The 56,420-nt window shown below is 46.8% G+C and carries 72 protein-coding genes and 2 pseudogenes (1 of these 74 running past the window's edge); 2 read left to right on the top strand and 72 right to left on the bottom strand.

Annotation, left to right across the window (positions count from 1 at the left end; all coding sequences use genetic code 11):
- From QHH26_08100 to QHH26_07970, 27 genes are all read right to left on the bottom strand, one after another.
- On the bottom strand, window positions 1–677 hold the 5' portion of the coding sequence (locus QHH26_08100; protein ID MDH7481917.1) for a flagellar biosynthetic protein FliO. The gene continues 250 nt to the left of window position 1, outside the view; only the first 677 of its 927 coding nucleotides appear in the window; it begins with the start codon at window positions 675–677; its stop codon lies off the left edge, out of view.
- A 10-nt stretch (window positions 678–687) separates the two neighbouring features.
- Window positions 688–1,155: a flagellar motor switch protein FliN gene (gene fliN, locus QHH26_08095; protein MDH7481916.1), complete on the bottom strand. Its 468-nt coding sequence runs from the start codon at window positions 1,153–1,155 to the stop codon at window positions 688–690.
- A gap of 27 nt (window positions 1,156–1,182) precedes the next feature.
- Window positions 1,183–2,166 carry a FliM/FliN family flagellar motor switch protein gene (locus QHH26_08090; GenBank protein ID MDH7481915.1) on the bottom strand — a complete coding sequence of 328 codons (984 nt, stop codon included), beginning with the start codon at window positions 2,164–2,166 and terminating at the stop codon, window positions 1,183–1,185.
- Between the two features lie 44 nt (window positions 2,167–2,210).
- The gene (locus QHH26_08085) at window positions 2,211–2,600 is read right to left on the bottom strand and encodes a flagellar basal body-associated FliL family protein (protein ID MDH7481914.1); all 390 of its coding nucleotides are present in this window, start codon (window positions 2,598–2,600) and stop codon (window positions 2,211–2,213) included.
- Window positions 2,566–3,429, bottom strand: a complete 864-nt coding sequence (locus tag QHH26_08080) for a flagellar motor protein MotB (GenBank protein MDH7481913.1) — start codon at window positions 3,427–3,429, stop codon at window positions 2,566–2,568. Before QHH26_08080 ends, QHH26_08085 begins: the two co-directional genes overlap by 35 nt.
- A 1-nt stretch (window position 3,430) precedes the next feature.
- Entirely contained in the window at window positions 3,431–4,216 is a 786-nt protein-coding gene (locus QHH26_08075; GenBank protein ID MDH7481912.1) for a flagellar motor protein, read from the bottom strand.
- Window positions 4,217–4,234: 18 nt separating this feature from the next.
- The gene (locus tag QHH26_08070; protein ID MDH7481911.1) at window positions 4,235–4,465 is read right to left on the bottom strand and encodes a flagellar FlbD family protein; all 231 of its coding nucleotides are present in this window, start codon (window positions 4,463–4,465) and stop codon (window positions 4,235–4,237) included.
- Between the two features lie 96 nt (window positions 4,466–4,561).
- The gene (locus tag QHH26_08065; protein ID MDH7481910.1) at window positions 4,562–5,812 is read right to left on the bottom strand and encodes a flagellar hook protein FlgE; all 1,251 of its coding nucleotides are present in this window, start codon (window positions 5,810–5,812) and stop codon (window positions 4,562–4,564) included.
- A gap of 148 nt (window positions 5,813–5,960) precedes the next feature.
- A complete protein-coding gene (locus tag QHH26_08060; GenBank protein MDH7481909.1) occupies window positions 5,961–6,341 on the bottom strand; it encodes a TIGR02530 family flagellar biosynthesis protein in 381 nt (126 codons plus the stop codon).
- On the bottom strand, window positions 6,334–6,795 hold the full coding sequence (locus QHH26_08055; GenBank protein MDH7481908.1) for a chemotaxis protein CheX: 462 nt from the start codon (window positions 6,793–6,795) through the stop codon (window positions 6,334–6,336). The genes QHH26_08060 and QHH26_08055 overlap by 8 nt, the downstream gene beginning before the upstream one ends.
- A gap of 313 nt (window positions 6,796–7,108) precedes the next feature.
- Window positions 7,109–7,513 (bottom strand): flagellar hook capping FlgD N-terminal domain-containing protein, encoded by a 405-nt coding sequence (locus QHH26_08050; protein ID MDH7481907.1) that lies wholly within the window; start codon window positions 7,511–7,513, stop codon window positions 7,109–7,111.
- 12 nt (window positions 7,514–7,525) lie between these two features.
- A complete protein-coding gene (locus QHH26_08045; GenBank protein ID MDH7481906.1) occupies window positions 7,526–9,220 on the bottom strand; it encodes a flagellar hook-length control protein FliK in 1,695 nt (564 codons plus the stop codon).
- A 127-nt stretch (window positions 9,221–9,347) separates the two neighbouring features.
- Window positions 9,348–9,875, bottom strand: coding sequence for a lytic transglycosylase domain-containing protein (locus QHH26_08040; protein ID MDH7481905.1), 528 nt, complete (start codon window positions 9,873–9,875; stop codon window positions 9,348–9,350).
- Complete coding sequence (fliJ, locus tag QHH26_08035; GenBank protein MDH7481904.1) at window positions 9,865–10,341, bottom strand: flagellar export protein FliJ; 477 nt, start codon at window positions 10,339–10,341, stop codon at window positions 9,865–9,867. Before fliJ ends, QHH26_08040 begins: the two co-directional genes overlap by 11 nt.
- 62 nt (window positions 10,342–10,403) lie before the next feature.
- Window positions 10,404–11,744 (bottom strand): flagellar protein export ATPase FliI, encoded by a 1,341-nt coding sequence (gene fliI / locus QHH26_08030; GenBank protein MDH7481903.1) that lies wholly within the window; start codon window positions 11,742–11,744, stop codon window positions 10,404–10,406.
- Window positions 11,737–12,420, bottom strand: coding sequence for a FliH/SctL family protein (locus QHH26_08025; GenBank protein ID MDH7481902.1), 684 nt, complete (start codon window positions 12,418–12,420; stop codon window positions 11,737–11,739). Before QHH26_08025 ends, fliI begins: the two co-directional genes overlap by 8 nt.
- The gene (fliG, locus tag QHH26_08020; protein ID MDH7481901.1) at window positions 12,398–13,456 is read right to left on the bottom strand and encodes a flagellar motor switch protein FliG; all 1,059 of its coding nucleotides are present in this window, start codon (window positions 13,454–13,456) and stop codon (window positions 12,398–12,400) included. Before fliG ends, QHH26_08025 begins: the two co-directional genes overlap by 23 nt.
- Before the next feature lie 12 nt (window positions 13,457–13,468).
- Window positions 13,469–15,016 (bottom strand): flagellar basal-body MS-ring/collar protein FliF, encoded by a 1,548-nt coding sequence (gene fliF, locus QHH26_08015; protein MDH7481900.1) that lies wholly within the window; start codon window positions 15,014–15,016, stop codon window positions 13,469–13,471.
- 15 nt (window positions 15,017–15,031) lie between these two features.
- A complete protein-coding gene (gene fliE, locus QHH26_08010; protein ID MDH7481899.1) occupies window positions 15,032–15,322 on the bottom strand; it encodes a flagellar hook-basal body complex protein FliE in 291 nt (96 codons plus the stop codon).
- Between the two features lie 18 nt (window positions 15,323–15,340).
- Window positions 15,341–15,751 carry a flagellar basal body rod protein FlgC gene (gene flgC / locus QHH26_08005; GenBank protein ID MDH7481898.1) on the bottom strand — a complete coding sequence of 137 codons (411 nt, stop codon included), beginning with the start codon at window positions 15,749–15,751 and terminating at the stop codon, window positions 15,341–15,343.
- A gap of 2 nt (window positions 15,752–15,753) precedes the next feature.
- On the bottom strand, window positions 15,754–16,140 hold the full coding sequence (gene flgB / locus QHH26_08000) for a flagellar basal body rod protein FlgB (GenBank protein ID MDH7481897.1): 387 nt from the start codon (window positions 16,138–16,140) through the stop codon (window positions 15,754–15,756).
- A gap of 172 nt (window positions 16,141–16,312) precedes the next feature.
- Entirely contained in the window at window positions 16,313–17,716 is a 1,404-nt protein-coding gene (gene rpoN / locus QHH26_07995) for an RNA polymerase factor sigma-54 (protein MDH7481896.1), read from the bottom strand.
- A 28-nt stretch (window positions 17,717–17,744) separates the two neighbouring features.
- A complete protein-coding gene (locus QHH26_07990; GenBank protein ID MDH7481895.1) occupies window positions 17,745–18,140 on the bottom strand; it encodes a response regulator in 396 nt (131 codons plus the stop codon).
- Between the two features lie 4 nt (window positions 18,141–18,144).
- Entirely contained in the window at window positions 18,145–18,972 is an 828-nt protein-coding gene (locus QHH26_07985; GenBank protein MDH7481894.1) for an ATP-binding protein, read from the bottom strand.
- Window positions 18,962–20,350, bottom strand: coding sequence for a sigma-54 dependent transcriptional regulator (locus QHH26_07980; GenBank protein ID MDH7481893.1), 1,389 nt, complete (start codon window positions 20,348–20,350; stop codon window positions 18,962–18,964). The genes QHH26_07985 and QHH26_07980 overlap by 11 nt, the downstream gene beginning before the upstream one ends.
- A gap of 1 nt (window position 20,351) precedes the next feature.
- Complete coding sequence (locus tag QHH26_07975) at window positions 20,352–21,908, bottom strand: response regulator (GenBank protein ID MDH7481892.1); 1,557 nt, start codon at window positions 21,906–21,908, stop codon at window positions 20,352–20,354.
- A 69-nt stretch (window positions 21,909–21,977) separates the two neighbouring features.
- Complete coding sequence (locus tag QHH26_07970) at window positions 21,978–23,252, bottom strand: neutral/alkaline non-lysosomal ceramidase N-terminal domain-containing protein (GenBank protein MDH7481891.1); 1,275 nt, start codon at window positions 23,250–23,252, stop codon at window positions 21,978–21,980.
- A 568-nt stretch (window positions 23,253–23,820) separates the two neighbouring features.
- Here QHH26_07970 and QHH26_07965 point away from each other — a divergent pair.
- Together QHH26_07965 and QHH26_07960 are read left to right on the top strand one after the other, a co-directional pair.
- Window positions 23,821–26,052, top strand: coding sequence for a SpoIIE family protein phosphatase (locus QHH26_07965; protein MDH7481890.1), 2,232 nt, complete (start codon window positions 23,821–23,823; stop codon window positions 26,050–26,052).
- Window positions 26,053–26,073: 21 nt separating this feature from the next.
- Window positions 26,074–26,487, top strand: coding sequence for an ATP-binding protein (locus QHH26_07960; GenBank protein ID MDH7481889.1), 414 nt, complete (start codon window positions 26,074–26,076; stop codon window positions 26,485–26,487).
- Window positions 26,488–26,521: 34 nt separating this feature from the next.
- Here QHH26_07960 and argH read toward each other — a convergent pair whose 3' ends face one another.
- The 45 genes and pseudogenes from argH to tuf form a co-directional block, all read right to left on the bottom strand.
- Window positions 26,522–27,904: an argininosuccinate lyase gene (gene argH, locus QHH26_07955; GenBank protein MDH7481888.1), complete on the bottom strand. Its 1,383-nt coding sequence runs from the start codon at window positions 27,902–27,904 to the stop codon at window positions 26,522–26,524.
- On the bottom strand, window positions 27,904–29,094 hold the full coding sequence (locus QHH26_07950) for an argininosuccinate synthase (protein MDH7481887.1): 1,191 nt from the start codon (window positions 29,092–29,094) through the stop codon (window positions 27,904–27,906). The genes argH and QHH26_07950 overlap by 1 nt, the downstream gene beginning before the upstream one ends.
- Window positions 29,095–29,116: 22 nt before the next feature.
- A complete protein-coding gene (argF, locus tag QHH26_07945) occupies window positions 29,117–30,040 on the bottom strand; it encodes an ornithine carbamoyltransferase (GenBank protein ID MDH7481886.1) in 924 nt (307 codons plus the stop codon).
- A gap of 81 nt (window positions 30,041–30,121) precedes the next feature.
- Window positions 30,122–30,532 (bottom strand): annotated as a pseudogene (locus QHH26_07940) (Clp protease N-terminal domain-containing protein).
- A gap of 3 nt (window positions 30,533–30,535) precedes the next feature.
- Window positions 30,536–31,003, bottom strand: coding sequence for a Clp protease N-terminal domain-containing protein (locus QHH26_07935; GenBank protein ID MDH7481885.1), 468 nt, complete (start codon window positions 31,001–31,003; stop codon window positions 30,536–30,538).
- A 39-nt stretch (window positions 31,004–31,042) separates the two neighbouring features.
- The gene (locus QHH26_07930; protein MDH7481884.1) at window positions 31,043–32,245 is read right to left on the bottom strand and encodes an acetylornithine transaminase; all 1,203 of its coding nucleotides are present in this window, start codon (window positions 32,243–32,245) and stop codon (window positions 31,043–31,045) included.
- Between the two features lie 222 nt (window positions 32,246–32,467).
- Window positions 32,468–33,325 carry an acetylglutamate kinase gene (gene argB, locus QHH26_07925; protein MDH7481883.1) on the bottom strand — a complete coding sequence of 286 codons (858 nt, stop codon included), beginning with the start codon at window positions 33,323–33,325 and terminating at the stop codon, window positions 32,468–32,470.
- A 70-nt stretch (window positions 33,326–33,395) separates the two neighbouring features.
- The gene (gene argJ / locus QHH26_07920) at window positions 33,396–34,595 is read right to left on the bottom strand and encodes a bifunctional glutamate N-acetyltransferase/amino-acid acetyltransferase ArgJ (protein MDH7481882.1); all 1,200 of its coding nucleotides are present in this window, start codon (window positions 34,593–34,595) and stop codon (window positions 33,396–33,398) included.
- Window positions 34,592–35,638, bottom strand: coding sequence for an N-acetyl-gamma-glutamyl-phosphate reductase (gene argC, locus QHH26_07915; GenBank protein MDH7481881.1), 1,047 nt, complete (start codon window positions 35,636–35,638; stop codon window positions 34,592–34,594). Before argC ends, argJ begins: the two co-directional genes overlap by 4 nt.
- A 120-nt stretch (window positions 35,639–35,758) precedes the next feature.
- On the bottom strand, window positions 35,759–36,577 hold the full coding sequence (locus tag QHH26_07910; protein MDH7481880.1) for an NlpC/P60 family protein: 819 nt from the start codon (window positions 36,575–36,577) through the stop codon (window positions 35,759–35,761).
- 279 nt (window positions 36,578–36,856) lie between these two features.
- The gene (gene rpsI, locus QHH26_07905; protein ID MDH7481879.1) at window positions 36,857–37,252 is read right to left on the bottom strand and encodes a 30S ribosomal protein S9; all 396 of its coding nucleotides are present in this window, start codon (window positions 37,250–37,252) and stop codon (window positions 36,857–36,859) included.
- A 14-nt stretch (window positions 37,253–37,266) separates the two neighbouring features.
- The gene (rplM, locus tag QHH26_07900) at window positions 37,267–37,692 is read right to left on the bottom strand and encodes a 50S ribosomal protein L13 (protein MDH7481878.1); all 426 of its coding nucleotides are present in this window, start codon (window positions 37,690–37,692) and stop codon (window positions 37,267–37,269) included.
- Window positions 37,693–37,736: 44 nt separating this feature from the next.
- Complete coding sequence (gene truA, locus QHH26_07895) at window positions 37,737–38,471, bottom strand: tRNA pseudouridine(38-40) synthase TruA (protein MDH7481877.1); 735 nt, start codon at window positions 38,469–38,471, stop codon at window positions 37,737–37,739.
- A gap of 32 nt (window positions 38,472–38,503) precedes the next feature.
- Window positions 38,504–38,860 (bottom strand): 50S ribosomal protein L17, encoded by a 357-nt coding sequence (rplQ, locus tag QHH26_07890; protein MDH7481876.1) that lies wholly within the window; start codon window positions 38,858–38,860, stop codon window positions 38,504–38,506.
- 67 nt (window positions 38,861–38,927) lie between these two features.
- Window positions 38,928–39,947 carry a DNA-directed RNA polymerase subunit alpha gene (locus QHH26_07885; GenBank protein ID MDH7481875.1) on the bottom strand — a complete coding sequence of 340 codons (1,020 nt, stop codon included), beginning with the start codon at window positions 39,945–39,947 and terminating at the stop codon, window positions 38,928–38,930.
- Window positions 39,948–39,960: 13 nt separating this feature from the next.
- Window positions 39,961–40,587, bottom strand: coding sequence for a 30S ribosomal protein S4 (gene rpsD, locus QHH26_07880; protein ID MDH7481874.1), 627 nt, complete (start codon window positions 40,585–40,587; stop codon window positions 39,961–39,963).
- A gap of 13 nt (window positions 40,588–40,600) precedes the next feature.
- A complete protein-coding gene (gene rpsK / locus QHH26_07875; protein MDH7481873.1) occupies window positions 40,601–41,005 on the bottom strand; it encodes a 30S ribosomal protein S11 in 405 nt (134 codons plus the stop codon).
- Window positions 41,006–41,011: 6 nt separating this feature from the next.
- Window positions 41,012–41,386 (bottom strand): 30S ribosomal protein S13, encoded by a 375-nt coding sequence (gene rpsM / locus QHH26_07870; protein ID MDH7481872.1) that lies wholly within the window; start codon window positions 41,384–41,386, stop codon window positions 41,012–41,014.
- Between the two features lie 15 nt (window positions 41,387–41,401).
- Window positions 41,402–41,515 carry a 50S ribosomal protein L36 gene (gene rpmJ, locus QHH26_07865; protein MDH7481871.1) on the bottom strand — a complete coding sequence of 38 codons (114 nt, stop codon included), beginning with the start codon at window positions 41,513–41,515 and terminating at the stop codon, window positions 41,402–41,404.
- 103 nt (window positions 41,516–41,618) lie between these two features.
- Window positions 41,619–42,395, bottom strand: a complete 777-nt coding sequence (gene map / locus QHH26_07860; protein ID MDH7481870.1) for a type I methionyl aminopeptidase — start codon at window positions 42,393–42,395, stop codon at window positions 41,619–41,621.
- 93 nt (window positions 42,396–42,488) lie between these two features.
- Window positions 42,489–43,145, bottom strand: a complete 657-nt coding sequence (locus tag QHH26_07855) for an adenylate kinase (GenBank protein MDH7481869.1) — start codon at window positions 43,143–43,145, stop codon at window positions 42,489–42,491.
- Entirely contained in the window at window positions 43,146–44,423 is a 1,278-nt protein-coding gene (gene secY / locus QHH26_07850) for a preprotein translocase subunit SecY (protein MDH7481868.1), read from the bottom strand.
- On the bottom strand, window positions 44,424–44,858 hold the full coding sequence (rplO, locus tag QHH26_07845) for a 50S ribosomal protein L15 (GenBank protein ID MDH7481867.1): 435 nt from the start codon (window positions 44,856–44,858) through the stop codon (window positions 44,424–44,426).
- Entirely contained in the window at window positions 44,845–45,057 is a 213-nt protein-coding gene (gene rpmD / locus QHH26_07840; protein ID MDH7481866.1) for a 50S ribosomal protein L30, read from the bottom strand. The genes rplO and rpmD overlap by 14 nt, the downstream gene beginning before the upstream one ends.
- A gap of 109 nt (window positions 45,058–45,166) precedes the next feature.
- Window positions 45,167–45,661: pseudogene (gene rpsE / locus QHH26_07835) on the bottom strand (30S ribosomal protein S5).
- 9 nt (window positions 45,662–45,670) lie between these two features.
- A complete protein-coding gene (gene rplR / locus QHH26_07830; protein MDH7481865.1) occupies window positions 45,671–46,030 on the bottom strand; it encodes a 50S ribosomal protein L18 in 360 nt (119 codons plus the stop codon).
- Window positions 46,031–46,047: 17 nt separating this feature from the next.
- Window positions 46,048–46,623, bottom strand: coding sequence for a 50S ribosomal protein L6 (gene rplF, locus QHH26_07825; protein ID MDH7481864.1), 576 nt, complete (start codon window positions 46,621–46,623; stop codon window positions 46,048–46,050).
- Window positions 46,624–46,634: 11 nt separating this feature from the next.
- Window positions 46,635–47,033, bottom strand: coding sequence for a 30S ribosomal protein S8 (gene rpsH / locus QHH26_07820; GenBank protein MDH7481863.1), 399 nt, complete (start codon window positions 47,031–47,033; stop codon window positions 46,635–46,637).
- An 81-nt stretch (window positions 47,034–47,114) separates the two neighbouring features.
- Window positions 47,115–47,300 (bottom strand): type Z 30S ribosomal protein S14, encoded by a 186-nt coding sequence (locus tag QHH26_07815; protein ID MDH7481862.1) that lies wholly within the window; start codon window positions 47,298–47,300, stop codon window positions 47,115–47,117.
- 18 nt (window positions 47,301–47,318) lie between these two features.
- Entirely contained in the window at window positions 47,319–49,403 is a 2,085-nt protein-coding gene (gene fusA / locus QHH26_07810) for an elongation factor G (protein MDH7481861.1), read from the bottom strand.
- A gap of 9 nt (window positions 49,404–49,412) precedes the next feature.
- A complete protein-coding gene (gene rplE, locus QHH26_07805; protein MDH7481860.1) occupies window positions 49,413–49,955 on the bottom strand; it encodes a 50S ribosomal protein L5 in 543 nt (180 codons plus the stop codon).
- 14 nt (window positions 49,956–49,969) lie between these two features.
- Window positions 49,970–50,302 (bottom strand): 50S ribosomal protein L24, encoded by a 333-nt coding sequence (rplX, locus tag QHH26_07800; GenBank protein MDH7481859.1) that lies wholly within the window; start codon window positions 50,300–50,302, stop codon window positions 49,970–49,972.
- 17 nt (window positions 50,303–50,319) lie between these two features.
- On the bottom strand, window positions 50,320–50,688 hold the full coding sequence (gene rplN / locus QHH26_07795; GenBank protein ID MDH7481858.1) for a 50S ribosomal protein L14: 369 nt from the start codon (window positions 50,686–50,688) through the stop codon (window positions 50,320–50,322).
- Window positions 50,685–50,945 (bottom strand): 30S ribosomal protein S17, encoded by a 261-nt coding sequence (gene rpsQ, locus QHH26_07790; GenBank protein MDH7481857.1) that lies wholly within the window; start codon window positions 50,943–50,945, stop codon window positions 50,685–50,687. The genes rplN and rpsQ overlap by 4 nt, the downstream gene beginning before the upstream one ends.
- Before the next feature lie 6 nt (window positions 50,946–50,951).
- The gene (gene rpmC, locus QHH26_07785; GenBank protein MDH7481856.1) at window positions 50,952–51,170 is read right to left on the bottom strand and encodes a 50S ribosomal protein L29; all 219 of its coding nucleotides are present in this window, start codon (window positions 51,168–51,170) and stop codon (window positions 50,952–50,954) included.
- Entirely contained in the window at window positions 51,151–51,591 is a 441-nt protein-coding gene (gene rplP, locus QHH26_07780; protein ID MDH7481855.1) for a 50S ribosomal protein L16, read from the bottom strand. Before rplP ends, rpmC begins: the two co-directional genes overlap by 20 nt.
- Window positions 51,592–51,597: 6 nt before the next feature.
- Window positions 51,598–52,368 (bottom strand): 30S ribosomal protein S3, encoded by a 771-nt coding sequence (gene rpsC, locus QHH26_07775; protein MDH7481854.1) that lies wholly within the window; start codon window positions 52,366–52,368, stop codon window positions 51,598–51,600.
- 17 nt (window positions 52,369–52,385) lie between these two features.
- Complete coding sequence (gene rplV, locus QHH26_07770; GenBank protein MDH7481853.1) at window positions 52,386–52,862, bottom strand: 50S ribosomal protein L22; 477 nt, start codon at window positions 52,860–52,862, stop codon at window positions 52,386–52,388.
- 89 nt (window positions 52,863–52,951) lie between these two features.
- Complete coding sequence (gene rpsS, locus QHH26_07765; protein ID MDH7481852.1) at window positions 52,952–53,236, bottom strand: 30S ribosomal protein S19; 285 nt, start codon at window positions 53,234–53,236, stop codon at window positions 52,952–52,954.
- An 11-nt stretch (window positions 53,237–53,247) separates the two neighbouring features.
- Window positions 53,248–54,072 carry a 50S ribosomal protein L2 gene (gene rplB, locus QHH26_07760; GenBank protein ID MDH7481851.1) on the bottom strand — a complete coding sequence of 275 codons (825 nt, stop codon included), beginning with the start codon at window positions 54,070–54,072 and terminating at the stop codon, window positions 53,248–53,250.
- Between the two features lie 6 nt (window positions 54,073–54,078).
- On the bottom strand, window positions 54,079–54,369 hold the full coding sequence (gene rplW, locus QHH26_07755) for a 50S ribosomal protein L23 (GenBank protein MDH7481850.1): 291 nt from the start codon (window positions 54,367–54,369) through the stop codon (window positions 54,079–54,081).
- On the bottom strand, window positions 54,366–54,992 hold the full coding sequence (rplD, locus tag QHH26_07750) for a 50S ribosomal protein L4 (protein ID MDH7481849.1): 627 nt from the start codon (window positions 54,990–54,992) through the stop codon (window positions 54,366–54,368). Before rplD ends, rplW begins: the two co-directional genes overlap by 4 nt.
- A gap of 30 nt (window positions 54,993–55,022) precedes the next feature.
- Window positions 55,023–55,643, bottom strand: a complete 621-nt coding sequence (gene rplC / locus QHH26_07745; protein ID MDH7481848.1) for a 50S ribosomal protein L3 — start codon at window positions 55,641–55,643, stop codon at window positions 55,023–55,025.
- 92 nt (window positions 55,644–55,735) lie between these two features.
- The gene (rpsJ, locus tag QHH26_07740) at window positions 55,736–56,044 is read right to left on the bottom strand and encodes a 30S ribosomal protein S10 (protein ID MDH7481847.1); all 309 of its coding nucleotides are present in this window, start codon (window positions 56,042–56,044) and stop codon (window positions 55,736–55,738) included.
- Window positions 56,045–56,062: 18 nt separating this feature from the next.
- A partial coding sequence (gene tuf / locus QHH26_07735) for an elongation factor Tu (GenBank protein ID MDH7481846.1) occupies window positions 56,063–56,420 on the bottom strand: 358 nt, incomplete at its 5' end.

Here is a 56,420-nt window from a genome sequence, read left to right as displayed (position 1 = left end):
TTCCCTCTTACATTAACAATGTGAAGGGTACTGTTTGCTGAAAGTTTAGCTGATGCAACCATCTTTAAATCATGGTTATTAGGCAACAAGTCTCTTCGCGATGAAACCCATTTCAATAGCAAAATCGTAAAATATGCAAGCCCTAAAACTAGAGAGAGCTTGAGTACCATGGAGAAAACAACAGCAATGGTAGAAGTTTCCTTCTTGGCAGGCTCTCGACTAGTTCTTTGGTAATTTGAAAGGAGTGCTATCTTATCTGGGCGCTTCTTTTCAATAACATACGGTGAAGGCTCTGGCTTTTTCGAAGTTTGCGAGTCATTGATTTGCACTGCCACTCTTGCTGGGTACGTTTGCGCGCGCCGGACAGACTTGCTTCGCCTGCTTTCTTCTTTTGCTTTTCTAGGTTCGGTTACCTCGCTGACAGAAACTGCTGGTGTAGTTTTCTTATCTTCTGGAATTATTGGGATGATTTCCGGCGTTTCCTGAGACGATTTATCCAATGAATCCAAGTTATCTGTGGTCGCGCTATCTGCCTGGGTATCAATTGCTGTTGTCAATGCCGCCCCACTATCATTTATTCCTTGGCTTTCTGCCGCACCTGCAGAAAGCACACATCCACAAAAACACACAATCATCAGTACATATAACAGGCACTTCACAACAAGCAGAGTTTTCATCTCAACACCTCTACGCAGCCTTGAGCAATCGCTCCGAGCAACTTGCAATTTCCGTTACTCGAACACCAAAGTTTTCATCAACGACAACAACCTCGCCCCTTGCAATCAGCTTGCCGTTTACCATGATATCGACCGGCTCTCCCGCTAACTTGTCAAGTTCGATTACCGAACCTGGGCCAAGCTGAAGAACATCACGCACAGGGATGCTAGTTCGCCCAAGCTCCACGCTTAAATCTAAACTGACATCAAGTATAAGGTCTATTGAACTCTGATCGCCTACACTCGCAGTCGGCGAAATTTGGCCAAAACGTACCGACCTTACCGAACTACCCGAAGAGGTTTCCTCCTCAGCATTTCCTTCTACTACGGATAACTCAACCTTCGGTGATTCAATTGATTTATTAGCATGAATTACCTCTTCCATAGCTGGCTGTTCAACTTCTTCGCTTTTTTGGGCTCTTTCTTCTTGCTGGCTCATATTCTTTACCTCTTTTGTTTGTTGTGATTATGATTCTGAAATAGCACATTTCTCCGTGCCTTGCTCAATCTTATCAATAACCTGAACTGATATACGCTTGCCGACAAGACCAGGCCTCGCAAGGAACCTTACCTCATCCCCGATTCGAACTAAGAGCGGATCATTTACCTTGCTATCAAGCCTTACTACATCTCCTACTTCCATATTTAATACATCCTGAACACTGACTTGTGCCCGACCCAATTGAACAGATGCGGATATGGGAATATCATTAAGCAAAATAGCTAGGGTTTGCGCAGGAGTTGACTTATCCGACGTTTCGCTCTTTAACCACCTCTGTGGGTCTAATAACTTAAGCACAGGGTCAAGAGAGCTAACTGGCAAGACAATTTTAATTTGATGTTCACCCAAAGCGGAATTCAACGCCATACCCACAACCAACACTAATTCCTGTGGTTCAATTTCAATATCTTCCACCGACGAGAAAGATTCTGAAATGACGGCTTCCACGCTAGTTACAGGCTTCCAAGCATCAATAAAACCTGGCATTAGACTGCTAAGAAAACGTCCAGTAATTCGCCGTTCAATTTCAGTTAGTCCCCTGACTTGCTGTAGCATTTCACCCTTGCCGCCCGCTAGTCGGTCGATCAACCTCAATGCAAACTCTGGAGAGATGTCGACAATCGCATATCCGCGGAGCGGCGGCATTACAATAGTGAAGAAAACAGTGTTTTCTGGTACAGACTCTGCATATTTACTGAACGGCATCTGCTCAAAGAACAATAGGCTTGCTTGGGTCTCTGTTCTAAGCTTTGTCGAAATAGTTGCTGTCCATGGGCGCTCTAAACCTGAGAACACGAGCCTAAGAGCTCGAAGGTTTGACTTTGAAAGCTTATCAGGGTGCACAAAGTCATATGGTCGCACCTCCGGCGTTCCAACAGCACCTTCGCTTGACTTGCTCATAGCCCCTGAGCAGATATCCGTCTCTTTTTTCACAAACCGTTTCTTCATAATTCTTTCCTGCTAAATGGCAGGCCAACTAACCAAATCGTTAGCTATTGCATCGCAAAAGAAGTAAAGTAAATGTTTACTACTTCAATATCTTTTAATCTGGAATTGAGGGCATTCTTGAGTTCTGATTTGAGGCTTTTCTTGCCTGATTCTGTCAGTAACTCTGAAAAATGTTTTCGAGACAACACGGATATGATGGCATCCCTAGCCTTTGCCTCCTCAGCATTGCCACCCTCCTCGCCTTTGTTGCACTTTCCTTCAACCTCAAGCACCAAGTCGACTTTAAGGTAGCGTGGCTCGTCGGTGTCTGCTAGATTCACTATAAATTCAGGCAATTTCCATTCGGAAAGCTCTACTGGTTTCGCTTGAGCTGCCTTACCACTTGGTTTTTTAATTATTTTAGTGAACGTGAACGCCCCTGCTCCTAGAACCAATGCCAGCACCACCGCGATTATTATTGCTATCTGCAACCTTCCCGATTTCTCGTTTACGATGCTCATTGGACTCCTCCCTTGGCTGTTCCCATTCGGAATTTAGCACTACTATATCCACACGCCTATTTAGCGCGCGGTTTGCCTCACAATTATTGGGCGCAATAGGCTTAGTATCAGCATAACCAGCCGCCGAAAGCCTGTCTGCCGGAAAACCAAGCACTTCGATTAGGTATCGAACAACAGTCGTAGCACGTGCCGTAGAAAGCTCCCAATTTGATGGATATTTTGCTGATGAGACAGGCAAGTTACAGGCATGCCCTTCGACACGAATTGAGTTTGGTATGTCTTTAAGGACATCAGCGACAACCCCAATTATTTCCTTTGCCTTGGGTGACAACTCTGCACTTCCCTTGGCAAACATAATCTCATCGGTAGCTAAGCTAACAATGAGCCCTCTCTCATCTGCGCGCAATCTAACTGACTTGCCTAAGTCTTCTTCTTGCACAAACCGTTGGATTTTCTTTACTACTTTCCAAGGCACGCCCACACTTTCTCCTATTATTGGGCTTGGCTTCACGCTAAATTGTCCGCTTGTCCCAAGAATAGACTTGCCTTGTCCTTCCACAAACCCACCGAAACCACTTCTAATTGAGATAGCTACCTGGCGAAACTTATTCAAATTCAAAATTGACATCGAATAGAGCATAATAAAGAAAGCCATTAACAACGTAATCATATCTGCATAGGTAAGCAACCAACGGAGAGTGCCGCCTCCGTCATGGCCGCCCCCGCCACTTTCTCCTCCAGATGATTTACGACGACGCTCCATCTTACTCCTGACTTGCTGCATGTGTGGTCACGTTCTGCCTGAGCTTAGGTGGGAGGTAAGCCATCATTTTTGCTTCTACCATTCTCGGATTATCGCCCGCTTGAATTGACAAAATGCCTTCAATCATCATCTCATAAGTAGTAACCTCTTCGGCCGTCCGCACCTTAAGCTTCGAACCAATAGGAAGAAAGATTAAATTTGCAAATGAAACACCATATAAAGTTGCAATGAATGCAGCAGCGATTGCGGGTCCCATTCTTCCTGGCTCGTCTAAACTGGCGAGCATGTGAATAAGACCCATGACCGTACCAATAATGCCAAGGGTAGGTGAAAATCCACCCATAGTGGAGAAAATGCTCTCACCAACCTTGTGCCGCTCCTCAAGTGAAGCTATTTCGGTCTCTAGAATTTCCCGAACCATCTCCGATGGCGTGCCATCAACTACAAGCTGAATGCCCATTTGCAAAAACTTGTTATCAAGGTTCATGGCTTCTTGCTCGAGAACAAGTATGCCTTCACGGCGCGCCAAACGGGCAAATTCAACCATGGTATTGATAATCTCCCGCATGTCAGTCTCTTTGCTGAAAAATGCGTTGCGAATAACACCTGGCAAACTTAGAATATGCTTCATCGAAAACGAGATTGTAGTTGCACCCGCTGTACCCAAGGCAACTAAAACAAACGCAGAAGGGTTGATAAGGTCTGTAACCTTACCACCCTCCATTATCAATGCGGTTAGTATTGCTCCCCATGCGAGAATTAAACCAACTACGGTAGCAATATCCATTATTCATCTGCCCTCTATTTAGTCCTCATCAACGCACGAAGATTTGGCAACCTTTAATCCCTTAATGGTAATGCCAATCTGCTTTCGAAAATTTATAATTTTTTCAACAACTTCAGACACGGATTCTTTAACGATAAGTTTTTTTCCGTTCGAAAGCGAGATTACCGTATCCGGCGTTGCTTCTATGAACTCTATAAGATCAGAGTTCAATATTATTTCCGTGCCGTTTATTAGCTTCACAGCAATCATTTACAACACCTTACTTTCTCAAGGCTAATCGCTGGGGTGGAATTTTGAATTCCACCCCTTACCGATTATGCCCGGCGAAAGGCAAATACCACAGTGCTATCGCTTAAGCTGCACCAGTTCCTGAAGTATTTCATCTGCGGTTGTAATTATTCTTGAGTTTGCTTGGAAACCTCTTTGCGCAACTATCATATTGGCAAACTCAGTTGGCAAATCCACATTAGATGACTCCAGGAAACCGGCAGTGATATTCCCTAGGCTACCAACCGATGCTTGGCCAATCTGTGGTAGTCCAGAATTGCTGGTCTCAACCAACAGGTTTCCGCCAACGCGGCTTAGACCCGATGGGTTACTAAACTGGGCAAGGGCAATCTGTCCGAGAGGACTACACATACCATTTGTGAAAAACCCTGATATGACGCCGTCCTTGCCAATTGTAAAACTATCCAAACCACCAAGTGGCAAGCCGTTTTGCGACGTCGGGCAAATGGTAGTCTCTCCTGCCAATTGAGTAATGCCCCTAAAATCAAGCGTAGCTGAAATTGGGCTGCTCGCTCCATTTGGAAATGCCAATGCTAGCGAGATCTCACCTGTTGCTGTTGTGCAGTTACCGGATGAATCAAAGACTATCGTTCCGCTTCCGACAGACGAACCCGGCTCAGCATCAGGACTTCCAGCCTCCCATGTCCATTCACCGTCATTTGCAGTTTTTGTGAAAAGTACCGTAAGCGTATGAGGCGCACCCAGCGAGTCGTATATCTCAACGCTTATGGTAAAGCTTTGTCCAGCCTCAGAACCTGCGTCTAAGTTTCCTCCGTAAGTTATGGAGGTTGTCTGTCGTGAAATCACTAGCTGACCTACAGGAAGGCGTATCGCTGATTCAAACGTTACCGGGGAGGTTGTGTTTATTTCCCCTGTATTTGGATCAGCCGCCCAGCCTAGAACCTTCATGCCCGAACCAGATGATACGAGATAGCCTTCAGAGTCAAGCTGGAAAGACCCATCTCTGGTATAGTATTTGCTTTGGCCGTCGGTAAGAACGAAGAAACCGCTACCCTCAATTGCCACATCGGTAGCTTTCCCAGTAGCAATGAGAGAACCCTGGGAATAGAGAGTATCAATACTGCCTATACTCGTTCCCAACCCTATCTGGACGGGGTCTGTTCCACCCAATCCGCCAGATTTTGGTGCGGTTGCCCCTCTTAAAGTTTGGCTAAGCATTTCTCTAAAGTTCACCCTGCTGGCTTTAAAGCCAACCGTATTGATATTAGCAACGTTGTTGCTAATTACGTCCATTTGTGTCTTGTGAGCTCGTAAGCCCGAGACACCATTGTACATTGCTTGAATCATGCTCTAATTGACCTCCTGAAGAAACTCGATAAATGAGCTTGACTTTGTGTGCCGCTCGCCTATCAAGCGGCACGGGGTCTCCTCAGTAGAGGTCCGACCCCAAATATATTTTGTGAACGTAAGTTTTTCTGGTTCTAACCTCACCTCCTTAAGCGATTACCACGCTGTCTATGTTCGTGAAGATTCCCTCTTTGTTGCGAGCCTCATCAATTGCTGTAATGACGACGCGATTTTTGACACTCACAATAAGAGCCAGATTATCAAGCATTATTAGCGACTGATTTGCGCCCTTTTCACTGGCGCGCTGAACAGCCCCATCAATGCGCCGAATATCCGACTCCGACAAAGCAACGTTTGAGGAGTTGAGCCTTTTTTGGGCATGCGAGGAAATCTTCAACCCTTCCAGACGCTCACTTTCTTTAGCCAATGCCGAAGCAAAACCACCATGATTTGCTTTACCATGTCGAATCGGCACAGGTCTCTCTATATTTGAGCGTTCTATTTGTATTCCTGGAGTGATTTTACTCATTACCTCTCACCGCCACACTCACATTCACCTCGCCAGCTCCCGTCTCTAGCGGTATACTCAAAGCAGGCGATTCAGACATGAACTCCACATTCAGCCCATGGAAAATGGTAGGGCTGCTGAGTCCACAGCGATAGCCGTATTTCGCTAGCGTCCTGCTAGCTACCTCAACAAACATCATTCCAAGCTGGGTTAAGCCTGCGCCCATCACCCTGCCAACGCCCTGGCACTGCTTTCCGGTTATGCGGCTTACAAGCTGCCGAGCCGTCAAACCCGCCATGCTATGAACCACAATGCCGCAAAGGGTTCCTTCAACTCTTGTGGCTATGTTGATGCTAGCAGCACCAAAAGGGTTTCCAAGCAGGCACAAATCACCAGGCTTGACTAATGTGCCCGAAACATGCTCCAACACGGAACATGCTGCCTCTACAAATGGGTTAACATACTCGACTTTCAAACAATCTCCTCCCGGGTCTTCTGCCGACAGGTATTACGACGCGTCGCCGCCACATTAACAGCAATTTTCGTGCCAGCATCCGCTTCTTCTCGAACGGGCAAAAAGAAGAGTTGCACTTTACGCTTACTTCACCCATATATGAAGGATGTCTTCTTAAGCGGTGGGATGAACATCTTACTACCATTGGAAATCAGCATCCGAAGTTCTACACTTGAGCGGCAACAAAGGTTGGGAATAATTCACATGGGATGGGGAGAAAAAGGACACCCGAGTACATGAGCGTACTCGGGTGTCAGTCCAGCATATTATAACCCTATTGTACTAGGCTTATTGCGCCGAGAGGCAGTTCGCGGTCATTGACTTTGAGAAGTATTGTGCTACCATCAAAACGAATGCTCTTCACGGCGCCGTTTACCTTCTCTCCACTTTCAGGATCGATTCCTTCTACAATATGACCTATGAGCCCGATAGCTTGGAAAGCCGTTTGATTTTGAAGAAAAACTTCCAAGCTTTTGTTCATATTTTGCATTTGCTCTAGGCTTGAAAACTGAGCTAATTGCGCAATGAACTCTTTGTCTTCCATAGGTCTAAGCGGATCCTGATATCTCAATTGAGTGATAAGCAGCTTCAAGAAGGCATCGCGGTCGAGCGGCTTTTCCACAGCCGCTTTCATATTTGAGTTACTCGCCCCGTTAATTTCAGTTAAAGGGGTTATCATTCGCAATTCCTCCTACGCTAGATAGTCGAATCTACCAACGGAAACTGCGCGCATTCCATCTTGAATAGTCTCAATATCGGATTCCCTAGAAATTGCCGCATGATTTCCGCTGGTTTGAGCACTATAATTTCGAGCATTTCCATGCTCACCAAGCTGCCAATCCCAACCAGGAGTCATATCATCGCCAATTGTGACTGATATTGCATCCACATGGATGCCCGCGTTGGTTAAAGACTCTCTTAGCATCGAGAGGTCCGCCTCAAGCGCCTGTCTGACTGCTTCTGTGCCAACTCTTATATTAGCAGTTACCATGCCCCTTTCTGCTACTACGTTCAGATGCACAACTCCTAGGTTAGGCGGATCCAACCGCAACGTAATGTCAGCTGTAGAATCGGAGACATGCATCCTTGCAGCACGGACAATCTGGTGAATGATATGCGCTCTCAGCAATGGCTCTGGCGGCACATGGCCATCCAACCTTTCAAAAGGTCTCACAAGCTGGTCGCCTTGGATATTAACTCCGGTTGGCACTTCTCTCGCCGCCTGACCTACTACACCATCCTTTTGCTTGTCGGTCACTTCCTTGCTAAAGATTGCGGACTCATCTTTTGAATCCTGGAACGCATCCATCATCATTGATTCCGCTACGATGCGGTTTTCCTGCTTACTAGGGCTAATCAAAGCCTGTTCATCTAGGATTTGGGCATCAACTAGCATACCTTTGGGCGCATGTCCCACTACCTTATCTTCCTTGCTTCTTGCTGTACTGCTACCTGGAGTGGCAGACTCAGCGGTGCTTTGTACATTGGAGAAAGCAGCCGCTAATGCCGACTCATGCACAACCAAAGGTTTGACAAGTGGCATGGTACCAGCTTCGGCAAAGACAGTCCTTGCTTGGGATGCATTGTTAGATTGACTGGCCAGGTTTGTCCTTTCTATGGTATCTGAGTGCGTATTCATAAACGCAACCAGTTCCCTAGCCTGTCCCGTTTGAAGAAAAATCGGGACACTCTCCAGCATCGCAGAACCATCGAGTTGCAACGAACGAGTCGCACTGTAGGTCAAAGTTAGTTTAGGCCCCAGCATTTCTAGCAGGGCATCCCGTGAATCCGATTTGGAAGACGATAGCTGTGGGGTCACCTTTCCATCTCTAACCTGAATGCCGTCTGGTAGGTTACTTAACCTACGGACATCCGCAATGCTAGACCAAGACGTGGGCTGAATAGCCGCCAACTCGCCAGCCGCTCTATCCATCGCGATTTCAGTACCGCTAGGAAGCCGTGCGGCATCTGGCGCCAGTTGCGTTGGAGTAGATAGCGAGGCAGTCTTTGAAAGCAAAACAGACACTGGCTTTTCTGATGTCAGGCTAGATGCACCACCCAACATTTTTGGTAGCATCCAATCCTGCTTTGCATCAAAAACCAACGTTTTATCTTCTTCGCTTCCTAATGGAACTGCTTCGCCAACCGCTTCTCTGAAGGACCCCAGCAGGAACTCGATTTGAAGGCTTGCATCCATCGTTTTGGATAGTTGGCCGGCGCTCTCACTTTCACCATTGCCAACGTCGGGCACCTGCTGTCCAGCCCTTTCCTCATCCGTCTCAACCACAGCGTCTGAGCCGCCCATCAAGTGTGCCACAATTAACTCAAATGGCGGTGCAGACTGAACGTCATCTTTCCCGATACTATCTGGCTGTCCCCGAGGCATCGGGGCTCCACTTGGCAAAGCCACTTCGTTAAGTGTACTCGCTATTTCCTTTATGATGCTTTACCTCCCTTCGTTTATTTTTTTGGGCAGTGGTCATTAAGCCAGAACAACCCCTGCCAAAAACTAACTAGCGATAAAAATCAATCCTTCCCAACACAGCCTCAACGTAGTTTCGAGTTTCCGTGTATGGTGGAATTCCACCATACCTTAAAACTGCGCCAGGACCAGCGTTATATGCCGCCAATGCTTTTTCCAATGTTCCAAAACGATCAAGCTGCTGCCTAAGATACCTGGTCCCGCCGTCTATATTCTGCGCTGGATCGCTTGGGTCAACACCGAGAGCACGAGCAGTACCAGGCATAAGCTGCATCAAACCTACTGCCCCAACCCTCGATACCGCTGACTGAGAAAACCCCGATTCCACACTGATAATTGCCTTGATTATTGAGGAATCAATGCCATATTTTTCAGCAGCTTGATTAATTAGCGGCTCTAAATCCTCTGGGCAAACTGGCACATTGGAAATCTTGGCACGCTTGAGGAAACATTCAAACGCACAATGCGACGATTGAGAAAATCTTTCCACTGGGTCCACAAATCGTTTGCGAATTTCTGCTATTCGGGCTTTCACAGCTTCAACGTTTTCAAGATTCATTTTTCCACCCCATGGATCTTTTCGCTGCTCGTCTTCGCATGTATTTATTTCCAGCAACTTCATCCAGGAACTTCTGTTCCTCCCTGAGCGACTCTTGTTTATGCTCGGCCGCTTTATACTCACGCAACTTCTCCAATATTTTTCGATCCTGAGATGCCTTAATAACCTCCGCTGTTTTCGCTTCCTTCTCAATGGCAAGTCTGTGTACCGTAATCTGCTGAGCATCAACTTGCTTTGACAAGTCCTGAAGGTAGTGATAAGCCCTCCGGATGTACTCAGGATCCCCATATGCAAGCTCTCTCTTCATTGCATCATGAAACATATCCCTCGCAGCAGTGATTTCGCTCAGCCGTCCAAGCTCACGGTCATATGCCGCCCTAATTGCTGCCAATTCAGCTAAAAGGATTTCTTCCACATTCTCACGGTAGTTAAGAACCTTCTGGAGATTAAACCGAAAGCTTTTCATAACTTATCACCTAGCGTTTGAAGAAAGCGTTATCATTTTTCGGCTTACGGATAACTCCTTGCTTATGCCTTTTCCTCACTCCTTATAAGGTTTACTAATGCAGATACTGTCTCATCAAACGGAGCATCCTCATATGTGCCCTGTATAAGAAAATTATTCACATCATCTATCTTGCGTTTAGCCTCGTCAATCTTTGGGTTGCTACCATCAACATACGCGCCTATGTTGATTAGGTCCTCAGCCGACCGATAGGTTGCTAGTAAATCTCTTAACTTACCGGCTGCCTCCAAATGCTCCTTTGAGGCTATGTCCGGCATCAGCCTACTAACACTTGCAAGCACATCAATTGCAGGATAGTGGTTTCGATTTGCCAGGTCCCTCGAAAGCACAATGTGACCGTCAAGTATGCTCCTTACAGAATCCGCAACTGGCTCGTTCATATCGTCGCCTTCCACAAGAACTGTATACAAACCTGTGATTGAACCTACGGCTGCGGTCCCAGAACGTTCCAATAGCTTCGGTAGCAAAGCGAAAACCGACGGCGTGTATCCCCTTGTTGTTGGTGGCTCACCAACTGCTAAACCTATCTCACGCTGTGCCCAAGCAACTCTTGTAATCGAATCCATCATAAGCATGACTTCTTTTCCTTTGTCGCGAAAATACTCCGCGATTGTCGTAGCTACCAAAGCACCCTTCAAGCGGACAACTGCATTTTGGTCTGACGTTGCAACGACAACAACCGACCTAGCAAGACCTTCCGGCCCAAGATCCTTTTCAAGGAAATCCCGCACCTCGCGGCCACGCTCGCCTACCAAAGCAATCACGTTCACATCAGCTTCTGTGTTTCGTGCAATCATACCGAGAAGCGTACTTTTCCCCACTCCACTGCCTGCGAATATTCCTATCCTTTGGCCTCTGCCGCAAACCAAAGGACCATCAATCGCTCTTATTCCAAATGCCAAGCGTTCTTGAATCCGCCGGCGTTCAAGAGCAGGCGGCGGCATTCTATTAACAAGAAGCTCGTTCTCTACTGTAATCGGCCCGCCACCGTCAATTGGCCTTCCAAGTCCGTCAAGTACTCTTCCAAGCAGGTCTTCGCCGACCTTAACCTTTAGGGAGGTTCCCCTTGCAATGACGTCGCTTCCGAGAGCAATCCCATCCATGTCACCGAGAGGCATCAAGAGAACAGAATCCTCCTTGAAACCTACGACCTCAGCAAGAACTGGAGGTGCGTTCCTGCTGGCATAGATCTCGCACACCTCACCTAGTCGGGCAGCAGGGCCACGAGATTCGATAACAACGCCAACAACCTGGCTAACCTTGCCGTTTAGTTTCATAGTATTAAGCTTGCTAACAACCCGACTGTATCGGCGAAGGTCGGGGCGTCTAATGGTGCTAGCCATTATGTGCTGCCTCCATAAGTGCTCGCTCTACCTCGGCAAGCTGTGTGGCAATCCGTGCATCTAGTTCTCCGTTAGCCGACTCTATAACGCACCCGCCCTGATCAACTCGACGGTCTTCGATAATTTCCAACTCATGCACCCCATCGAACGAGCAAACGAGCTCATCTTTATGACTGCGAACTAGCTCATAATCATTGGGGTTAACTCTTATCTTGATTTCTCTGCGGTCCCGAAGCTGGTAAAGTGCAGTCTTGACCGTTGAAAGCACGTATTTATTGTTCTCTGCAAGCTCATGACGTATAATTTTCTCTGCAATTTCCACTGCAAGCTTCAGCAATTCGGGCTCAATTTCAGCCCAAAATTCAGCAAGCTGCTTTTCTGCCTCCTTCTCTACCAAAGCCGCCCGCTCAGCTAAAGCCTCCTTTTCAGCATTTAACTCCCTAAGGCCAGCCTGGTAGCCTTCATTGTAAGCCGCAGCGCGGATTGCCTCTGCCTCGCGATTGGCATTCTCCAAAATTTGTGCTGCTTCTTCTTTGGCACTCTCCACAACCGCACGAGCCTGGTCCTGAGGCGAGGAAGTACTTCTTTTCCGTCTCTTCTTTATTTCAGTATCACAAGCAACAATGTATACCGGCTCACTTTGAGCAACTACTTTAGCTTTGATTAGGCTGTTCAACTTTGTCTCCCTCAGTAACCGATTCCTCTGCAGGCATTTCTGACTCTTCATCTTCATCAAGCGTAATTTCGCCGCTAGCCAGCATCCGCCTGACCACCGAGGCAATCCGCTGTTGGGCTTCGTCTATATCCTTTTGCTTGACCTTTTCCATTAATTCAAGGTCTTCCTTCAAACTCTCTACTGCACGTTCAGACATGTTGCGAAATATGACTTCTTTTATTTCATCTTGACAACCCTTTACAGCAAGGCGCAAGTCATCCTGGTCAATTTCCCTCAGCACCAGCTGTACAGACCTGTCGCTGAGCTTAACAATATCCTCAAATAGGAACATCATCTTGCGAACTTGCTGCCACGTAGCTTCATCCCTGGCGTTCATTGCCTCGAGAACGGCTCGCTCAGTTACGCGGTCAACGTTATTTAGAATATCAACAAGGGCAGCTGGGCCAGACAACAACTCTACCTCTTCAACAGCTACGCCTGACTCTTTGGGCCTCAATGCAGCCTCAATTTCTGCTATGACCCCAGGATCTACTTCGCCCATCGTACATATGCGAGTAGCTACCTCCGCTTGATATTCTGGATCAAGCTTTGAGAGTACCCCTGCCGCAGTATTTGGCGGGAGGTTCAGGAGTAGCAAAGAAACAATTTGAGGGTGTTCATTGCCGATTGTTTTTGCCAATTTTTCCGGCTCTATGTCCCAAACTGACTGTAGGGTATTCCCAGAAGTTGACTTACTCGAATGTGTAATAAGTTTGCTTGCTTTTTCTTGGCCCAATGCCTGCTCGAGCACTTGTACCGCAAAATCTTTGCCGCCGGTCAAAGAGGTCTCTGCAACTGCAAGTTCGCGCTGGAATTCTTCTAGCACCATGTCACGGACCTCTTGGTCGACACGCTCAGTTTGAACAATCGCTCTTGTGAGCATCTCGATTTCTTGCTCACTTAAGTGCTTTAGTATCTCCGCGGATGCAGAGGCACCCAGCGACATTAATAGAATAGATGCTTTTTGAAGACCATTTAATGAATCTTGGGTAGTCACAGCACACCAACCTTACGATTTTGAAATCCACGATTTAATAACTTGGGCTACTTCTTCGGGACTCTTTTGCCCAATACTTTGTATTACCACCTCGTTTGGAACCGACTGAGGTGTCATATATTCTTTGCCGGTCATGACCTGAGCTGTCTGAGGCGACGCAGTTGATGGCATCGGTGGTTCGGGAATGCTAACCTTGATTTGACTAACAGTCCGCTTTAAAAAGAAAAGGAATCCAAAGAGAAGGAGTACCCCAAGAATGCTTTTCCCAATTGACAGATAGTTTTGCTTTGCGGCTGCCGCATTCATTTCTTTCTCTAGTTTTGTTGCGGAATCATCAAAGGGTATGCTCTGTACGATTACTCTATCACCTCTCTTAGGATCTGCGCCAACCGCCGCCTCAACAGCGCTTTGAATAGCTGGTATCCTCGATGCATCAACTTTTTGATCAAGCACTACAGCAACCGAAAGTTGGTCCACCGATCCAGCCGCCCTAATCACATGCTCAGTTGTCTTGGAAACCTGATATTTGTTGCTTGTTTGAATGCGGGAATAGCCTGCATTTTGCCCAACGGTCCTCGAAACGGAGGGCCGAACGTTGCCCGTTATTCCGACAACACCGCCCACAGTCCCGGAATTGCCGCCATACGTTTCTTCTTCGTGCTCTTCGCTCAAAAGTATGCCTCTGCCATTTCCCACCGGAATATAAGTTTCACTGCTTGTTTCACGGCGATCAAAGTTCATCCTTGCATTTACCTTTACAACTGCTTTGTTGGGCCCAACAACACGGTCAAGCATGGCCTGAAGGTCCTTCTCAACTTGGCGTTCGTAGTTCCTCTTGAGCTGAGATTGAGAAGCACTAAGTCGAGGGTCAATTCCGGTTTCAGACTCACCAGCTTCTGAGAGCACATTGCCATGGGTATCAATAACGGTCACGTGGTCTGCGTCTAACCCAGAAACTGCAGACGCAACAAGATGCACTATGCCAGCTACCTGCTCAGATTCCAACCTCCCGCCAGGGCGCAGCTTGACTACCACAGACGCCGACGCCTCCTTATTGTCTTTCTTAAAGACGCTTGGCTCCGGGATAGAAATATGAACTCTTGCCTGATCAACCATATCGAGCTGGCTAATTGTTCGACTCAGTTCGCCCTGCAATGCACGCTGGTAATTCAAGCGCTGTGAAAACTCCGTCATCCCAAAGGTTGTCTTGTCAAAGATTTCAAATCCAACATTTCCACCTTGAGGCAAGCCTTGAGTCGCCATAGCCAAACGCATCTCATGAACGCTTCGCTCAGGTACTTTGATAACAGAGCCGCCGCCACTAATTTCATAAGGAATTCCTTTTTCCTGAAGCTTAGAAACAATTGCGCCGGCATCGGTGGATTCCAACCCTGCAAAAAGTACCTCCATTCTTGGCCTTGTAGCTAAAACCGATACAACAATAAGCAAAACTATACTTGTGGAGATAAAAATAACACTTATGAAACGCTGAGTGCCTGTTAGGGCATTCCAAAACTTTCCAACAGCTTGAAACGGACCAAATTTAGCCAATTGCTCCATTAGTTACTTACCTCTTCAGACTTGCATCCTCATAATTTCTTGATAAGCCTCTATAATCTTGTTCCTAACTTGAACAGTGAACTGCAGTGCGGTGCTTGCTTTCTGCATGGCAATCATCGCCTGGTGTATCTCGACAGCGTCACCTACTGCAAGCTTTGTGGCGAGCTGGTCTGCTTCCGTTTGAAGACGATTTACCTCGGAAATCGCGTCTCTTATCGACTGCCCGAAACTCCTATCTTTATTGGTGGTTTCTATTATTGAAACCGGGTTTTTTGAAATTCCACTACCAATTCCTTCTATCCTCATGGCTATCACTTGCCCCCATTATGTTCTTCCGATCTCCAAAGCCTTGCTTATCATAGAACGTGCGGCATTAATTGCCATGATATTCGCCTCATAAGCTCTTGTTGCGCTAATTAGGTCCACCATTTCCTCCACAATATTCACGTTCGGCATGGCGACCATTCCATCAGGCCCAGCATCGGGATGCGAGGGGTCATAAATCATCTTAGGTGGGTCGTCGCTTTCCACAACTGATTCCACCTGCACACCCGCGTTTGAGGGGTCGAATTGACCACTTGAAGCCTTGAAAACAACCTCAAGCCTTTTATATGGTCCACCTTTCTCAGTACGGGTAGTCATTGCGTTTGCAATATTGTTGGCAATAGCATCCAAGCGAACTCGTTGGGCGAAAAGTCCCGATGCGCTTATGTCCATTGAGGAAAAACTACCCACAGCTAACGCCTCCCTTCATTCATCGCCATGCGAATCATGGCTGCTTTGAGGTTCATTAGCTGAACAAGGGCTTCGTATTGCATTGAGTTCTTCGTCATATCAGCCATTTCTTTCTCGATCGAGACGTTATTCCCATTTGGTCTTGCTGGCGAAATGTTATCCTGTATAATTTCAGGCTGGATTTTCTCAATTCGGCTTATTGCTGACTCCTCACTTGTAGCTTCGAGCGCCTCCTTAAGACGGCTTTCGAAAGCCACCTCCGAGCGCGTGAAGCCAGGCGTCTCAACATTTGCGATATTGTTGGCAATGACGCGTTGTCTTAAGCCACAAGCATCCAAGCATTTAGCCAACATTACAGTCGTTAAATCTGAGAAGAAACTGCGTACCATATCTACCTCAACCTGCCTTTATGCGATGGGCAACGTATTTACAGCAATTCGTGTGCCAGGGCAAAGAATTACTGCGCTTCGCTCGTACTGCCCGAGCAGTATATTACAGAGGTTTTCGCTGAAAAGAGGTCTTTAACAATTAATGATGGGATTTGCAAGCAAGAAGAGATGCCTATGCAATGCGATATTCCATGCGCGGTACCCGTAGTTGCTCGCGGTATTTTGCTACAGTTCTGCGAGCAATGGAGATTCCTAGCTCTTTAAGCCGAGCTGCGATTTCGCTGTCGCTAAGCCGCTGAGATGCAAGACTTCGCACAAGCTCCTTAACCGGAAGTGCGGAGTCAAAAAGGAGTTCCATTGAAATAACTTCGCCGGATGGGAGTCGGATTGTCTTATCCTTAATCGCTCGACACACGGTCGACTCATGAACACCTATGCGTGCAGCAAGCTCTTTTCTTGTCATAGGTTTTAATTCCGATGGACCTCGAAGGAAAAAATCAGCTTGCAGCTTAAGAAGCTCATTGGCAATTTTTCGGAGCGTTACTTTTCGAAATTCAAGAGCCTCGATGAGCGCTTGAGCCTTCAGTACGCACTCTCGAACATGAGCGCGGTCAGATTCTGAGTAACCATTTCTCTTGTGGCTCATTTCAGCATATAAGTCAGCATAAAACTGATCTACTGCGATGCGGCCAGTCGTTGGATCTACAATTTGTGCCATTAAACCATCGGCATTCAAACGAACCTCAATATCAGGGCTTGTTCGGCATACGTTGCGTGGTGCAAAACGCTCCCATGGGTCGCGAAACATGCTTGCAGGCCGGGGGTTTAGATGCTCACGTATGAACTTGAAAGCACCATCAACTTGCTCCCGTGATACGCCCATCTTCTTCGCGATTTGGTCGAGCCTCATTCTCACAACTCCATCCCAATGGTCGCGGACGATGACACATGCAAGAAAATGGTCTGGATGTGCTATTGTCAACCGCTTAAGTTGAATTAGCAAGCATTCTTGAAGGCTTCGGGCAGCTATCCCAGGTGGGTCAAGATCTTGAACTTTTTCAAGTACAGACTCAAGTTCAGGTACGCTAAGGCCTAAACGACTAGCAATATCAATTAAGGGCTCCCGCAAATAGCCGTCTTCGTCCAAAACATCAACGATGAAATCTGCAGTTTCATGAAGCTCAGGCTCAAGACTAGTCCGAATTTGCTCCTTTAAATAATCACGAAGGGATTGGGGCGATGCCACAACGGAAAGAGGCTCAAACGAAGTATCACTTTCTGATGAGCGCTGGACTGCCAACCACCCCTCTTCATGCCAATCGTCCGATTCAACTTGGTCACCGGAAACATCGAGTGGATGAGAACCGCATGCAGGACATTCGGCATCTGAAAGGTCACGGCCACAAACAGGACATTGTGGTACTTCTTCTATAACCAGAGCTGGGTTTTCAATGGACTGCGCCTGAACAAACTCCTGAAGTTCCAAAGAACTCATTTTCAGGACGCTTTTCCCCATTATATACTCAGGCGCTATTCCAGCTATCTGCTTTTGTAATGTTTCCGTTCTTATTCGCATCTTTGACACCCTGCTCTCAGGCAGCTAATCAAGCTGCGAATGCAAGATTTTGCCCTCGATTATCTAAGACCGTTCCGACAACACGAAGAACGTCGTCAAGCATGAAAGGCTTAGTAATACAGGCATAGGCTCCAGCCTCGAAGGCCCGGCAAATATCCGCTTCGTCTGCAAAACCAGTCATTAGAATCAGGCTTGTCTCTGGATAACACTCAGCTATATGCCTAGCTAACAAGATGCCAGACGGCTCGTTGGATATAAAGACATCCACAATGGCTATGTCAAACTGATTGGAGGCAAGTTTTTCATAAGCCGAGGCTTCATCAAAACATATCTCAACTTCATATCCCTCTATTTCCAGAATATCCTTTAAGATATCGCAAAGCTTCTGTTCGTCATCCACAACGAGAATTCGTGCCCGGCTCAACTTCTTACCTCCTTGCTGACACTTTGATTGCCATCACGGTGCCCTCTGGCCCCGTGTGCATTACTTCGACCGACCCACCCATCTGGCGCATTACTGCTAAGCTTATAGTCAAACCAAGCCCTTGTGCTTTTTCTCGAGTGGAAAAGAATGGATCGAAAATGTCCAGCAAAATATCCTCCGGTATCCCGGGACCAGAATCGGCTATCAATACATGAACCCACTCAGGGCTTTCGGGAGGAACTAATTCAACATCAACATATACTTTCCGTCCCTCGGATGCTTGAATAGCATTTACCAATACTTCGTAGATAGCTCGAACAAACAATTCTTTATCTGCAAGTGCATAGATGTTACCATTGGTCAGTCCCTTACCATAGGCAATATCTGTCTTGCCACGATTGTAGGAGGCAAGTATGGTAGCCTCTTCCACTGCCTGCTTCACGTCTACTCTTCCTAATTCTACGCTGCGAGAACGAGTAAAACTCAACAGATTGGATGTTATTTGAGCACATCGCTCGGTCTCAACCTGGATGCTCTCAACGTGCCTCAGATACGTTGGAAGAGCAGTTTCATCGCTAATATCACGCTGCAGTCGCCTGGCAAGAAGCTGTGCATTTCCTGATATCGCTCCAAGCGAATTATTAAGTCGGTGAGCAAGCCAACCTGCCATCCTACTTGCCGCCGAAAGTCTTTCGGCATTTACATACTCTCTAACCTCGGCTGCCCAATTGTTGGCTATTTCGGCGATTTCTCTTTCATCACGTGCTCTTGCAAGGCAAAAAGCAATTTGTTGAAAATACACATTTAGATTATTGGAGGATTTATTGCTCATAATCAGGGTTGGAGCCAGCAATTTCCATGCCAAGCCCATATTCCCTAATTTTATTGCGGAGAGTTTTGCGGTCTATTCCGAGGATTGATGCGGCGCGACTTTGGTTCCAATTGCATTTGGCAAGAACATTGGCGATGTGTTCCTTCTCGACATCTTTAAGAGACCTCATGCCATCGCTTGAAAATGCGGGGGTGGAAAATGGGACATTTTCTTCGCTTAAGAGGATATGTTGGGGAAGAATTGTTCGCCCATGACAAAGGATTACAGCACGCTCAATGCAATTCTCAAGCTCCCTGATATTACCAGGCCACTGATAGTTTTGGAGCATTGCAATTCCCTCTGGCGAAATGCCCTCAATGGATTTCCCGGTCTCGCTATTGTATTTTGCGATGAAGTGGCGAACAAGCTCCGGTATGTCCTCAACACGCTCTCTAAGCGGCGGGAGATTTATAGTTATTACATTAAGGCGGTAATATAAGTCCTCGCGAAACTCTTTGTTGGCAATGGCTTTTTTAAGATCTTTGTTTGTAGCAGCAATGATTCGCACATCTACACTTATTGTTTCGCTTCCTCCCACGCGCTCAAATTGCTTTTCTTGAAGGACTCGAAGGAGCTTTACTTGAGTTGCTGGAGTTATATCACCGATTTCATCAAGAAATAGAGTGCCGCCATCCGCCATCTCAAAGCGCCCAATTCTGCGCGCAATTGCCCCAGTGAAGGCTCCTTTCTCGTGGCCAAAAAGCTCGCTTTCTAGAAGCGCTTCTGGCAAGGCTGCACAACTTACTTTAACAAATGGACCATCTGCCCTCGCACTTTGATAATGAATTGCTCGGGCTAGGTATTCCTTGCCTACGCCTGTCTCTCCTAAAATTAGGACTGAAGCGTTGCTGTCAGCAACTTTTGCAGCGAGAATATACGCCTTCTGTACTTTTTTCGTAAGGCCAATGACGTTATCGAAACCATGGCGTTGCCGAAGTTCGTTTTTCAGATAGCGATTTTCATATATCAAGCGCTGGCGCTCAACAGCATGCTGGGCGATGATTTGAACTTCGCTTAAATCAAATGGTTTGGTAACATAATCAAATGCACCTAGCTTAAGAGCTTCAATTGCACTCTTCATTGTGGCGTAGCCGGTGATTATGATAACTGGAACATCAGGTTTTGACTCCCTAAGCTTGCGAAGCAAAGCCAATCCATCAAGACGAGGGAGGCTGAGATCGAGGATTATAAGGTCGAAGTCCTCCGACAACGCTAAGTCAAGACCGCTCTTGCCATCTTTAGCCTCGCAAACATGCCACCCCATCTCTCCGAAAAGGTCTGCAAGAACGGTTCGAATACCTTCCTCATCATCTATAACTAAGACATATTTACTGCTCACTTCAGGAACCCTTTTTCGCCAAAGCTTCCGCCACTATTGATGAAAGATCTTCGAATTTAACTGGTTTCGAAAGGACCATATCAATGCTTGAATCTTCCACATCAATCTGGTTAACGGACGTACCCCAACCTGTAAGGAGAACTACAGGCGTTCTTGGTTCGATATTTTTTATTTCCCTTGCAACCTGCCATCCGGACATGCTTGGCATCCCCAGGTCTGTAAACACAATATCAAAATTGTTCACCTTAAACTTTTCTATCGCTTCCTCCCCGCTTTTAGCAATGCAGACCGCGTGTCCACATTCAGTCAGCATTTCAAAAAACACCTCTGCGAACATTTCTTCGTCTTCTACGACGAGAATTCGCGCTGGTTTGGCGGTCCCTTTTTCGGGAGTTGCTGAATCACTCTGTGGAATCTCAAATGCAGCTGGAAGAGATATAGTTACGCTCGTGCCTTCTCCAGGCTTACTTTCTATTGAGATATTGCCATTATGCCGGCTAATGATTCCATAGGCCACACTCATTCCGAGACCGGCACCTTCGACCCCGCGGGTAGTGAAAAAAGGATCGAATACCCGCTTTTTCACATCTTCCGACATACCAATTCCTGTGTCAACCACTCGCACCCAGGATGAATCATTATTTCTTCCTACTACAATATCAATCTTGCCACCGAAAGGCATTGCTTGTATGGCGTTTAGAAGAACATTTGCAAGGACTTCGCGAATCTCGGCAGCAACACCCAAGGCAAATGCTCTTTCTAATGGATGAATGTTGACTTCAATTTTGCTCCCTTGCGCCTGCATCGAATCTTCCCACATTGGACGGAGCATTTCCACTACCTCTGACGCAAGGGCAGTCAAATCAATGGGACAAAATGGTTCGTCGGGTTTTACTTTGGTGAATTCGCGAATTCTTCGAACAGTCTCTGCCGCATCGAGAGCTGCTCGTTCCATAGCGTTTAAGCGAGTAAGAACAGCCTCATCTTTCGTTGTACGAGCCAGAAGTTGAATGTTTCCTAAGATAATACCAAGCACATTATTAAAATCATGCGCAACGCCACTGGCAATTTCTCCCACCGCCCGAAGTTTCTCGGATTGAATAAGTTGGTCTTGGGTAGTCCTTAGTTCCTCATATGCCTGCCGAACTCTGTGCTCAAGCTCACGTCTTCTAGTGATGTCACTATAGATCTCTATCCTCCCTAGGCATCTACCCTCGCTGTCAAAGAGAGGACTGCTGTATCTATGAAGTATTCGATGGGTTGGGCTTACTATCTCAAACACATCGTCAAGAATCTTTTTGGGTCTACTGACTAAGCCTTGACAACTCTCAATAAAAGCGCCAGGATTTCGGAAGCGAAGGTTTGGGATTTGGAGCATTGCTTGCAACCTATCCTTCCCTATCATTTCAGACGACGATACGCCAAACAATTCGCAGAAACCTGGATCGATGGATGTTATTTGATGATTACAATCTAGTAGCAAAACGCCCCGCATTCCCTGTTCGGCTGGCAATTGAAATGAAAAATCAACTACTGAATTTGCTTCTTTAACACTCACTTTCTTTCACCTATATCCCATAATCATTTGTCAAAGTGCTTACTAAGTTACCAGAGGTCTGAATCATTTTCAAGTAAGCAACCGACGCGCAGTGGTAAGGATTAAATCCTCAGCCTCATCTGTTATCACTTGCTCTCCATAAAGCTTGTATGCTACTTCAACCTCATAGCCTTTCTCGGGGAAAGCTGATTTGGTTGGAATGTAACCGATATTGCCATTCGAGTATGCGGCGACTATGGTGTTTGGCTTCATTGCCTTTATCTGCAAGGCATACTCCACAAATGCCTCTCCAGGAAGAGTAATGATGTTATAATCTCCCAATCGGAGCCTAAAAACCTCAATTGAGACGGAGGCTTTACTTTCCCCTGTAAGGAGGGTTTTTGCCCAATCATTATATGCGGCATTAATACGCCAATCAGTCGAAGTAGGTTCACTTGCTTGCATTGATTTCTCCGTCTCAGCAATGATTCGTTCAAGTTCCTCACGGCTTGGAGGCGGCTGTAGCGGCAATTCTATGACTTCCCTAGCAACACTAATCTTTGCGTCGCTTGTTAGATGAATATCCGGCAAAACGTTCTTTACTGCATCAGCAACCTCTCCACCCAACTTTTCGACAACTTGCCATGAAAAACGCTCTCGTGGGTTGATATTTCCACAACATCCTTGCAAGAACATTGCTTGGCCACCGACATCCTTCTCAAGCACCCGCTGTGCCGCACCTGGCCAATCAGCAGAAATCTCGAGCACATCGCCAATAACTACAGCATGGCAGGCATAGTTGAAAAGAATGGCAATTGGGTCACCTTTCATGTTTCTAAAGTACCAAACACCGACATCGGGGTCAGTTACTCCAGCGGGATTTGGCATTAAATGAGTTTCGCCGGTTTGAGTGCGAAGCCGCCGATTGACAGCGATATTTGCCCTGCCAACCGAATAGCCAAATTCTGCAGGCTGCATGCATCCTTCTGCTTCTTTGACCGTCACCGCGATCTTTTTCAGCAAATCTCTGATATACTGCTCATGTACTCTGCCGCAAACCCTCAGCTCTTGTGTGGCTGGTCCTGTATGGGTGTGTGATGCAGAAATCAGGATATTGCCCATTGGGATATCAGTCTTTGATGATATCTCGGCTCGCAAATCAGCAACCTGCCTAGCATCTATGCCGAGAAGGTCAAGGGTAACAACTGCTGCCTTTGTCGAGCCATCTGAAATGACCAGTGCTTTTGCATGCAGATCATCATGAATACCAATGCTTCCGCTGGTTCTGCTAGCATAGCCGCTAAGATCTACTCCGACTGGAGGATTAATTACCGACTTTGCAACGCCCGCAAGCAACTTACTCAATTCTATGCCCCTTTTCCAAGGAAGTGGTTGGTTGTTCAACAATTATGCCAAATATTCTTTATGCTTCTAAAACAATATTCCTTCTAGAAAAGCTGATAAAGATAAAATTAAGGGAAAGCATGGTGGCGTAATTTTAGAAGTTTCTAAAGAAAAAAACTTGACTGCTTCCATGGGATGACCTATAATTACTACCAAGCATAGGCCAAGCCATTATTCCCTTTATTTTACCTCAGCTACCAACAACCAGCTATATAAAGGAAAAATTCTAAGATAACAAGAAACAAATAAGCGCCAAAGGACAAAACGGATTTCTAAAGTAGAAAGAAAACACCGAGTCAGGGAGGGCGTCTTTTCTAGCAACCTTAACAACAATCTGGTTTGGCAAGGTGCAGGCGCACAATTTCCAACTAATTGTAACCTCAGACAGTCAATATTTTAAGCTCTGAATTGGCTGCTTGCAAAAATATAGAAAAAATAATTTGCTTATATTTAGTTGCCAATTTAAGAATAGGAATTGCCTAAAGATACTCAGTTGCGCTAATATCATGCTTCGCTGGGCGTGAATCCAATGGAAAGCCGAGAAGAGATTACAGCCAAGAGCAGCCAAGGTCCCAAGAGTTTTATTGATATTTTGGGGCACCTTCACCTTTTGTCACGCCATGCAGCGGCAGGTGATTTGGAACACGTTCTGGAGCTTGCAGTTGAAATTCCGATACGATGCCTTAGATTAGATAAAACAGCTCTTCTCCTCCCCTCGCCAATTACAGGCACTCCTGCCTTAATTGCATCAAGAAATCTTTCACCAAGTTTACGCGAGTATTTTCAACATCCAAATGATGAAGTTATCAACTGGGTCGTAACAAACTGCTCCCCTAAAGTAATAGAAAATCTACCCTCTATTGGTCGCGAATCGGTACACCCATATTCACTTGAAGATGTAAGGGCACTTGTAGCTATTCCCATTGAAATTCCAGACTCAAAGCCTGGAGTGCTTCTGGGCATGGCATCACACATCCGCCCATTCCCTGTTTGGGAAGTTGAGCTTCTATATACGATAGCTAATCACATTGCGGCCGTCTTTGGGCGGCCAAAAACTAGAAGTTTTCCTACGCACACCGATTTACCGTTCGAACGTCTTACAAAAGTTGCACATTCAACTCTTGACATTCGACAGCTCTTAGACCAAGCACTAACGGAAATACTTTATGCGCTGGACGCAGACAGCGGCTCAGTGATGTTATGCAGGCGCGGAATATTTACTATTTACGCTTGCAAAGGCCTCAATGAAGATATACAACCACTAACAACAATCCCCAAAGAAAGAGGAATAGCCGGTTGGGTAATAGCAAACCGAAAGCCACTGCTTTTAAATGGTCCAGCTGACCCCAACCAGTTCGATTTAATCACTGAGAGGCCAGAAATTGTATCCTCAATCTCGACTCCCCTAATTGGGAGAAAATCACTTGTTGGTGTATTAAGCGTGAACCGAACCACGCCAGGGCGAACTTTTGGAAACCAAGAAATGGTGATGGTATCAACAATATCGGGCCAAATAGCGATGGCGGTCGAAAATAACCTTCTTTACAACGCCGCTACAACTCAAACAAAATACCTTGCAAGTCTATTTAAAATTGCAAAAACCATAACTTCATCGCTTGAATTAAAGAAGGTTTTTGAGTTAATATTGGACCAGCTGTGCGAAAAGCTCGCAGCGGAAGTATGCTGCATTGTACTCTATAATCCCCAATCCGGCGAGGTCCAATTAGGAGGGGGCCGAGGACTTGGAGCTGACGAAAGCCAAGCATATATAGATCTTGCAATGCCAGGAATAATTACAGCCGAAAGGTCCAAAAAAAGTATAGTAACCTTAGACCTTTCAGAATATAAGGAATACAGAGAGATAAAAACTATCTCAAATCTTGGGCTTGATGCAGCGACAATTGTGCGGCTTTCGATCAAGCGCAGAGTAGTAGGTTACATTGTAATATTTCACCGCCAAACAAGCGCTTTCCAGCTTCCTCTTCAGCGTTTGCTTCTCGGATTAGCCGAACTTGCCGCTATTGCAATTGAAAACGCACGCCTCTACCAGCATCAATGGGATATAGCCAATATTAGTCTGAAAAATCTTTTACCTGGTGAAATTGAAAACATACCAGGGTTCGAAGTTAGCGCCAAATTTAATCCAGCCCACCAGGTAGGCGGGGATTACTATGAAGTCATAAAGATTTCCGAACATAATTATGGTGTAGCGATTGCGGACGTTTCAGGAAAAAGCGTTGCAGCGGCGAATTATATCGCGATGTGCAAGCATTCTCTAAGAGCATTGGCAGAAGAAACACAATCACCAGCCAAGCTGCTTCAAAAAATGAATCGCCTGATATACCAGCAAACTGGGAATGAGTCATTTATTACCATGCTTTATGCCGTTCTCGATGCGAAACGGCGTACGCTCGTCCTAAGTTGTGCTGGTCATGAACCAGCAATCCTATACCGAGCACACATTGGTAGAGTTGAACAGATAAGCACTCCGGGCTTAATTCTTGGCGTAATGCCCTCTGTCAATTATCAAGAACGAAGCATCAAATTGGGGAGTGGTGATATACTTATGCTTTACACTGATGGTTTGATTGAAGCGATATCACACGATCCTACCACATCTCTGCGTGCTATTAGCGAAGTTCTTGTAAAATATCATCTGAAACCTGCCAATGAGATTGCCGATAATATCTATAAACTAGCAACGGCTCCCAATCTTAAGGTTACTGATGATATAGCACTTATCGTAATTAAAACACTGTAATGTAATAAGGAGTAGATTACTGTGGCACCGTCGGAGTTCGTACGCCTTGAGATACCAAGCTCGCCGAAATATCTTTCGCTTATTAGAAACTTAATCGACCTTATACCGACAAATCAAATTTCTTTAACCGAAGAGCAAAAAGACGATATAAAATTAGCAATCGGTGAGGCATGCAGTAACGCAATTAAATTCAGCCGTTCGCCAAACTCACCGATTACGATAGCATTTGAGATTCATCCTAACCAGATTGAAATAGAAGTACGCAACGAAAGTGCCGACTTTCAGCCAGAAACGCTCAAGATTGAGCCACCTCCCATCGAAAAAATACACGAAGGCGGCTTGGGATTGTATCTAATAAAACAAGTGATGGATAACCTTAAAATTTGCTGTAGTAACGGCATTACCACCGTTCGGATGGCGAAAAAATTAACTTGAGGTTCTAAACCGGAAACAAACAGCCGTCGCACGGCTAGAACAAATCAGCGGCAAGCGCCTTTTTCGCAGCCTCCAATTGTTCCCTCAATCGGCATGGAGCCGTTGCTCCAGGGATATTGCGTTTTTCGACCGAGGACCAGGCATCCCATGTCAAGTTTGAGCCCTCGAACTTATCCGAGAATCTCCGCATTTCTTCAAGCGTCAAGTTGCCCAAGGTCTTGCCCTGTTCCAAGCAATACCTTACAAGCTTCCCGGTTATTTCATGGGCAGTTCTAAACGGCACGCCGCGTGTTACAAGGTAATCTGCTATGTCGGTTGCAGTCGAAAAGTCACCTTCAAGCCCAGCCGCCATCCTTGTGGTATTGAACTTCAAATGCCCAACGAACTCAATGAGAACTTTTAGACAAATAACTATGGTATCTGAAGCATCAAACAAGCGTTCTTTATCCTCTTGGAGGTCCTTGTTGTAGGTCAAAGGCAGACCTTTGAGAACAGTAAGAAGTGCCATTAAATCACCGTAAACACGTCCTGTCTTTGCACGCATGAGTTCAGCTACATCTGGATTCTTTTTCTGCGGCATTAGGCTACTGCCTGTCGCAACTGAGTCGTCAAGTTCGATAAAGCCAAATTCACTTGTATTCCAAATGACGACTTCTTCAGCAAATCTGGACATGTGCATGGCTAGGATTGAGAGTGCACACAAGAACTCTACCGCAAAGTCCCGCTCTGCTACCGCATCCATACTATTTTCACTTATCCGTGAAAATCCAAGCATTTTAGCCGTGTATTCCCTATCAATCGGGAACGAGGTTCCCGCAAGCGCCGCGGATCCCAGCGGAAGCACATCTGTCCGTTTGAAACAATCTGCTAGGCGTTCTCGATCACGCTGAAGCATCCACACATATGCAAGAATGTGATGAGCTAGCATAACGGGCTGGGCATGTTGAAGGTGTGTATATCCAGGCATTATTGTATCAATATTGCTCTCGGCAACTTTGATAAAAGCTGATTGGGCTTCTCGAATCAGGCTATCAATCTCCTTTATTTGCGCCTTTACGTACATTCGAACGTCGGTTGCAACCTGGTCATTGCGGCTTCGAGCGGTCTGCAGCATCCCAGCCACATCGCCTATTCGCTCGTGAAGAAGCTTTTCGATGTTCATGTGGATGTCTTCTGCCGACGTGTCGAACTCAACTTTTCCCGCCTCAATATCGTTTTTTAGATCACGAAGACCTTGTATAATCTTTTCCGACTCTGCCAGCGGAATAATTCCACACTTGCCAAGCATGGAGGCATGGGCAATGCTCTGCTCGATGTCATACCTCCAAAGCCTCGCGTCGAAGCTTATTGAAGCGTTGAACTCATCCACAATTGGAGAAGTTGCTTTCTTGAATCTTCCGCCCCAAAGCTTGGACATCATTGACCCCTTTTCAACCACCAATACATTTTGGATTGCAAGCCATGAACTTTTACTGCACCCGTCATTTCGCTTTGCACAAAGGTCTTTGTGTCGAACGATGCTAAGTCCTCAGAATATAGCGCCCATCTACTACTCCGTCCAATGACCTTTGCCTGACCCTTAAATAATTGCATTTTTACGTCCCCGGTTACGCGCTCTTGAATTTTATCAATAAACGCCTCTAGATCTTCCTTCAAAGGATGGAACCAAAGACCTTCATACGCAAGTTGGCCCCATTCACGGTCAACCATCGACTTGAACTTTATCTCTTCTTTTGTGCAAACCAATGCTTCCAACGCTTTGTGTGCGGTTAGCAGCGTGACGGCCGCTGGACACTCGTAGTTTTCTCGCACTTTCAACCCGAGCATTCTATCCTCCATTATGTCTATTCTACCAACGCCGTGTTCACCTGCGATTTCATTCAGCTCGCGAATTAGGGAAACTCCGTCCATCCTCTTGCCATCCAGCGAGACTGGCACACCGTTCTCGAAGCCAATCGTAATCTCAAGCGGGGTATTTGGGCTTTTGTCAGGACCTTTTGTCCATTTATAAATCTCCTCTGGTGGCGCAAAGTCAGGTTCTTCGAGTCGGCCGCCTTCGATTGAGCGACCCCAAAGATTTTCATCAATGCTCCATATCTTCTCAACCGACTGGGCAATAGGCACGCCGCGGCTTTTTGCATATTCGATTTCCTCGCTTCGCGTGAGGTTCCGCTCTCGCATTGGAGCAATGACTTCTTTTTCGGGTGCAAACGTTCGAACGACGATTTCGAACCTAAATTGGTCATTTCCTTTACCGGTGCACCCATGGCCGAATGCGTCAGCATCGACCTGCTGGGCTATCTCAACGCTCTTGGCGGCAATTAATGGCCTAGCAATTGCAGTACTCAATGGATAGCCCTGGTAGTCGCCATTTGCTTTTATGGCATGGAATACATAATCTTTCACAAATTCTTCTTTAGCATCGATAGTATAATGCTCTGTTCCTAAGATACGAGCCTTCTCCTCGGCTTCGGCAATGTCATCGGGTGGCTGGCCCACGTCAACCGTTACAGTTACAACCTTATCAAAACCGTAAAACTCTTTCATCATCGGTATGCAAACCGAGGTATCCAAGCCACCAGAATATGCAAGAACTACTGTTTTCATCTTTTCCGCTCCTTCTTTTATGTTACAATAGCAATGCCAATAGTGCTTTTTGCACGTGCAAACGATTCTCCGCTTCGTCGAACACAACCGAGTGCGGGCCATCGATTACTTCGTCAGTGATTTCCTCGCCGCGGTGCGCTGGGAGGCAGTGGAGAACAATTACATCGCTCCGAGCTGCCTCAACAAGCTTTTGATTTACTTGATAAGGTTGGAACACTGGCAGTCGTTTCTCTCGCTCATCCTCCAACCCCATACTACACCAGACGTCCGTATAGATTGCATCAGCATTTTTTACGGCCTCAAATGGGTCATTTGTTATTTTTATCGAAGCTCCCGAGTGCTCCGCCGCTCGAAGTGCTTTGTTGAGAATTACTGTATTTGGCTCATAACCCTCCGGACAACCCACCGCAATGTCCGTGCCAACCTTTGCAGCTAGGAGCATGAGGCTGTGGCAAGTGTTGCATCCATCTCCAATGTAGGCAAGCTTGAGCTTAGAAAGATCGCCCTTTTTCTCTAAGATTGTCAAGAAGTCGGCCAATGCTTGGCAAGGATGCTCTAGGTCTGATAAACCATTTATAATTGGGATATTTGCATATTTTGCAAGTTCGGTTATTGTTTTATGCTTAAAAGTCCGTGCCATTATACCATGCACCCAGCGTTCGAGGTTCTTTGCAACATCGCTGACTTGCTCACGTTCGCCCATTCGGATGTCGGCGGGTGCAAGATAGACAGCATTACCGCCAAGTTGAGACATACCAACCTCGAATGTTACACGTGTCCTAAGAGAGGGCTTCTCAAATATCATAGCGAGCGTCTTGCCTGGTAGAATGGGATTGGCATATTGCTCTGCTAAACTTTTTGATTTAAGCCGTCGGGCAAGGTCAAATATTGTTTCTATTTCCTCGCGGCTAAGGTCATCAATTGAGATTAAATCTTTGCCCCGCATATCATCCGGTACGTTCAGATGCGATTCATGAGGCGCGATTTCGTCGGCGTGTGTCTCCGACGTTTGAATCGCTGAGATTTCTTGCTTTACACGTTCGAAAGTCACACCCATTTGCGCTAGAAGAGGAGCAACGGTTCCACGGTCATTTTTTACCAATCCGAGCAGTAGGTGCTCTGTCCCAACGTAATTGTTTCTCAGCTCTCTAGCCGACTGGTAAGCCAAATCAATTGCACGCTTCGCATTTGCTGAGAGTTGCATATCTTGGTTTACATCGCCCGTGTCAGAAACCGGCGCCATTTTTTCAATCTCCCTGCGCAGGCTTTCCTCGTTTACTCCGATGCGCTGAAAGACACGTTTGGCAATGTTGTCTGGCTCATCCAATAAACCAAGTAATAAATGCTCAGTGCCAACGATTTTGCTCTTTCTTTTCGCCGCCTCCTCCTGAGCATAGAAAATAGCCAACCGCGCCTTTTCCGTGAATCTCTGCCACATTTGTTACTTTCCTCCACTGTTCTGCCCGAACGGCAATACACCTGCTTGCATACTTCTCAGCTCTCTGCGAATTAGTGCTGCATCAATACCATGCTCGGCAAGAAATTGAGCTGCAATACTATGGGGTTCTTCTGCAAGCCCAATTAGTAAATGCTCAGTTCCTATCCATTCCTCTTTCGCCTGTCTGCTTTCATCAAAAGCTAGGTCTATTACGTGCTTTGCCTCAGCCGTAAGCTCAAGACCATCGCTCAACGTCTCCGAACCTCTCGACAACCGCTTCATAATTTCGCTGCGCACCGTACCAAGGTCAACGCCTACCCGCTCGAGAATTCTGGCGGCAAGGCAATCTTCTTCTCTGACAAGCGCTAGAAGCAAATGTTCTGGACCTACATGGCTATAACCAAGTTTTCCTGCTTCTTCAAGCGCCAGAAAGACTGCTTTTTGTGCTTTCTGGGTAAGTTGCTTCCACATTTTTGTATCTCCTCTCAACACAGCGGAAGTCTAATAAAACTAAACCTCCTGAAGGGTTTCGCTAAGTATATCCACAGCGGTATCAACATGTTCCTTTTTGACAATTAAAGGTGGGAGAAATCTCAAAATGCTTTCGCCAATCGAATTGAGTATTAACCCTTTTTCTAGGCATTTCGTTGCCACTTTGGGTGCATCCTTGCGCGCCAGCGTCATTCCAATCATTAAACCCACACCACGTATTTCGACGATATCATCCCGTCTTGATTTAAGTTCTTCCAGCCGGTCCTTAAAATAAACCCCTACTTCCGCCGAGTTTTGAACCAAGCCTTCTTCGTCAATTGCGCGCAATGCGGCGATTGCAGCGGCACAAGCCAATGGATTTCCGCCGAAAGTTGAAGAATGATTGCCCGGCTGAAATCCGGTGGCAACGATATCAGACGCTAGACATGCACCTATTGGGAAGCCTCCTCCCAGAGTCTTTGCCAACGTCATGATATCTGGCATTATGCCATAATGCTGAAAACCAAACCACTTTCCAGTTCTACCTAACCCAGTTTGAATCTCATCTAGTATCAAGAGCAATCCTAATTCATCACAAAGTTTTCTAACGCCACGCAGATATTCAAGACTAGCAGGAAAAACGCCCGATTCGCCCTGTATGGGCTCGAGCATTATTGCACATGTGCTCTCAGAAATTGCTGCCTTCAACGCCGTGAGGTCATTAAATGGCACGTATTTGAACCCAGGAACCAATGGTTCGAATCCCTGATGGTACTTCGGCTGTCCTGTCGCAGTTACAGTAGCAAGAGTTCGCCCATGGAAAGACCCCTCTGTTGTTATGATCTCATATTTATCTTCACCACGGTTCTCTTTTGCCCACTTTCGGGCAAGCTTTATAGCTGCTTCATTTGCTTCCGCACCGCTATTGCAAAAAAACGCCTTACCCAAGCCTGAGAGCTCAACCAACCGCTTTGCAAGAACTGCTTGTTGGGGTATGTAGTATAGATTGCTCACATGCATGAGCGTCCCAGCTTGCTCCCTAATAGCCGACACAACGGCTGGTGGACAATGGCCCAAACCATTTACTGCGATACCTGCAAGAAAGTCTAGGTATTCTTTTCCTTCAGCATCCCAAACTTTTATTCCTTCACCGCGTACAAATGCAACTGGCAACCGCCCAACAAAGCGCATCATATACTTGGCATCCATTTCAATCGCAGTCTTTGTATCTATATCTAGCATCGCTATTCCACTTACCCTTTCCTATCTTCTAAACACAAAGAGACAGAGCAAAAGGCTCCGTCCCTTTGTCATATCCAGGCCGGTATGCGGTTTTTGAGCAATCCGGCGTTTTCATGCTAATTCACAGTTGCTATTGTAGTTTATTGTACTCCTATTCTCGCACAAAAGTCAATCACGGTAGAACCGCATGTGCAATTGAGGCACAAACACCAACTGGTAAAGCTAGGTAATCATAGTGCCAATGCCAGTGTCGGTAAATATCTCCATCAGGAGTGCATGGGGTAGCGTGCCATCAATAATATGTGCGCGTTCCACGCCGCCCGATAACGCCATAAGGCATGCCTCCAGCTTCGGAATCATTCCTTTGTCAACCTTGCCGGTTCGAATCATTTCCTCGGCTTCTGATGCCGAAAGCTCCGAAATAAGGCTGGTTTTGTCGTTAAAGTCACGATAAACCCCTGTTACGTCTGTAAGAATGATTAGTTTTGCCGCCTCAAGCGCGCCGGCTAACTCACCAGCCGCGTGGTCTGCATTCAAATTATATGTTTCCCAATCTCTACCTACCGCAATAGAGGATACTACTGGTATATATCCCTCATGAATTAGGGTTTCGACGATTTCGGTGTTTATTTCTACAATTTTGCCAACGTATCCGAGGTCGGCATCTTCAATCTGAGCCTTTTCAGCTACCATAAGATTCCCATCCTTGCCGCTCAACCCAACAGCCTTACCGCCCTGCGAGTTGATAAGTGAGACAATGCTCTTGTTTGTTTTACCAGTAAGAACCATCTCGACGATTTCCATCGTCTCTGCATCGGTAACACGAAGCCCCTTGATGAAGCTCGGCTTTTTGCCCATTCGCTCCATTAATTCGGTAATTTCAGGACCGCCACCGTGGACAAGTACAGGACGCATGCCTACATAATGCATAAGGACTATGTCCTTCATTACGCCTTGTTTAAGCCTTTCGTCCACCATCGCATTGCCGCCATATTTAACGACGATGGTCTTGCCATAGTATTGCCTGATATATGGAAGAGCCTGGACGAGAATTTCTGCTTTTTCGGCGCTAGTACTCATTTTTTTTCTCCCTAACCTTTAAACTTCGGTTTCACTACACTTTCAATAACAAAAAAAATCATGTGGAATTTTAAGTGTGATATTCTGCATTGATTTTGACGTAGTCGTACGAAAAATCGCAGGTCCATATAGTAGCAGACCAATTCTCACTGCCTACGTTCAAAGTTATCAACACATCTTTTCCTGATAGATATTTGCGTGCTTCGGCCTCCGAAAAAACAACAGGCTCTCCGTTTTCAATGATTAAGATATCGCCAAAATACAAACTGACTACATTGGGGTCGAATTCAACGCCTGCTCTTCCCGCTGCTGCTATAACTCGGCCCCAATTTGGGTCGCAACCGAACATTGCCGTCTTAACGAGCGGAGAGTTAGCTATGGTTTTAGCAATTTGGCGGCAGTCTTCAAAGGATTTTGCGCCTTTGACCGTTACGCTGACTGTCTTCGTAGCGCCTTCGCCGTCTGCTGCAATTTGGCGAGCAAGTTTGGTTGTGACAGCATCAAGGTGTTGTTGAAAAACCTGAAAAACCTCATCCTCAGCATTAATTACTGGATTTCCAGCTACCCCATTCGCAAGAATAAATACGCTATCATTTGTGCTTGTGTCGCCATCAACAGTAAGGCAGTTGAACGAGATTTCCGTCGAACGAGATAATGCTATCTGAAGCATTGTGGGTGTAATAGCAACATCGGTGGTAAGGAATGCAAGCATTGTTGCCATATTTGGACATATCATGCCTGCACCTTTAGCAATGCCGCCTATTGTTGCCCTCACCCCACCGATATCAAACTCAACTTCGGCTTCCTTCGGACGAGTATCGGTGGTCATAATCGCCCGAGCTGCTTTCGAGCCGCCATTCTTGCTCAGACTTGAGACTGCCAAATCAATGCCTTTTAATATTTTTTGCATTGGCAGACGCTGTCCTATGACGCCAGTGGACGCAACAAACACATCTTCCTCCGGCACGTTCAGTCGGCTTGCCACCTCGACAATCATACGCCTGGCATCTTCTATTCCGACCTTACCTGTACATGCATTTGCATTGCCGCTATTTGCGACAATTGCCCGAGCGGTTGCCCTGGGAATTCGCGAAATGCATACCTGAACCGGAGCGGCTTTAAATACGTTTTTTGTAAAGACACCAGCTATCGAAGCAGGTTGTTCCGAAACTATGAGCGCCAAATCCTCGCCTTTTTCTTTGATTCCAGCGCGCACCCCTGCTGCTAAAAAGCCCTTTGGCTTGGTTATTGAACTAGGATATTCTATCATGGAAACACCGCCGGACGATCAAGCGCAGTCTTTTCGTCAAAACCGCACATCAGGTTCATATTTTGCACTGCTTCGCCTGCCATGCCTTTGACTAGATTGTCAATAGCAGAAATTACAACCACACGCCCTGTCCTTTCGTCGACTTTTAAACCAATCTGACAAAAGTTCGAACCATACGTGTTTTTTGTAGCTGGATATTCGCCCGCATTTAGGACTACAACGAAGTAATCATCTGCATAATGTTGCCTGTAGATGTCAACGAGATTTTCTGTTGTCATATTAGTGTCAATAAGCCTAGCATATGCGGTTGTAAGAATACCTCTAGTGATTGGCACTAAGTGGGGCGTGAATGATATGGTTACTTGGCATCCAGCAATCGAAGTAAGCTCCTGCTCAATTTCAGGGGTATGTCTATGGACACCAACGTTATATGGCTTCATGCTCTCGTTAAGCTCAGGAAAATGGAAGTCGAGTTTATGAGCCATGCGCCCTGCGCCTGAAGCACCAGTTTTCGAATCCACAATGATTGTATCTGGGTCCACAAGCTTCTCTCTTAGCAGAGGCATTAGAGCCAAGATTGCACCCGTTGGAAAGCAACCAGGGTTGGCAATCAATTTCGCCTGGGCAATTTGACTTCTATAGAGTTCTGGCAACCCGTAAACCGCTTGCTGAATCAATTCGGGTGATTCATGCTTAATTTTATACCACTGCTCATAATTTTCGGGGTTGCGAAGTCGGAAGTCTGCACTCAAATCAATAACTTTGATTCCAGTGTCAAGAAACCGCCTAGCATGTTTCATTGCCCACCCGGGATGTTGAGCAATAAAAAGTATGTCGCATTGCTCGATCGCTGTGTTTGGGTCGTATACCTCGCAGTTGGCATCAAGGATGCCTTTAAGTCCTGGACATACATCTGAAATGCGCACAGGCTTCTCAAGCTCTGAACATAAATATGTTAGCTTGACATGTGGGTGATTAGTAAGAATTCGTACAAGCTCGCCGCCGCCGTATCCTAATGCTCCAATAACACCTACTCTTACCATTTCTTAAATCTTTCTAAGATGAAAATAGACGCTAAAGAAAATGCGGATGGAAAAATGATACCACACGGACGCCGTTTTATCAACAAGAGGAAGGATTCGTCGCTTGCCATATTCGGAGAGTTATGATCTTCGGGCGGCAACAAGTGTATTATAATAGAGAGGTTTTGTTAGAAGATTGTCGATAGCAACTCCTCCTCGCGATGATGATGAATGGATAAATAAACCATTGCCAATGTAAATACCGCAGTGGTCAATCGCGCCACCTTTGCATGCAAAGTAAAGCCGGTCGCCAGGTTGGAGGTCGCTTGCATTGACAGGAACGCCTACACTGGCTTGCTCACGTGCTGTTCGAGGGAGTTCTATACCATGGCTTGCAAAGACAGCCTTAACAAAACCTGAGCAGTCCAATCCATTCCAAGAGTAACCACCCCACCGATAGGGAATGCCAAGGTATTTAAGCGCTGTGTTAACAATTTTAGGGCCAAGTCCATTTGGAAGGTTCTTCTGGCCTATAACATTGTAATTTAGAAGGCTTACTTTGCTCTTTTCAATCCAGCCTGTACTGCCATCAATCATCAAGACACCATACCAATTGGGGCTATCAGCGACGATTGCAAGATATGAACCCCTGGGACAGGTAAATAGCTGATATCCTTTCTTTGTAGGAGCGCGCATGATATTTGCATTTGCCGCCTTGACAACCCCTACTCGACCGATTACGACTTCCTTGTTTGTGGTTTGCCGTGCACTTAGAACTCTTGCTTCATATTTTGCTGAGTTCTCTCTAGTAGCGCCGAGTGTCTCGTGGTTCAAACGAAGATTATCCTTCTGCTCCTCGGCAGGGGGATCAAGGGTAATGGTAAGCTGCCCATCGGCATATACACTGCCGATTATTAGGAATGCTGAAAAGGCAAAATAGAATATGATATTTTTTGCCAATAGTTCAATTCTCCTCATAGGCAAAGAAACATTTTCAGTTTATAGTATACCAGCTCAAAATTGGATTGAAGCGCTGCCTTTCAAATTATCGGCTTGGTTGAGGCATGAACTTTAGCAAGTACAAGTGCTAGATGTATTTGAAATATAGCACATCACTTCTTAACATGCAAATGGGGCGAAACCTCGGCTCTATAAATCGTTTAACTCATTACGAAAGCCGATGCTTCGCCCCTTAATTCGCAACCGAATCTTTTCTATTGCAAGAAACGGCCAGATATTTTAACGCTTCGAGAACTGGAATCCGCGGCGCGCACGCTTCCTACCGTACTTCTTGCGCTCCTTTACTCTTGGGTCGCGTGTGAGGAAGCCCATTCTCCTCAATAAAGGCCGCAGTTCTGGGTCGGCAACAACGAGAGCTTTAGAGATGCCATGTCGGATTGCTCCCGCCTGACCAGAAATGCCGCCGCCAAGTACATGTGCTATGACATTATATTTCCCGGCGACATCCACAGCTTCCAACGGCTGTCGGATGATCATTTCGAGAGTCTTGCGCCCGAGGTACTCGGCGGCCGGGCGGCCATTTATGGTTATAATGCCCTCCCCAGGCGTTAACCATACTTTTGCCGTTGCGTTTTTTCTATGGCCTGTTGCGTAGTATTTAACCTGCTCTACCAAGACCGTGTTTCCTCCTAAATCTCAAGCGCCTCTGGCTTCTGTGCCTCATGAGGATGTTCGGCGCCTCGATAAACTTTGAGTTTCCTAAAAATTTTCCTACCTAGTGCATTATGTGGAAGCATCCCTTTAATCGCTCTTCTGATAAGCTGCTCCGGCTTTTCAGAAAGCATTTTGCCATAAGTCGTGCTCTTTAAGCCCCCCGGATAACCCGAGTGCCAATATATGGGCTCGCCTGCCTTTTTGCCTGTTAGGACTACTTTTTCTGCATTTATAATGATTACATGGTCTCCGGTGTCTACATGCGGCGTAAAGATTGCCTTATGCTTGCCACGCAAAATCTTTGCTACCTGAGAGGCAAGACGACCGAGCGGCTTACCAGCAGCATCGACTACGTACCACGTTCGTTGTATTTCCTGCGGCTTTGCCGTATAGGTTTTCATGTAAATCCTCCCGAAACTATAACGAATAAAAATGCAAAAACTTTTTAATAATCCACTTTGACCAAAAATAACCCTTGCGGCGGCGCTGTTAAACGCACTGCTTGTCGATTTCTAGCTGCCAAAATCTCAACTATCCCTTCTACAGGAAGTATTCCCTGACCAATTTCGACCAGCGTGCCAACGATAGCGCGCGCCATGCCTCTTAAAAATGCATTCGCTTTGATTTTGATAAGAACAAGATCTTTTTGCCGCCAGATACGACATTCGCAGAGATTTCGAACAGTGCTCGCACCAGCCTTATCAGGCATTCCAAACGAAGCAAAGTCGTGAATGCCAATAAGCTTTTGCGCGGCGGCAATCATTTTCTCAATGTCCAGCGGTTGAATTATCTGCCAAGTATATCGCTCGAGAAGCGCAGACGGAATCTCGCGGTTTAGAATCGAATACACATATGTCCGCGCCTTTGCCGAATACCTAGCATGAAATTCATCCGAGACTTGCTCGACTGTCTTTATCCTAATATCTTTTGGCAGTATGCCATTAAGTGCGGGGCGGAACCTGTCTATCGGTATGGTGCCCCCAGCACGAAAACTGATTACTTGCCCTGTCGCGTGGACTCCCGCATCAGTTCGACCTGCTCCAATAACTCTAACCGGCTCGTTAAGGAGCTTGCCGAGAGCAGCTTCAAGTTCTCCTTGAACTGTGCGTACCTTCGGCTGCTTTTGAAATCCGAAGAAATCGGTACCGTCGTAATCTATGACAGCCTTGATATTGCGCACGACGTGTCTTGTTTAGCTAACTTCACCGTTGTCTAGTCAGTAGCAAGCTCTATTTTAACCATTGGAGCAGCATCGCCCCGTCGGAAACCAAGTTTTGTAATTCTGGTATAGCCCCCAGGTTTCTCGGCAACTTTGGGAGCAATATTATCAAAAAGCACTTTGACCAGATTTTCGTCGTTCAGCCATCTGCGTGCCTGTCGTCTAGCATGCAGGCTGTCGGTCTTCGCGATTGTTATAACCTTTTCCGCTATGCTTCGCAGGTCTTTTGCGCGAGCTTCTGTTGTCTGGATTTCTCCGCGCTCGATCAGAGCACGCAGAAGGCTCTTAAGTAGAGCCATTCTTTGGTCGCTAGGTAATCCAAATTTTCTCCATGCTACTCTATGTCGCATTTTAAAAACATTCCCTTTCCAAGAACGCTAAGGCTGGACTACATTCTCAAGTTATTCTTATTTGAGCTTAGTACTCAGCTTCAGCCTCCTCGCCTTGTTCCGATTCTATATCCTCGGTTGCCGATTCACCGCCTACCTTTTTGAGACTTAAGCCCATCTGCGCAAGCTTTTCTTTTACCTCTGCGAGCGATTTCTTACCAAAGTTCCTGATGCCCATTAAATCCTGTTCACTAATTTGTACTAGCTCGCCAATTGTCATAATATTTGCTTTCTTAAGGCAGTTATATGTCCGAACTGAGAAGTCTAGTTCCTCAATTCTTACATCTCTGACTGCAGGCTGGGCTTCATCGCCGACTGTTCCTTGAGTTACAGGTGATTCCTCTCCTGCGCCTCCTGCAAAGTCTCTAAACAACCGAATATGCCGCTCAAGTATCTCTGCAGACTTGCCGAGAGCATCTTTCGGCGAGATTGCACCGGTTGTCCAGATCTCTAATATGAGACGCTCGAAGTCCGTTCTGTGGCCTACTCTTGTTGGCTCTACAATAAAGTTTACTTTTCTAACAGGAGTAAACGCAGCTCCGACTGGAATTACGCCGATTGTTGACTTGACTCTCTCGTGTTTTTCAGGCAGTACATATCCTTTGCCAAGCTCCACGGTCATCTCCATGGAAAGACCAGCCGATTCGTCGCTGATGGTTGCTATGTGGAGCTCTGGGTTAACAATTTCAACCTCGGCAGGCGTGCGAATATCGGCACCGGTAACTTCTCCTGCGCCTTTTACATCAATCCATATTGTTTTAGGCTCTGATCTGCCCGCTCCATCATGGTGGAGCTTTATATGAAGGTCTTTCAGGTTCAGAAGAAGCTCCGTTGTATCTTCCTTTACACCCGGTATTGTTGAGAATTCGTGCAATACCCCCTCGATTTTAACGGAGGTAATAGCCGCACCGGGGATGGATGACAGTAATATGCGCCGGAGCGAGTTACCTAAGGTTGTTCCAAATCCTCGCTCCAGAGGTTCGACAAGGAATTTGCCATATGTATCTGTCTGAGACAAAGCCTCTATGCGCGGCGTAATTGCTTCCATATCTTCATCTCCATTATCTTGAATAGAACTCGACGATTAGTGTTTCATCAACCTGAGTGTCTATCTCTTCCCGAGTAGGTAATCGCAGTACCCTACCCTTTTTTGCTTCCGCGTCGAGTTCGAGCCAGGGTGGTACTCTGCCCGCAGTTGCTTGAAGAGATTCCACGATGGGAATAATGTCCTTACTTTTAGGCTTAACTTCGATGACATCGCCCGGTTTGACAAGATAGGAAGGTGTGTTAACCTTTTGTTCGTTAACCAGGAAATGTCCGTGGCTTACGAGTTCACGTGCCATCGCTCGAGAAGATGCGAATCCCAGCCTGTAAACTACGTTGTCAAGCCTTGACTCCAGCAACTGGAGCAGTGTTTCGCCAGTAACACCCCTCCTGCGTATAGCCTCTTTGATATAGATTCGAAGTTGTGTCTCTCTGACGCCATAGATTCTGCGCAGTTTCTGTTTTTCTCTAAGCTGAGCTCCGTACTCTTTTATCTTGCCTGGACGTGTCTGACCATGTTGACCGGGAGGATAGCTTCTCCTTTCAAAAGAACACTTTCTTGAATAGCAACGCTCGCCTTTCAGGAAAAGCTTCATGCCTTCCCGACGACACATCCTGCAAACAGCTCCAGATGTAACAGCCATTGTCTATCTTCTCCTAAACTCTTCGCCTCTTGGGTGGCCTGCACCCATTATGTGGAATAGGCGTAACATCTTTGATCGAGCTAACATCCAGTCCAACCGCCTGGAGTGAACGAATTGCAGTCTCTCGACCTGAGCCTGGGCCTCGAACATAAACGTCAACTCGCTTAACTCCATGTTCCATTGCCTTGCGGGCACATGACTCCGCCGCCATCTGCGCTGCAAATGGCGTACCTTTTTTAGTACCTTTAAAACCAACAGTACCCGCGGAAGCCCAAGCTATAACCTCACCCTTGGTATCGGTGATAGAAACGATTGTATTATTGAATGTCGATTTGATATGGGCGATCCCTTGAGCAATGTTTTTCTTTTCTTTTGGTTTGCCTTTTGCGGCTGCTGCCTTTTTAGCCACGCCCGGGATACCTCCTTATTTCTTCTTCCTCTTGACTCCGACGGTTCGTCGCGGACCCTTGCGGGTGCGTGCGTTTGTGCTGGTTCTTTGCCCTCTTACCGGCAAGCCACGACGGTGTCTCAGCCCTCGATAGCAACCAATCTCCATGAGACGCCTTATATTCATTGCAACCTGCCGCCGAAGGTCTCCTTCTACGCGGTATTCGCGTTCGATAACTTCTCGGAGTTTGCTAACCTCGGACTCCGTTAAGTCACGTACTCGCGTACTTGGCTCGACGCCCGTCTGCTCTAAAATCTTGCGGCTGCTTGAGGGCCCAATGCCATAAATATAAGTGAGCGCCACGTCAACCCGCTTATCGCGGGGTAGATCTACACCTGCTATTCTAGCCAAACTTTACACCTCCACCTACCCTTGCCGCTGTTTATGCTTGGGGTTTACGCAAATCACCCGCACGACACCTTCGCGTCGGATTATTTTGCATTTGTCACAAATTTTCTTCACAGAAGCTCTAACTTTCACTATCTGCCTCCATTTGCTTGCTCTTTTTGCTTTTCTTTTAACAAAGCCGGCGCAGATTTTTTATTATACATAAAAACTAGTCTTTTATCAAGGTCTGCTCTGTTTATTTTAACGCAGGGATTTCTTCCCCTTCCCGCAAAGTAAGGATATCTGGTCCCTTTGATGTAACTGCGACAGTATGCTCAAAATGAGCCGAAAGGCTTCTATCTTTCGTTACTATCGTCCATTGATCTTGGAGGCTTTCTACCTGGTAGCCTCCTGCATTCAACATTGGCTCAATGGCCAAAGTCATGCCTTCCTCCAAACGCGGTCCCCGCCCTGGACGGCCAAAGTTCGGCACTTGTGGATCTTCGTGCATACTTCGGCCGATACCATGTCCAACTAAATCACGCACAACTGAGAAGTTGTTCTTTTCAGCGTGCTCTTGGATTGCTGCTGAAATATCAGTAAGTCTATTACCTACCCGTGCCTTTGCAATCCCACAGAATAGGGCTTCCCTCGTGACTCTTATCAATTTCGCAGCTAGCGGAGAGATTTCGCCTACGCCTACAGTTATCGCCGAATCGGCATGATAGCCTTCCACGATAGCGCCAATGTCAATTCCGACTATATCACCTTCTTTAAGTACTCTTGGGCCAGGTATCCCATGAACCACTTCTTCATTTACTGCAACACATATCACCGCTGGGTAGCCACGGTAACCCTTAAACGATGGTGCAGCGTTCCATTTTTCTAGAATTGAAGCCGCTAGCTTATCAAGATCGGCAGTGGTAGTTTTGTTTGGGATTATTGAAGCCTCAAGCTGCGTTAGTGCAGCTGCAACTACCCGCCCAGCTCGGCGCATTTTTTCGATTTCTTGCTTTGTTTTAATTATTATCATGCCAATCGGCTTAGATGGACTGCACTGAAAGGCTGTGGCTTTGTCTTATTGGCATATAACCACCGACAAAACCCCGGTCCGAACTATGCGCCTTTAAACATCACCACTTCCAAGAATCTTTTCAACCCTAGCAAATATCTCTTGAACCGCTCCTACTGCTCTTACTGTCTTTAAAATGCTTTTTTGGCGGTAGTAATCAATTAATGGTTCTGTTTGATTTTTATAGACCTGCAGCCTCCTGCGCACGGCTTCTGGTTCGTCGTCAGGTCGGGTTACTAACCTACCACCGCATTTGTCGCAAATTCCATCCTCTTCCCTAGAGGTTAAATTATTAACATTGTATACGGCGCCGCATTTCTTGCAAACACGACGCCCGCTGATTCTGCGAACTATTTCCTCTTCATCAACTTCGAAACAAAGAACAGCATCCAATTCTTGGTTGCGCTTACGAAGCTCCTCGTCGAGCGCTTCTGCCTGAACTACCGTTCGCGGAAACCCGTCAAGCATGAATCCGTTTTGGCAATCAGGCTGTTGGATGCGCTCCACTACAATGCCAATCACGATTTCGTCCGGCACTAGTTCGCCCTTTTGCATATACTCCTGGGCTCTACGTCCTAGTTCCGTGCCTTGTTTTACTGCTTCTCTTAGAATATCTCCTGTTGAGATATGCGGTATTTTATATTTTTTAGAAATAAGCGACGCCTGCGTGCCTTTACCTGCTCCGGGCGGCCCCAATAATACTAACCTCATTTACTTAATGAATCCCTCGTAATGCCTCATGAGAAGCTGAGCTTCAATGGCTTGCATTGTCTCAAGTGCCACACCAACTACAATTAGAAGTGATGTACCACCAACTAGGTAGAATGTCTGTATTCCTGTAAGCTGAGGCGCCCAATATTGGAGCAGAGCGATAATACACAAGAAAATCGCGCCTCCTAGCGTTATTCTCGTCATTACGCGGTCAAGGTATTCTAGCGTCGGCTTCCCAGGTCTGATTCCAGGTATAAATGAACCATATTTCTTCATATTTTCGGCAACTTCAGGCACATTGAACTGCACAGCCGTATAGAAATACGTGAAGAATATGATAAGGGCGGCATAAACGATTGCTGCCCAGATGCTCGCACCAGGTGAGAATAAATGAGCTATATACCTAACCGTCTCTCCGAATTTTCCGCTACCTGCAAATTGCGCAATGGTAGCAGGAAACATCTGTATCGAGATTGCAAAGATGATTGGGATAACGCCTGCAGAGTTTACCCGCAGCGGCATGTACGAAGTTGCCCCGCCATATACTTTGTTGCCGACAACTCTTTTTACATGCTGAATAGGTATTTTTCTCTGCGCTTGCTGAACGGCAACAATTCCCACGATGGTGCCAATGAACAGTACTATTAATGCCACAACTTTTGGAATTGGGTATGCCCCACCTTGAATCATTTGTATTGTGCTCATTATTTGCGGCGGCAAGCTAGCCACAATTCCAACAAAAATCATCAGCGACACACCATTGCCAATACCCTTATCCTGAATCTGTTCGCCCATCCACATTAGGAATGCTGTTCCTGCTGTAAGGGTTACGACGATCTGGGTGAAGTGCCATGGTGACGCCTGAAGAATGCCGCTACGCTGAAGCATACTGTTCATTCCCGCAGCCTGAAATGCCGCCAAGACGACCGTGAGATAGCGAGTATACTGCGCTATCTTTTTCCTTCCATGCTCTCCTTCTTTTGCCATAGCTTCGAGGCTAGGTACAGCGACCGTCAGGAGCTGCATGATAATGGACGCGGTAATGTAGGGCGCGATTCCCATTGCAAGTATTGTATACTTCTTTAACGCGCCGCCTGAAAACACGTCAACCATTCCCAGCAAGCCGCCTTGCTGGAACAGTTCCGCCATTTTTTCGCGATCAATACCCGGAACAGGTATGTGCAGTCCGATAACAAAGACTGCGAACATACCAAACACGAATAATATTCGCCTCCGCAGGTCGGGAAGCTTAAATGCTGCGATAATGGATTGGAGCAATTAAATTACCTCCGTTGTTCCACCTTTAGCTTTGATTTTTTCTTCAGCTGTTTTGCTAAAATAGTGTGCACGCACCGTTATTGCTCTATCAATATCTCCTCGCCCCAAAACCCGAAGGCCTTCTTTAAGATCTTTTATTATCCCTTTTTCCAGAAGAAGCTCTGGCGTTATGGTGTCTTCGCTTAGCTTTGCCAATTGGTCTAGATTAACGATGGCGTATTCTTTTTTGAATATGTTTGTAAAACCACGGCGTTGGGGCAGCCTGCGATGTAGAGGAGTTTGGCCGCCTTCGAAGCCCAGGCGTATTTTTCCTCTAGCCTTTTGACCTTTCGTTCCTTTACCCGCAGTCACTCCATGGCCCGAGCCTATTCCCCTTCCAACGCGCTTCCGCCGGTGGACGGCACCAGGTGCTGGCTTTAGCTCACTTAGTCTCACTTTCTTTGCCTCCTACCGCATCATTTTCAACCGGCTCTACTTCCACAAGATGAATAACCCTCTTAACCATCCCGCGGATTTGCGGATTATCCGGTTTTATAGTTGACGAGTTTAGTCGCCTGAGACCTAGCGCCGTCAGGGTCCGCCGCTGTTTTTCACTATAGCCTATGGGACTCTTTTTTAGAGTAATTTTAATCATTTGACTCGTCCTCCGAAGCAGCCAACATTGCTTCTTCTTTCTCCTCACTTGCCGTCTCGAAGCTAGGGGTTGTTTCAGTAGTAGCCATTACAGCTAGGACACCCTTCGGAAGAAGTTCTTCGATAGACTTGCCCCTCATTTGGGCAACCTGCTCGGCTCTTTTAAGCTTTCGCAGGCAGTCTATTGTCGCTCTCGCAGTGTTTATGGCGTTTGGTGAACCTAATGACTTTGCCAACGCATCACGAATGCCTGCCACTTCGAGGATTGGCCGCACCGCCCCTCCCGCTACAATGCCAGTACCTGGGGATGCCGGCTTTAAAAGTACCATTGACGCACCAGCTTGTCCTATCACATCATGAGGGATTGTCGTGCCGACCAATGGAATTTCTATTAGGTTCTTTTTCGCATCCTCAACGCCTTTGCGTATAGCGTCAGGAACAGCACGTGCCTTGCCTAAGCCTAAGCCGACATGGCCTTCTCCGTCACCAACCACTACCAGAGCATTCCAGCTGAGGGTGCGACCCCCTTTATGAGTTTTCTGGACCTTGTTTGTCCGAATAACCCGCTCCTCCAGGTTCAGCTTATCTGCTTCGATTCTCGGCATAAAATCCTCCTAGAATTCCAATCCGCCTGCTCTCGCAGCCTCCGCCAGGCTTTTCACCCTGCCGTGATACTTATAGCCACCGCGGTCGAATACCACTTTCGTAATTTTCTTTTCTTTGGCACGCTGCGCCAGCAATTCGCCAACGGCTTTCGCAGCTTCTACAGTTCCCCCACTCTTGATCTTTTCCTTAATTTCTTTGTCGAGTGTGGACGCTGAGACCAGCGTTTGGCCTTTTGTATCATCAATTATTTGAGCATATATATTGTAGAGGCTGCGGAAGACATTCAATCTAGGGCGTTCAGGCACACCCATAACGCGCTTCCTTATTCGCTCGTGTCTCTTAAGGCGCATTAACTGCTTTTTATTCATATAGTTAAATACCTCCACTAAGCGCCCTTGCCGCTCTTTCCGACTTTACGACGCACAACTTCTGTTGCATATCTAATACCTTTGCCCTTATAAGGCTCAGGCTTGCGTATCCGACGAATATCGGCTGCCTGTTGGCCAACAACTTGCTTGTCTATACCGCGTACGGTAATGACTGGTATTCTGGTCTCACGACCCTCATATTGCACCGATGTTTGGCCAACCTCAAAAGAAATCCCCGGCCTCGGCTCAACGATAACTGGGTGCGAGTAGCCGACTTGTATGCTCAAATTCTTACCTACCAACTCTGCGCGGTAGCCGGTTCCGTAGATGTGCAGGACTTTCTCGAAGCCTTTTGTTACGCCTTCAACCATGTTGGCAATCAATGTTCGAGTAAGCCCATGAAGCGATCTGTGCAGCCTATCGTCTGAGGGCCGACGCACCACAATACTTTTGTCTTCTATCGCTACATCCATATCGGGATGAATTCTTTGCGACAAAGTACCTTTGGGTCCGGTTACCGTAACTACATTGTCCGTTATATCTACTTTGACCCCTTCCGGGATTGGAATGGGCATCTTGCCAATTCTAGACATCCTAAGCCCTCCTACCAGACATAGCACAAGACCTCGCCGCCCACTCCTAACCTTCTGGCCTCGCGGTCGGTCATTATACCTTTCGACGTGCTGATTATTGCTATGCCCAGACTGCCAAGAACTCGTGGGATTTCTCCCTTTTTCGCATATATTCGCAAGCCTGGTTTGCTCACGCGCTTCAGGTTTGTAATGACTTTTTCCTTTCGAGGGCCATATTTTAGGTGGACCTTTATTAGGTCATGTGTCTGGCCCTTAACTATTTCATAACTTTTGATAAATCCTTCGGATTGCAGAATTTTGACTATCTCCAGGTTAATCTTCGACATATCAACTTCGGTACTTTCGTGACCTGCTGCATTTGCGTTTCGAATCCTGGTTAGCATATCTGCAATTGGATCGGTAATTGACATAAGTTTCCTCCATGTGCCCTGTGCGCAACTTTTCAAATGCTAGCTGTCAATGCCGAACAGCTTACTCAACCTACTCCAAGCTCACCAGCTGGATTTGGTTACGCCAGGGATGACTCCCTTATGAGCCAATTCTCTAAAGCAAATCCTACAGATGCCGAATTTTCGCATGTATCCGCGGGGTCTACCGCATACACCGCACCTATTATACTTGCGAACCTTGAACTTCGGCGTCTTTTTGGCTTTTTCAATAAGTGCCTGTTTTGCCAACTAGCTCCTCCTTATTGACTACTCTTCTTTCTCTCGCTCTTTCTTGCGTTGCTCAATTATTTGCTGAGCAATATGCGCGGGCACTTCCTCATAGTGCGAGAACTCTGTTTTAAATGTGCCCCTTCCTCTTGCAATAGAGCGCAAATCAATTGCATATCTCAACATTTCCGCTTGCGGCACTATGGCGCGCACCCTCTGCTTTCCACCTGGAAGTGGTTCCATGCCAGAGATGCGCCCACGTTTCCCGTTTAAATCACCGATGACGTCGCCCATATATTCCTCAGGTATTACGACCTCTACATTCAACATCGGCTCCAGCAACACCGGTGATGCTTTCTCTGCCGCATTTTGGAAAGCGAGACTGCCTGCTAACTTAAACGCTAGTTCGGAGGAATCTACCGTGTGGAACGAGCCATCATAAACTGTAGCCCGCACGTCCACAACCGGATACCCTGCCAAAATGCCTCGCTCCATTGCTTCTCGCACGCCTTTTTCGACGGCAGGTATGTATTGCTTCGGGATTGCGCCGCCGACAATCTTGTCTACGAATTCGAATCCCTTGCCTCTTTCCAAAGGTTCGATCTCTATCCAAGCATCGCCGTATTGCCCTCGGCCACCTGTTTGCTTCTTGTGTTTCCCTTGGGCTTTTGCTGCTACTTGAATCGTCTCTCGGTAGGGCACTTTTGGTAGCTGCGTTTCGACCTCCACACCGAACTTTCTCTTGAGTCGATCCACGATTATCTCTACGTGGGTTTCGCCAAGACCCGAAACCAGCGTTTGAGCCGTCTCGGGATCGCGATGGTAGTGGAAAGTCGGGTCTTCGTCAGCCAATTTTGCCAATCCAGTACCAAGCTTGTCCTCATCGGCTTTTGTTTTTGCCTGAATTGCCACGGAATAGACCGGTGGCGGAAACTCTATTGGCTCATAAACAATTGGATTCGCCTTATCGCACAAGGTATCACCAGTGCTAGTTTCAGAAAGTTTGGCAACTGCTGCTATGTCGCCAGCGTGAACTTCCGCGGCAGGAATTTGATTTTTGCCTCTAAGGAAATAAACTTGCCCTATACGCTCTTCTATGCCTTTGGTTGAATTGAAAGCATGCGAATCCGACTTTAATATGCCGGAGTACACCTTAAAGTACGTTAGCTTTCCTACATACGGGTCTGCTAGTGTTTTAAATACAAGCGCCGAGAATGGCTCAGTATCCGAAATCTTCCGTTCGACTTCGGCATTCCTTTGTGGGTCCTTACCTTTGGCAGGCGGCATATCGCTAGCCGCCGGGAAGTATTGGACCATGCTATCCAAAAGAGTTATTGAACCAATATTCTTTAGTGCTGACCCGCAAAATACCGGAACCAGCTTACCTGCTCTAATTCCCAAGCGAACGCCTAGCGCAACTTCCTCGTTTGTGAGTTCTTCGCCTTCAAGGTACTTAGTTACAAGCTCATCTTCATTCTCTGCGGCAGCTTCAACCAAAGCCTCGCGGAATTTTGCAACAGCCTCGGCCATATCACTTGGGATTTCACCCACAGAAGCTTGGTTGCCAGCGCCGGTGATTGCTTTCATGTTAATAAGGTCTACAACTCCCTTGAACGTATCTTGAGAACCAATCGGAAGATTCAAAGGTACAACTCGGGAACCGTAGCGAACCTTTAATGCCTCGTAGACGGCGTAAAAGTCTGCGTTTTCGCGTTCCATTTTATTGATAAAAAAGGCTCTGGGAACGCCATATTCGTCGGCGAAATCCCATGCTGTTTCCACGCCTACTTCGATGCCTGAGACTGCGCAAACAACTATGACCACAGCATCAGATACCCTTAACGCACCTTTTACATCGCCTACAAAATCAGCATATCCCGGTGTGTCAATCAAGTTGACCTTGACGTTCTTCCACTCGCAGGGCGCCATTGTTGCGTTTATACTAATCTTGCGCTTTACCTCATCTGGGTCATAATCAGAAGTGGTTGTTCCATCATCTACCTTGCCGAGCCTGTCTATTGCCCCTGAGGTAAAAAGCAAAGCCTCAGTTAGAGAGGTTTTTCCGCAACCTCCGTGCCCCACAAGTCCTATATTTCGGATAGCGTCCGCCTTATATGTTTTCACGTGATCCTCCTAACGCTCCCTGAATGGCATTCCCATAAGTTTTAATAAAGCGCGAGCTTCCTCGTCTGTTTTGGCAGTTGTTACTATTATGATGTCCATTCCTCGCACTCTATCAATTTTGTCATAGTCTATCTCTGGGAAGACCAATTGTTCTTTTAGCCCTAAGGCAAAGTTTCCGCGTCCATCAAACGAGTCTGGTGAAACTCCGCCGAAGTCTCGAACCCTCGGGAGAACGACATTCAACAGCCTGTCCAGGAACTCATACATGCGGTCGCCCCGAAGGGTAACCTTTGCCCCTATTCGCATTCCTGCCCGGATTTTGAAATTAGCTATGGATTTTTTTGCTTTTGTAACCACGGGGCGCTGACCTGTAATTAGAGAAAGGTCTTGAACAGCCCCATCAAGCAGCTTTGGCTCCTGAACAGCCTGCCCAACACCCATATTTATCACTATTTTTTCTATCCTAGGAACCTCCATGATGTTCTTGTATCCAAACTGCTTCATCATGGCAGGCACTACTTCTTTTTTGTAATACTCTTTCAAACGCGCCATTGTCTGGTGCTCCCTTATACCATATCTATGATTTCGCCGCACTTCTTGCAGGCTCTTACTCGCTTGTTATCTTCAGCAACTGTATGTCCTACGCGAGTAGGTTTACCACATCGAGGGCAGATGAGCATAACCTTTCCCACGGCTAGTGGCGCAGGCTTTTGAATTCTACCGGTCTGTGTCTGCGGCGTTGCTCGCGTTGTTCTTCTTGGCCGCTGATGCCTCGTAACAATGTTGACGCCGTCGACTATAACTTTGCCTTCCCTTGGAAAGGTATGGATAACCTTTCCCCGTGCGCCTTTATCTTTGCCAGCCAAAACTACAACTTCGTCGCCTTTTTTGATTTTGATGCCCATCTTTATCTCCCCTACAGTACTTCCGGAGCAAGGGATATAATTTTCATGAAGTTCTTTTCTCGAAGCTCCCTGGCTACCGGCCCAAAAATCCGTGTGCCACGCGGCTCATTTTGGTTTGTAATAACAACAGCCGCATTGTCGTCAAATCGCAGATACGAACCATCTGGCCGACGTATTGGTTGCTTCGTCCTAACAACAACTGCCCTGACGACATCGCCTTTCTTCACGGCGGCCCCAGGTGTCGCCGACTTTACGGTTCCGATTATTATGTCGCCGACATTTGCAAACTGATTGTTCGAACCTTTGAGCACTCGAATGCACATAATCTCGCGCGCACCCGAGTTATCTGCTGATTTTAAGCGAGTATAAGGTTGAATCATTTTGCCTTCTCCAGAATTCGTGCAACTCTCCAGCGCTTTTCACGACTTAGCGGGCGAGTCTCCGCTATTTCTACAAGGTCACCAACGCTACACTCATTTGTCTCATCGTGAGCTTTTACCTTTTTCGTTCGCCGAATTATGCGTCCGTAAAGGGGGTGACGAATTGCGGACTCGATTGCAACAACGACGGTTTTATCCATCTTGTCGCTTACAACACGCCCGCTTCTTACTTTGCGCCGACCTCTCTGCTTTTCCATATCTTACTAGCGTCCTTTCTCGGCTTTGAGCTCTCGCTCTCGCAGAATTGTCAGTATGCGAGCGATATTCTTGCGTATTTCTCTAATCCGCATGGGATTCTCCAATTGCTTTGTAGCAGCATCACGCCTTGTCAAAAAGAGGTTTCTCCTCTCATCTTGAAGCATGCGCTGCAACTCAGCTTCAGTGCTCTGTCGAAGTTGATCCCTATACTGTGCCCGCTTCATAAACTTCTCCGTAGTCTTTCTTTGTTACAAATTTTGTTGCAATTGGGAGTTTGTGGGAAGCCAATCTCATTGCTTCCTTTGCCAATTCTTCACTCACGCCTGCCATTTCAAATAAGATGCGCCCGGGTTTGACAACTGCAACCCAATACTCAGGTGCACCTTTTCCACTTCCCATTCGAGTTTCCGCAGGCTTTTTTGTTACTGATTTATCTGGAAATACTCTTATCCAGATCTGGCCGCCCCTTTTAATATGCCTGGTCATCGCGATTCGGGCTGCCTCGATTTGGTTGCTTGTTAACCAACAAGATTCCAAAGCCTGAAGGCCATATTCACCAAAGTTTAAGGTAGTACCACCTTTTGCCTTGCCAGCCAACGAACCACGTTGCATTTTTCGATGTTTGACTTTTTTGGGCATTAACATTTTGAGCTACTCTCCTTCTTCGGAACGCGCAGAACGTTTGCCGCCGCGCCGTGGACGACTCTCAACACGCTCTTCGTTTCTTTGCTCTTCTCTTCCTACGCTTAATGGCATGGTTTCGAGTGTTTTAGTCGTCTCTGTTTCAGCCTTTTGACCAGGAAGGACGTCTCCCCGATATATCCAAACCTTAACACCAATGTTGCCATAGGTGGTTCTAGCCTCGGTAAAACCATAATCAATGTCGGCACGCAAGGTTTGAAGTGGTATCTTGCCTTGTTTGTCTGATTCGCTTCGAGCCATTTCTGCACCAGCAAGTCTGCCTGAAACTGTGACCTTTATACCTTTTGCGCCCATTCTCATTGTTCGTAGCACGGCTTGCCGCATTGCTCTCTTATACGAGACTCGCTTTTCAATTTGAGCGGCTATGCTTTCGGCTACTAATTGTGCATCTAGCTCAGGACGTCGGATTTCTTGAACGCTCACATGGACCTGTTTGCCTGTCATCTTCTCGAGTGCAAGCCTCAGCTCGTCAACGCCCTTACCGCCGCGGCCGATAATAATCCCTGGCCTCGCTGTGTGCAGCGTGACCTTTATCCTATTAGCGGCACGCTCGATTTCTATTCTTGAGATGGCAGCGGCGAATAGCTTCTTCTTTATGTATCTGCGAATTTGAATATCCTCAAGCAGATTAGCCGCATACCCCTTATCGGCATACCACTTGCTTTCCCAATCTCGTATGACACCGATTCTAAAACCTATTGGATGAACTTTCTGACCCAATCGTTTATCCTCCTTCGCTACTCCGTTGTCTCCTCGGCTTGCTCTTTCTTTTGGGCTTCCGGCTGAGCTTGCGGAGCAGGAGTTTCTGCAGCCTGTTTCTTCACACGCTGGGCAGGACTTCTGCGCTGCTTGGGCGGCTTAGAAGCCGCTGCCTTCAGGCTCTCATCCTCCTCTAAAACAACAGTAATATGGCTTGTGCGCTTAAGTATTCGGTATGCTCGCCCCATTGCCCTTGGCCGAATGCGCTTCAGCGATGGCCCCTGGTCAACATAAGCACGAGATAGCCGCAAGGCATTTCTGTCAAGATTATAGTTATGCTCGGCGTTTGCAATAGCCGATTCAATTAAGCGAGATATGTATCTCGCCGCTTCATTTGGTACAAATTTTAACAATGCTAGGGCTTCGTTTGCGGTCATACCCCGTACCGAATCCAACACATATCTAGCTTTTCTGGGTGTGACTCTTAAGTAGCGCCCTACTGCTCTTGCCTCCATTTAAAACCTCCAATAATTTGCCAAACGATGAACCAAAGTTAACTTGGACTTCCCCTTAAAAACTTTAGGTAGCCCAAGCTTTGCCAGGTTTACTTCAATGCTGTTGACCTTTCAGTATGGCCACCGTGTCCTCTAAATGTCCTAGTTACCGCAAACTCTCCTAGTTTGTGACCCACCATGTTTTCAGTAATGAACACTGGCACATGTTTTCGTCCGTCGTGAACTGCTATCGTATGTCCTATCATTGAAGGAAAGATCGTAGAACGACGCGACCACGTTTTGATAATCCGCTTTTCGCCCTTGGCATTCATTTCCTCAATTTTCTTCAAGAGCTTCGGATCAGCGTAAGGTCCCTTTTTTAAAGATCTCGCCATTTCTCGACCCCCTATTTCCTTCTCTTGATGATAAACTTGTCGGTTTCTTTGCGATGTCTAGTTTTTCGCCCTAAAGCCGGCTTACCCCAAGGGCTCACGGGTGTCTTGCGCCCAACTGGAGATTTGCCTTCGCCACCACCATGCGGGTGATCTCTAGGCGTCATGGCTACACCACGAACCGCCGGTCTGATACCTAGATGACGCGATTTGCCTGCTTTACCGAGCGAAATGTTCTCATGTTCGACGTTGCCTACTTGTCCGATTGTGGCTTTAGCGGTAAGCAAAACTAGGCGTACTTCGCCCGATGGTAGCCGCAGGTGTGCATATTTACCTTCTTTTGCCATTACTTGTGCACCAGCACCTGCGCTACGCACGAGTTGGCCACCTTTGCCTGGTGTAAGCTCAACATTATGAACGATTGTACCAACAGGAATATTGCTTAACGGCAAAACGTTACCAGGTTTTATATCTGCAGTTGGGCTTGAGATTACGGTGTCTCCCACGTTCAAGCCCAGCGGCGCCAATATATAACGCTTTTCGCCATCGGCGTAGACAACTAGCGCTATGCGTGCCGACCGGTTTGGGTCATACTCAATGCTAACAACCTTGCCTGGTATGCCTTCCTTATCGCGCTTGAAGTCTATCACCCTATAAAGGCGCTTATGTCCTCCGCCTCTATGGCGAGCCGTGACGCGGCCAAGCGAATTTCGCCCACCACTTTTCTTTAGCGGCCGTGTCAGCGACTTCTCAGGTTCTTTTGCCGTTATTTCCTCAAAGGTTGGCACAATCTGAAATCTTTTGCCCGGCGATGTTGGTCTAAAACTCTTAACAGGCATTTGCAATTACATCCCTTCAAAAATTTCAATCTTTTGGCCTGGCTTCAATGTAACGATTGCTTTCTTCCAATCCGGCGTTTTGCCCTCAGGATAGCGGCCAAGCCTTTTCTTCTTGCCTTTAACGATTATTGTATTCACATCCTGAACTTTGACATTGAATATTTGCTCTATTGCTCTCGCTATCTCGATTTTGTTTGCGCGTCGGTTGACGCGAAATGTATACTTCCGCTGGTCTGTTCCAGCGATGCTTTTTTCCGTTACAATTGGGCGCTCAATTATCTGATAAGGATCTTTCATTTTATTTGAGCCTCCTGCAACTTGGCGAGCGCGGCTTTAGTAAAAATCAGAGTATCAGCATTCAAAATGTCGTACACTGAAATTGAAGGCGAGATACGCACAGCTACAGATGGAATATTCCTTGCTGACTTTATGATTGTCTCATCTGGTTCTGCAAGCACAAGCATGGTTTTTCCTGTGCCATCAAGAGCATCGAGAATTTCGACCATTTTCTTTGTGCTAATCTCATCTAACTTAATATCCTCTACTACTTTGATCCCGCCTTCAGCCAATTTGGCAGAAAGTGCCGAGCATATAGCCAGCCTTCGTACCTTTTTCGGCATATCAAGGTCGTAATCCCTAGGATGGGGACCAAACACTACGCCACCATGCCGCCAATGAGGTGCGCGTATGCTCCCCTGCCTTGCACGCCCAGTACCTTTCTGTCGCCAAGGCTTTGCGCCTCCACCGCTGACCTCTGAACGTACTTTTGTATCCGCTGTTCCCCTTCTAATTTTCGCAAGGTGAGCAACTACTGCTGCGTGCACCACGCTTTCGTTTGGCTCAACCTCGAAAATTTCAGGTGCCAAGTTTATTTTGCCTACCTCGGCGCCTTCGGTGTTAAGCACCGCTACCTCAGGCATCTTTGTCCTCCATCCTTTGCTAACCTACAATTATGAAGTCTTAGATACTATAACAAGCCCGCCATTCGCACCCGGAACTGCTCCTTTAATGAGAAGCAAGTTCTTTTCGGGGTCAACTTTGACAACAGTCAGGTTACGGGTAGTGACTTTTTCACCACCCATACGACCCGGCCTCCGTGAACCCTTGAAAGTTCTTGCCGCGTCCGTTGCACCACCGGACTGCGGTTTGCGATGTATCATTGAACCATGGGTCATTGGACCGCCATGGAAATGCCATCGCTTAACAGCGCCGGCAAAACCTTTACCCTTTGAAATACCGGTAACGTTCACTTTGTCTCCGGGCTGAAAGATATCAACTTTGAATTCCTGCCCTACTTGTATGTCGCTTGTATCTTCGACATGCAATTCTCGCAGATAGCGCTTTGGTGAAACCCCGGCCTTCGCAAAATGGCCAGCAAGCGGCTTGTTTACTAGTTTTTCTCGGATTTCACCAAAACCAACCTGAACTGCGCTATAGCCTTCTTTTTCAGGCGTTCGTATTTGTGTTACGACAACCGGACCTGCTTCTATCACAGTAACCGGAACGACGACATCTCCGTCGCCGAAAACTTGTGTCATTCCGATTTTCCTGCCCAATATGCTACTAATCATTTTTACACATTCCTCCATTACCCAGGAGTAACCGAGGTCCTGGCTCAATCACTGGGATTACTTCCAGCTTTAAACCTAACCTCGGTTCTCCGCTACAACTTAATCTCTATATCAACCCCGCTCGGCAGGTCCAGCCTCATTAGCGCATCAATGGTCTTAGGACCCGGCTCAATTATGTCAATTAGCCGCTTATGGGTTCGCATTTCAAAATGCTCCATTGATTCCTTGTCAATATTAGGCCCTCTGATTACACAGAAAATATCCTTCTCAGTTGGCAAAAGAACCGGGCCCGAGATCCTAGCGCCTGTACGACGCGCGGTCTCCACAATTCTTTCAGCAGACTGGTCAAGTATTCTGTGATCGTAGGCCTTGAGCCGAATCCTGACCTTTTCCTTACGCATAAACTGCTCCTCCGACCATTACTCAATCAATGCGGAGATGACACCGGCGCCCACAGTGTGGCCACCTTCCCGAATCGCAAACCGAAGACCTTCTTCCATCGCAATCGGCTGTATCAACTCCGCTGAAAGCGAAACGTTGTCTCCAGGCATTACCATCTCTACACCCTCTGGTAGCGTGATGGTGCCTGTAACATCTGTCGTCCTAAAGTAAAACTGCGGCCGATAACCATTGAAAAATGGCGTGTGCCGCCCACCTTCCTCCTTGGATAATACGTATACCTCTGCCTTGAACTTCGTGTGCGGCTTGATAGAACCAGGCTTAGCTACTACCATGCCTCGCTCTACCTCCTTCCGCTCTACACCACGAAGTAATACT

This window comes from Armatimonadota bacterium (assembly GCA_029907255.1).
Taxonomy (GTDB): domain Bacteria; phylum Armatimonadota; class UBA5829; order DTJY01; family DTJY01; genus JAIMAU01.
Note: the sequence above shows the minus strand (reverse complement) of the source record. Positions and strands in the feature narration are given on the sequence as shown.

Excerpts from the sequence above, each read along its gene's own strand:
- fliN (MDH7481916.1), bottom strand. The coding sequence starts at position 1,155 with ATGAGCCAGCAAGAAGAAAGAGCCCAAAAAAGCGAAGAAGTTGAACAG.
- QHH26_08090 (MDH7481915.1), bottom strand. The coding sequence starts at position 2,166 with ATGAAGAAACGGTTTGTGAAAAAAGAGACGGATATCTGCTCAGGGGCT.
- QHH26_08080 (MDH7481913.1), bottom strand. The coding sequence starts at position 3,429 with ATGGAGCGTCGTCGTAAATCATCTGGAGGAGAAAGTGGCGGGGGCGGC.
- QHH26_08075 (MDH7481912.1), bottom strand. The coding sequence starts at position 4,216 with ATGGATATTGCTACCGTAGTTGGTTTAATTCTCGCATGGGGAGCAATA.
- QHH26_08070 (MDH7481911.1), bottom strand. The coding sequence starts at position 4,465 with ATGATTGCTGTGAAGCTAATAAACGGCACGGAAATAATATTGAACTCT.
- QHH26_08065 (MDH7481910.1), bottom strand. The coding sequence starts at position 5,812 with ATGATTCAAGCAATGTACAATGGTGTCTCGGGCTTACGAGCTCACAAG.
- QHH26_08060 (MDH7481909.1), bottom strand. The coding sequence starts at position 6,341 with ATGAGTAAAATCACTCCAGGAATACAAATAGAACGCTCAAATATAGAG.
- QHH26_08050 (MDH7481907.1), bottom strand. The coding sequence starts at position 7,513 with ATGATAACCCCTTTAACTGAAATTAACGGGGCGAGTAACTCAAATATG.
- QHH26_08045 (MDH7481906.1), bottom strand. The coding sequence starts at position 9,220 with ATGCCTCGGGGACAGCCAGATAGTATCGGGAAAGATGACGTTCAGTCT.
- QHH26_08040 (MDH7481905.1), bottom strand. The coding sequence starts at position 9,875 with ATGAATCTTGAAAACGTTGAAGCTGTGAAAGCCCGAATAGCAGAAATT.
- fliJ (MDH7481904.1), bottom strand. The coding sequence starts at position 10,341 with ATGAAAAGCTTTCGGTTTAATCTCCAGAAGGTTCTTAACTACCGTGAG.
- fliI (MDH7481903.1), bottom strand. The coding sequence starts at position 11,744 with ATGGCTAGCACCATTAGACGCCCCGACCTTCGCCGATACAGTCGGGTT.
- fliF (MDH7481900.1), bottom strand. The coding sequence starts at position 15,016 with ATGGAGCAATTGGCTAAATTTGGTCCGTTTCAAGCTGTTGGAAAGTTT.
- fliE (MDH7481899.1), bottom strand. The coding sequence starts at position 15,322 with ATGAGGATAGAAGGAATTGGTAGTGGAATTTCAAAAAACCCGGTTTCA.
- flgB (MDH7481897.1), bottom strand. The coding sequence starts at position 16,140 with ATGGTACGCAGTTTCTTCTCAGATTTAACGACTGTAATGTTGGCTAAA.
- rpoN (MDH7481896.1), bottom strand. The coding sequence starts at position 17,716 with ATGCGAATAAGAACGGAAACATTACAAAAGCAGATAGCTGGAATAGCG.
- QHH26_07985 (MDH7481894.1), bottom strand. The coding sequence starts at position 18,972 with ATGAGCAATAAATCCTCCAATAATCTAAATGTGTATTTTCAACAAATT.
- QHH26_07965 (MDH7481890.1), top strand. The coding sequence starts at position 23,821 with ATGGAAAGCCGAGAAGAGATTACAGCCAAGAGCAGCCAAGGTCCCAAG.
- argH (MDH7481888.1), bottom strand. The coding sequence starts at position 27,904 with ATGTCCAAGCTTTGGGGCGGAAGATTCAAGAAAGCAACTTCTCCAATT.
- QHH26_07950 (MDH7481887.1), bottom strand. The coding sequence starts at position 29,094 with ATGAAAACAGTAGTTCTTGCATATTCTGGTGGCTTGGATACCTCGGTT.
- argF (MDH7481886.1), bottom strand. The coding sequence starts at position 30,040 with ATGCGGGGCAAAGATTTAATCTCAATTGATGACCTTAGCCGCGAGGAA.
- QHH26_07935 (MDH7481885.1), bottom strand. The coding sequence starts at position 31,003 with ATGTGGAAGCAACTTACCCAGAAAGCACAAAAAGCAGTCTTTCTGGCG.
- QHH26_07930 (MDH7481884.1), bottom strand. The coding sequence starts at position 32,245 with ATGCTAGATATAGATACAAAGACTGCGATTGAAATGGATGCCAAGTAT.
- argB (MDH7481883.1), bottom strand. The coding sequence starts at position 33,325 with ATGAGTACTAGCGCCGAAAAAGCAGAAATTCTCGTCCAGGCTCTTCCA.
- argJ (MDH7481882.1), bottom strand. The coding sequence starts at position 34,595 with ATGATAGAATATCCTAGTTCAATAACCAAGCCAAAGGGCTTTTTAGCA.
- argC (MDH7481881.1), bottom strand. The coding sequence starts at position 35,638 with ATGGTAAGAGTAGGTGTTATTGGAGCATTAGGATACGGCGGCGGCGAG.
- rplM (MDH7481878.1), bottom strand. The coding sequence starts at position 37,692 with ATGAAAACCTATACGGCAAAGCCGCAGGAAATACAACGAACGTGGTAC.
- rplQ (MDH7481876.1), bottom strand. The coding sequence starts at position 38,860 with ATGCGACATAGAGTAGCATGGAGAAAATTTGGATTACCTAGCGACCAA.
- QHH26_07885 (MDH7481875.1), bottom strand. The coding sequence starts at position 39,947 with ATGGAAGCAATTACGCCGCGCATAGAGGCTTTGTCTCAGACAGATACA.
- rpsD (MDH7481874.1), bottom strand. The coding sequence starts at position 40,587 with ATGGCTGTTACATCTGGAGCTGTTTGCAGGATGTGTCGTCGGGAAGGC.
- map (MDH7481870.1), bottom strand. The coding sequence starts at position 42,395 with ATGATAATAATTAAAACAAAGCAAGAAATCGAAAAAATGCGCCGAGCT.
- QHH26_07855 (MDH7481869.1), bottom strand. The coding sequence starts at position 43,145 with ATGAGGTTAGTATTATTGGGGCCGCCCGGAGCAGGTAAAGGCACGCAG.
- rpmD (MDH7481866.1), bottom strand. The coding sequence starts at position 45,057 with ATGATTAAAATTACTCTAAAAAAGAGTCCCATAGGCTATAGTGAAAAA.
- rplR (MDH7481865.1), bottom strand. The coding sequence starts at position 46,030 with ATGAATAAAAAGCAGTTAATGCGCCTTAAGAGACACGAGCGAATAAGG.
- rplF (MDH7481864.1), bottom strand. The coding sequence starts at position 46,623 with ATGTCTAGAATTGGCAAGATGCCCATTCCAATCCCGGAAGGGGTCAAA.
- rpsH (MDH7481863.1), bottom strand. The coding sequence starts at position 47,033 with ATGTCAATTACCGATCCAATTGCAGATATGCTAACCAGGATTCGAAAC.
- rplE (MDH7481860.1), bottom strand. The coding sequence starts at position 49,955 with ATGGCGCGTTTGAAAGAGTATTACAAAAAAGAAGTAGTGCCTGCCATG.
- rplN (MDH7481858.1), bottom strand. The coding sequence starts at position 50,688 with ATGATTCAACCTTATACTCGCTTAAAATCAGCAGATAACTCGGGTGCG.
- rpsQ (MDH7481857.1), bottom strand. The coding sequence starts at position 50,945 with ATGGAAAAGCAGAGAGGTCGGCGCAAAGTAAGAAGCGGGCGTGTTGTA.
- rpmC (MDH7481856.1), bottom strand. The coding sequence starts at position 51,170 with ATGAAGCGGGCACAGTATAGGGATCAACTTCGACAGAGCACTGAAGCT.
- rplP (MDH7481855.1), bottom strand. The coding sequence starts at position 51,591 with ATGTTAATGCCCAAAAAAGTCAAACATCGAAAAATGCAACGTGGTTCG.
- rplV (MDH7481853.1), bottom strand. The coding sequence starts at position 52,862 with ATGGAGGCAAGAGCAGTAGGGCGCTACTTAAGAGTCACACCCAGAAAA.
- rpsS (MDH7481852.1), bottom strand. The coding sequence starts at position 53,236 with ATGGCGAGATCTTTAAAAAAGGGACCTTACGCTGATCCGAAGCTCTTG.
- rplB (MDH7481851.1), bottom strand. The coding sequence starts at position 54,072 with ATGCCTGTTAAGAGTTTTAGACCAACATCGCCGGGCAAAAGATTTCAG.
- rplW (MDH7481850.1), bottom strand. The coding sequence starts at position 54,369 with ATGAAAGATCCTTATCAGATAATTGAGCGCCCAATTGTAACGGAAAAA.
- rplD (MDH7481849.1), bottom strand. The coding sequence starts at position 54,992 with ATGCCTGAGGTAGCGGTGCTTAACACCGAAGGCGCCGAGGTAGGCAAA.
- rplC (MDH7481848.1), bottom strand. The coding sequence starts at position 55,643 with ATGATTAGTAGCATATTGGGCAGGAAAATCGGAATGACACAAGTTTTC.
- rpsJ (MDH7481847.1), bottom strand. The coding sequence starts at position 56,044 with ATGCGTAAGGAAAAGGTCAGGATTCGGCTCAAGGCCTACGATCACAGA.